This window comes from Gilliamella sp. wkB292, from assembly GCF_001690235.1.
Taxonomy (GTDB): domain Bacteria; phylum Pseudomonadota; class Gammaproteobacteria; order Enterobacterales; family Orbaceae; genus Gilliamella; species Gilliamella apicola_F.
Window position 1 is genome coordinate 1 of record NZ_LZGO01000011.1, and the last position, 40,541, is coordinate 40,541.

At 34.3% G+C, this 40,541-nt stretch carries 38 protein-coding genes and 1 tRNA gene; 10 read left to right on the top strand and 29 right to left on the bottom strand.

Translation table 11 applies throughout. The annotated features are described in order from the left end of the window. From A9G09_RS12810 to A9G09_RS00485, 3 genes are all read left to right on the top strand, one after another. Nucleotides 1–282, top strand: a 282-nt coding sequence (locus tag A9G09_RS12810) for a hypothetical protein (protein ID WP_176700928.1), incomplete at its 5' end; no start/stop codon positions are given. A gap of 215 nt (nt 283–497) precedes the next feature. After that, a complete protein-coding gene (locus A9G09_RS00480; RefSeq protein ID WP_065632965.1) occupies nt 498–1,976 on the top strand; it encodes a sialate O-acetylesterase in 1,479 nt (492 codons plus the stop codon). Between the two features lie 79 nt (nt 1,977–2,055). Next, nucleotides 2,056–2,892, top strand: coding sequence for a hypothetical protein (locus A9G09_RS00485; RefSeq protein ID WP_065632966.1), 837 nt, complete (start codon nt 2,056–2,058; stop codon nt 2,890–2,892). A 583-nt stretch (nt 2,893–3,475) separates the two neighbouring features. On the opposite strand, the gene A9G09_RS00490 is transcribed toward A9G09_RS00485, so the two are convergent. The 25 genes from A9G09_RS00490 to A9G09_RS00605 form a co-directional block, all read right to left on the bottom strand. Then, complete coding sequence (locus A9G09_RS00490; protein ID WP_065632967.1) at nt 3,476–4,117, bottom strand: cysteine hydrolase; 642 nt, start codon at nt 4,115–4,117, stop codon at nt 3,476–3,478. 649 nt (nt 4,118–4,766) lie between these two features. Next, nucleotides 4,767–5,042 carry a PAAR domain-containing protein gene (locus A9G09_RS00495; RefSeq protein WP_065632968.1) on the bottom strand — a complete coding sequence of 92 codons (276 nt, stop codon included), beginning with the start codon at nt 5,040–5,042 and terminating at the stop codon, nt 4,767–4,769. 16 nt (nt 5,043–5,058) lie between these two features. Further along, nucleotides 5,059–5,928, bottom strand: a complete 870-nt coding sequence (locus tag A9G09_RS00500; protein WP_065632969.1) for a hypothetical protein — start codon at nt 5,926–5,928, stop codon at nt 5,059–5,061. After that, entirely contained in the window at nt 5,928–6,713 is a 786-nt protein-coding gene (locus A9G09_RS00505; protein ID WP_065632970.1) for a hypothetical protein, read from the bottom strand. The genes A9G09_RS00500 and A9G09_RS00505 overlap by 1 nt, the downstream gene beginning before the upstream one ends. 3 nt (nt 6,714–6,716) lie before the next feature. After that, nucleotides 6,717–7,064 carry a hypothetical protein gene (locus tag A9G09_RS00510; RefSeq protein WP_065632971.1) on the bottom strand — a complete coding sequence of 116 codons (348 nt, stop codon included), beginning with the start codon at nt 7,062–7,064 and terminating at the stop codon, nt 6,717–6,719. Nucleotides 7,065–7,154: 90 nt separating this feature from the next. After that, nucleotides 7,155–7,589, bottom strand: coding sequence for a type VI secretion system baseplate subunit TssE (gene tssE / locus A9G09_RS00515; protein WP_065632972.1), 435 nt, complete (start codon nt 7,587–7,589; stop codon nt 7,155–7,157). Continuing rightward, complete coding sequence (gene tssJ / locus A9G09_RS00520; protein WP_176700929.1) at nt 7,586–8,104, bottom strand: type VI secretion system lipoprotein TssJ; 519 nt, start codon at nt 8,102–8,104, stop codon at nt 7,586–7,588. The genes tssE and tssJ overlap by 4 nt, the downstream gene beginning before the upstream one ends. A 16-nt stretch (nt 8,105–8,120) precedes the next feature. Next, nucleotides 8,121–9,161, bottom strand: coding sequence for a type VI secretion system baseplate subunit TssG (gene tssG / locus A9G09_RS00525; protein ID WP_065632974.1), 1,041 nt, complete (start codon nt 9,159–9,161; stop codon nt 8,121–8,123). Continuing rightward, nucleotides 9,125–10,888: a type VI secretion system baseplate subunit TssF gene (tssF, locus tag A9G09_RS00530; protein WP_065632975.1), complete on the bottom strand. Its 1,764-nt coding sequence runs from the start codon at nt 10,886–10,888 to the stop codon at nt 9,125–9,127. Before tssF ends, tssG begins: the two co-directional genes overlap by 37 nt. Nucleotides 10,889–10,942: 54 nt before the next feature. Continuing rightward, nucleotides 10,943–12,553 (bottom strand): type VI secretion system protein TssA, encoded by a 1,611-nt coding sequence (gene tssA / locus A9G09_RS00535; protein WP_065632976.1) that lies wholly within the window; start codon nt 12,551–12,553, stop codon nt 10,943–10,945. A 28-nt stretch (nt 12,554–12,581) separates the two neighbouring features. Next, nucleotides 12,582–15,911, bottom strand: coding sequence for an ImcF-related family protein (locus A9G09_RS00540; RefSeq protein WP_065632977.1), 3,330 nt, complete (start codon nt 15,909–15,911; stop codon nt 12,582–12,584). After that, nucleotides 15,904–17,046: a hypothetical protein gene (locus tag A9G09_RS00545; RefSeq protein ID WP_065632978.1), complete on the bottom strand. Its 1,143-nt coding sequence runs from the start codon at nt 17,044–17,046 to the stop codon at nt 15,904–15,906. The genes A9G09_RS00540 and A9G09_RS00545 overlap by 8 nt, the downstream gene beginning before the upstream one ends. A gap of 4 nt (nt 17,047–17,050) precedes the next feature. Continuing rightward, nucleotides 17,051–17,317 carry a PAAR domain-containing protein gene (locus A9G09_RS00550; RefSeq protein ID WP_065632979.1) on the bottom strand — a complete coding sequence of 89 codons (267 nt, stop codon included), beginning with the start codon at nt 17,315–17,317 and terminating at the stop codon, nt 17,051–17,053. 312 nt (nt 17,318–17,629) lie between these two features. After that, nucleotides 17,630–20,386: a type VI secretion system ATPase TssH gene (gene tssH / locus A9G09_RS00555; RefSeq protein ID WP_065632980.1), complete on the bottom strand. Its 2,757-nt coding sequence runs from the start codon at nt 20,384–20,386 to the stop codon at nt 17,630–17,632. A gap of 75 nt (nt 20,387–20,461) precedes the next feature. After that, on the bottom strand, nt 20,462–20,950 hold the full coding sequence (locus A9G09_RS00560) for an Hcp family type VI secretion system effector (protein ID WP_065632981.1): 489 nt from the start codon (nt 20,948–20,950) through the stop codon (nt 20,462–20,464). 33 nt (nt 20,951–20,983) lie between these two features. Then, nucleotides 20,984–22,741 carry an OmpA family protein gene (locus A9G09_RS00565; protein WP_065632982.1) on the bottom strand — a complete coding sequence of 586 codons (1,758 nt, stop codon included), beginning with the start codon at nt 22,739–22,741 and terminating at the stop codon, nt 20,984–20,986. A gap of 11 nt (nt 22,742–22,752) precedes the next feature. Beyond that, nucleotides 22,753–23,418, bottom strand: coding sequence for a type VI secretion system protein TssL, short form (tssL, locus tag A9G09_RS00570; RefSeq protein WP_065632983.1), 666 nt, complete (start codon nt 23,416–23,418; stop codon nt 22,753–22,755). A 9-nt stretch (nt 23,419–23,427) separates the two neighbouring features. Then, nucleotides 23,428–24,780 carry a type VI secretion system baseplate subunit TssK gene (gene tssK / locus A9G09_RS00575; RefSeq protein ID WP_065632984.1) on the bottom strand — a complete coding sequence of 451 codons (1,353 nt, stop codon included), beginning with the start codon at nt 24,778–24,780 and terminating at the stop codon, nt 23,428–23,430. Between the two features lie 35 nt (nt 24,781–24,815). Further along, nucleotides 24,816–26,348 (bottom strand): type VI secretion system contractile sheath large subunit, encoded by a 1,533-nt coding sequence (gene tssC / locus A9G09_RS00580; protein WP_065632985.1) that lies wholly within the window; start codon nt 26,346–26,348, stop codon nt 24,816–24,818. 77 nt (nt 26,349–26,425) lie between these two features. Next, on the bottom strand, nt 26,426–26,926 hold the full coding sequence (gene tssB, locus A9G09_RS00585; protein WP_065632986.1) for a type VI secretion system contractile sheath small subunit: 501 nt from the start codon (nt 26,924–26,926) through the stop codon (nt 26,426–26,428). Nucleotides 26,927–27,630: 704 nt separating this feature from the next. Continuing rightward, on the bottom strand, nt 27,631–28,170 hold the full coding sequence (locus tag A9G09_RS00590; RefSeq protein ID WP_141671488.1) for a hypothetical protein: 540 nt from the start codon (nt 28,168–28,170) through the stop codon (nt 27,631–27,633). 30 nt (nt 28,171–28,200) lie between these two features. After that, nucleotides 28,201–29,412 carry an MFS transporter gene (locus A9G09_RS00595; protein ID WP_065632988.1) on the bottom strand — a complete coding sequence of 404 codons (1,212 nt, stop codon included), beginning with the start codon at nt 29,410–29,412 and terminating at the stop codon, nt 28,201–28,203. Nucleotides 29,413–29,906: 494 nt separating this feature from the next. Continuing rightward, a complete protein-coding gene (locus A9G09_RS13115) occupies nt 29,907–30,761 on the bottom strand; it encodes a methylated-DNA--[protein]-cysteine S-methyltransferase (protein WP_065632989.1) in 855 nt (284 codons plus the stop codon). A 605-nt stretch (nt 30,762–31,366) separates the two neighbouring features. After that, complete coding sequence (locus tag A9G09_RS13140) at nt 31,367–31,489, bottom strand: DUF1848 family protein (RefSeq protein WP_081297410.1); 123 nt, start codon at nt 31,487–31,489, stop codon at nt 31,367–31,369. 108 nt (nt 31,490–31,597) lie between these two features. After that, nucleotides 31,598–32,137, bottom strand: coding sequence for an HPP family protein (locus A9G09_RS00605; protein ID WP_065632990.1), 540 nt, complete (start codon nt 32,135–32,137; stop codon nt 31,598–31,600). 114 nt (nt 32,138–32,251) lie between these two features. On the opposite strand from A9G09_RS00605, the gene A9G09_RS00610 reads away from it, so the two are divergent. Further along, nucleotides 32,252–32,809 (top strand): TetR/AcrR family transcriptional regulator, encoded by a 558-nt coding sequence (locus A9G09_RS00610; protein ID WP_065632991.1) that lies wholly within the window; start codon nt 32,252–32,254, stop codon nt 32,807–32,809. Nucleotides 32,810–33,449: 640 nt separating this feature from the next. On the opposite strand, the gene A9G09_RS00615 is transcribed toward A9G09_RS00610, so the two are convergent. Both A9G09_RS00615 and A9G09_RS00620 read right to left on the bottom strand, forming a co-directional pair. Then, nucleotides 33,450–34,043: a glutathione S-transferase family protein gene (locus A9G09_RS00615; RefSeq protein WP_065632992.1), complete on the bottom strand. Its 594-nt coding sequence runs from the start codon at nt 34,041–34,043 to the stop codon at nt 33,450–33,452. A gap of 430 nt (nt 34,044–34,473) precedes the next feature. Beyond that, nucleotides 34,474–34,561, bottom strand: a tRNA-Ser gene (locus tag A9G09_RS00620). A 191-nt stretch (nt 34,562–34,752) separates the two neighbouring features. On the opposite strand from A9G09_RS00620, the gene A9G09_RS00625 reads away from it, so the two are divergent. The 6 genes from A9G09_RS00625 to A9G09_RS00650 are packed head-to-tail and all read left to right on the top strand — an operon-like array spanning nt 34,753 to nt 38,275. Then, nucleotides 34,753–35,070: a TusE/DsrC/DsvC family sulfur relay protein gene (locus tag A9G09_RS00625; protein WP_065632993.1), complete on the top strand. Its 318-nt coding sequence runs from the start codon at nt 34,753–34,755 to the stop codon at nt 35,068–35,070. Nucleotides 35,071–35,092: 22 nt separating this feature from the next. Beyond that, nucleotides 35,093–35,389: a cell division protein FtsB gene (ftsB, locus tag A9G09_RS00630; protein WP_065632994.1), complete on the top strand. Its 297-nt coding sequence runs from the start codon at nt 35,093–35,095 to the stop codon at nt 35,387–35,389. 11 nt (nt 35,390–35,400) lie between these two features. Then, a complete protein-coding gene (gene ispD, locus A9G09_RS00635) occupies nt 35,401–36,102 on the top strand; it encodes a 2-C-methyl-D-erythritol 4-phosphate cytidylyltransferase (protein ID WP_081297412.1) in 702 nt (233 codons plus the stop codon). 8 nt (nt 36,103–36,110) lie between these two features. Then, nucleotides 36,111–36,596: a 2-C-methyl-D-erythritol 2,4-cyclodiphosphate synthase gene (gene ispF, locus A9G09_RS00640; protein ID WP_065632996.1), complete on the top strand. Its 486-nt coding sequence runs from the start codon at nt 36,111–36,113 to the stop codon at nt 36,594–36,596. A gap of 22 nt (nt 36,597–36,618) precedes the next feature. Continuing rightward, a complete protein-coding gene (gene truD / locus A9G09_RS00645; protein ID WP_065632997.1) occupies nt 36,619–37,641 on the top strand; it encodes a tRNA pseudouridine(13) synthase TruD in 1,023 nt (340 codons plus the stop codon). 4 nt (nt 37,642–37,645) lie between these two features. Then, a complete protein-coding gene (locus tag A9G09_RS00650; protein WP_065632998.1) occupies nt 37,646–38,275 on the top strand; it encodes a protein-L-isoaspartate(D-aspartate) O-methyltransferase in 630 nt (209 codons plus the stop codon). A gap of 233 nt (nt 38,276–38,508) precedes the next feature. On the opposite strand, the gene pnuC is transcribed toward A9G09_RS00650, so the two are convergent. Both pnuC and nadR read right to left on the bottom strand, forming a co-directional pair. Continuing rightward, nucleotides 38,509–39,198, bottom strand: a complete 690-nt coding sequence (gene pnuC / locus A9G09_RS00655; protein WP_065632999.1) for a nicotinamide riboside transporter PnuC — start codon at nt 39,196–39,198, stop codon at nt 38,509–38,511. 2 nt (nt 39,199–39,200) lie between these two features. Continuing rightward, on the bottom strand, nt 39,201–40,436 hold the full coding sequence (gene nadR, locus A9G09_RS00660) for a multifunctional transcriptional regulator/nicotinamide-nucleotide adenylyltransferase/ribosylnicotinamide kinase NadR (protein WP_065633000.1): 1,236 nt from the start codon (nt 40,434–40,436) through the stop codon (nt 39,201–39,203). Between the last annotated feature and the right edge of the window lie 105 nt (nt 40,437–40,541).

Genomic DNA, 40,541 nt, shown 5'->3' on the forward strand with positions numbered 1-40,541 from the left:
GATCGAACAAACACTTTTCCGCAAAATTTTTATGATGTAAAAGAGGATGGTTATTATATTTGTAATAGAAATGGTGATTATGTTTTAAAAATTGACAAAGACGGTAACTTTCAATTTCTTAATAAAGAACCTTCAGCATTTACTAATACCCAAAATAATGGTTTTTCGATTATTGATAGGTTAGGTAATGTTGTTTTTAGAATTGATGAAAAAGGATACACAGAGTTCAAGATTACTCGTCAATTTGCTAAAAAGCTAAAAGAGTTCTTCAATCAACTATAGAAATAGGGTATTAACACTAATTTTTTAAAATATTTAAATAACTAAAATCGTTTAGCAATAATTTTGGATTGATTAATTTAAATGACTAAAACAATGCAGATTTGATAAAGATAAAAATAAAAAAGTCTTGTTATGATTTGAATCTAACAACCTTTATCTAAATTTATAACTGTATTTTGTTTTTTAATATATGTAACAAAGGATGAATTGCAATTATGGTAAATTTAAACGATTCATTGAATGATTTTTCGGATCCTGAAAAGTCAATACCAGAAAATTTACATGATTCTAACAATGATGGTCATCATGCTCTGAAAATTGATAAACAAGCCAATGCTCAATTTATCGATAAAGAAAATTTTTCATTCAATAATACTCAAAAAAATGGTTTTACTATTGCTGATGAGCAAGGCAATGTCTCTTTTGAAATTGATGAAGCGGGTAATTCAGAATTTAATATTAATAATCAGTTCGCATCTAAATTAAAAGCATTAATTTATCCACCTGATTTAGGGCTTGCTGATATTAATCATATTATTGCTTATGGTCAATCATTAGCTGAAGGAACAAAATCATATCCACTCCTTTCTGGGCAACCATTTTCTCCATACGCTAAAATGTTTAATCATGGCATTCGCACTCGTTTTGCTGGCGGTAAGCCATATCAAACATTGGTAGACCACATTGAAAGGCAAGACCCTCCTGATAGTTTTGAGTCCCCTTCTGCTGGTACAGCAGAGATGTTTATTCGTGAAATTGAACTTCATAATTTTAAAAATAAATTGATTCTTTCTTCCAATTGTGCTCATGTAAGTCAATCAATATTGAATTTGTCTAAAGGCAACTCCGACTATCAAAACATTATTAATGATGTCCAAAATGGTAAACGAATCGCAACTGAACAAGGTAAATCTTACCGATTACTTGCAATCACCTTTACTCAAGGTGAATCTGATTATAATTGTGGTATCAACTGGTATAAAGCTGCTCTTAGAAAATTGCGAGCTGATTTAATTGAGGACATTGAAAAAATCACGGGCGATGACTATTCTGATTTACCTTTTATTACTTATCAAATATCTTCTTCTTTTAGTGCTGATAATGTTGTTCCAGATTGTCCTGATGTTGCTTTAGCACAATTAGAGTTAGCACTTGAACAAGATAGTGGATTTTATCTAGCTACACCAATATATCAGTTACATTATCAAGATAAATGGCATATAGATGGACCAAGTTCTAAATTATTAGGTACCTATTACGGTTATGTTTTGAGTAAAGTTATATCGGGTGAGAATTGGCAACCATTACATCCAATTTCTCACACTATTAACGGTAAATTTTTAAACCTGAAATTTAATAAATCTGGTTTAACATTTGATAAACCTCAATATTTTAAAAATAAAAATTTAACTATCCCAAATAGAGGGTTTTCAATAAAAAATTCAGTGGGCAAAGAAATTATAACTAAAGTTGAACGACTTAATGATGATAATAATTGCGATACGCTTCGTATAGAGTGTAAAGAGAGCCCAAAAAATCTAATAATTACTTATGGTTTTTTCAATATAGAGAACCGGAATGCTGGTGAGTTGCATGATAATAATAACATTGTCTATCGTATAGGTAATGAAGATTACCATTTATATAACTGGTGCGTTATTTTTAATTATTATTTAAGAGATCAACAAAGTTAAGTCATTGCGAGAAAATACTAGAATTAAAATAGTGACTTGATCGAGTCTACTAATACACAAAAATTAGCGGAGATTTTTTATGTCAGGTGTAGCAATTAAAGTCCCAAATGTCAATTGGAGTAAAAATAATTTAGGTACTGTTGATTATGGCAGTGATAAAAACGATAATCCACTGACTACAGTAAGTGATAAAGCCTATGTAATTTATGAAGATTACATGGATAAATCACAGAGACGAGACAATCAGTACTTATTATTACTCATTGATGATTTAATAAAAGCAGGATTAGATCAAAAATGTAAAGCATTATTTTATCTTGCATCAAAATATCAAAACATCAATCATATTAAGTATAGCTTGATAGGGCATGATAACTTAGACTCTAATTCTGCTCCAATAATATCAGTTAATGGTATTGAAGTTAATGGCAATGTTAGTCTATTTGATCACACCCAGTATGATTTAGGCAATACTGATTCGAATCTATGCCTTGTTTTTATAATGTCTAAAGCTTCAACAGGTGGTTTTGATTGGGGCGGCGAACAATATAAAAACCATGTACATTCATTCGTCTCTGCTGGAGAAGCTAAGTGGCAAACAGGCGTTATATTTAGATGGGGAGGAGAAGATGCCATTAAAAAAATAGCAGATCAGCAAGAAAGTGATGGTGTTTATGTTATTCATATTAATAAAAAATCATTAGTATATAAACATAAAAATGTGACTATTAATAAACAACTATCAGCACAATCAATGGCTAAGTTTTGTCCACGTTTAATGGCTTACAGTACAATTAATGATTCTCCATCACAGGGTATTATGAAGTTATATGCTACATTTAGCCGAGAAGATTTAACTGCCGCCGATATCAATAAAATTCATGAAATTTTCACAAAATATGAACATTTACTTTAAACTATAAGTTTGTACTTACATTCAAAGTCCATACTTTGGTATGGGCTTTTCCTTTCTATAAGTTCACTATTTATTCTAATTATTAGAAAGATTATTTTTATCGTTATCCAAGCGCTTCCACTTCACAATTTTCTACTCCTCACAAATAGACTAACATTATAATTATTATTAATAATCATTATGTTATTCTTTTCATAATCTATTCACACAAATTTAGTGTTTAGCTTTTTGCTATATTACTAAGATTTCACTTGTTTTACACATTTTAAATAAAAAGTTTTCAATTCCTCTTAATCTCTTTTATATTAAAATCTATATTTTTTGGTATCTTATTAATTTTTTAATCTTATCAAAACAATTAACTCACAATCATTGAGATATTTTTAGATAAGAGCAAAAAGTACCTACTAATGATTCGTTATATTTCAATTTAAAAAGATTGCTATTGATTGCTTTAATACTGTTAGTTGATATTTAGCTTAAATTTGATGAGTATGATATAGCTATCCCAATGTTGGGACAGCCTAACTTATTTTTTATATTAAATTGAATCTATTGAAAATATTGATATTGTTTTAACAAGTTATCGATCATCGTACAATCGTTCAAATTCTTTAGTCGTTATCGATTCGCCGTAATGAGGAACTGTGTATTTCAACATGTGTTCTTGCTGAATTTTATCGAATGTACCTGTAGCATCACTAATGATGACTGGAAAATAGCCTTTGTCTTGAGCTTCACGAAAGGTCGATTCTACACAAACATTGGTCGCGTATCCTACTAAATAAAGTGTTTCAATACTATTGTTTCTAAGGTAAATGTCTAAATTAGAACCAGCAAAGCCACTTGATCCGGTTCTACCCATTACAATAAATTCTTCATTTTTTGGTGTTAATGTTTCATAAAATTGCGAATTAAAACTATCGACAGGAAATGTACCAAAGTGACTAATTGCATGCCTTAGGCCTGTTTTTCCATTGGCTAACTCTGGATAACCTTTTTGAAATCTCAAACCACAATGGATAATTGGCATGTGAATTTGCCTTGCATAAAATAAGCTTGATTCAATATTTTTGATTGATTCTTCAAATAGATCTTTATCTTTAAAGCTTTGGTATAAATGCCCAGAAGGATGAAGCCATTCATTTTGGCATTCGATAAGAATTAATGCAGATTTTTTAATATCTTCTGTTTTTGATTTTAACATAGGCACATTTGTATCCATAAAATATCCTTATAAAATATGTTGTTATGTTTAATTTAAACACCTCATCATTACTGATATTTGGTGTTTGTTTTTATATAGGTATGCTATTTTACTGATATAAACATTTTTTGCAATTTATTTACAATAATTGTAGCTAAATTACAATATGGGTGATTTTGTATGGTATTTGATTATCAATTTTTAAAAACATTAATTAGTGGTGTGTGAAGGTATCTTAGATAACAGGAATACCAACACGGTAAATTCCTTATAGGGAAGGCAAAGGTTTTGTTAAAAGTCTTACTAAAGGAGAAGCACAAAAATAGATGGGATAACTATTTCAACATTAAAAAAAGCTTTTCATTAAATAGGTTACAGATGAAGGATCTATTTTAGAAACAATCAAATTAAAAGTAGTCAAAAGTATCGAAATGGTAAAATTCACATTAAAAAAGTTAAGAAAACAGAGCGTATTAATTAAAGTATCTACACTTTTTGATATAACAAAATCAGCTCATCATATTGGCTAAAATATACGGTGGTTTTCACTTTATGACCCTGTTTTTTAGGTGCTTTAGCAATAAATAGTGATCTCACCCAGTTGAAAAACATCAAAAAATACTATCATCAAACCACCAAGCAAAATGATTATGCTAGATATTTTGTACTATAATAGACTCATATTACCACTCCCAACAGTTGGTAATGTTGAAATAAGCGTACAACCACATGCACATTTACATCCGTCAACAGCAACAGGAGTATTAAACATTAGCCATGTAGCATTGCCTTCAATGATTGGATTTATACCATGGCCTGGTTTAGGGCATGAGACTTTATCTCCAACTAAAGCAACAGGCTTACCGGCAAAATCGGCTCCGGAAGCACTAATCACGTTGCCACCATGAGTGTGTCGATCACCCAATCTAATGATCCCTCTCATTAATCTTTCCCCCTTATTATTTTTCAGCACCTATTTCACAACGAATCCTATCCCATCCTTGATAAGGCTCAACTTTGATATTTTTGGAAGCTTCAACACGTTCGATATAAGCAGGATCATGATAAATTTCCCAGTACATCCCACCTAATTTGACAGATTCATCCTGAATTGGGTGACGTAAAATTTGATATTCTTGTTTTAGATCAGAATGTGGATTAAAAAAAACGGTTTCCCCAAATATCACATCGCCATTTTTTAAAATAAAATAACCTGTATTACCAGATATTGTGATTTTATGGTTATATGCAGAAGAGTCTTTTGGGTGAATATCCTCAAAATTTACCGTTAAAGGTTTATCATCTATTCCAATAAAGCGTTCTATCTCATCACCGGATACTGCTGAGTAGCTTGGCACAGTACCTTTAATAAACGTTTTACCGCCATCGAGTGAATACATGACTGCGGTTAAATCTTGCGTGGGAACTGCAATATATGCATGCCCAGGATTATAATATTCAAACTTTGGTAACTTATCTTTGGTGTAAAAAGTTTCATCAATGCGAGTGTGGATATTATTTTTATCATCGTGATACCAGATTAATCCTTCACAGTTTTCCCCTTGAAGCTCTAAATAACGCTCTGCATCATAGCGATACACCACCTGTCTTTTATCGCTTATATAGTAAAAGATGCCTTTATCAGGTCCCATCGCATATACTTCAGGATAAATAAGTTCATACCCGGGACGAGGTTTAGGTTGTGGTACGGTTAATCCTATGACTTCACTTTTTTCAGGTAACATTGAGCCAACCATTACAATCAAGCCCCATAAACAGAGAGGGATAATAATAAAAAAGATTAATAAGAATTTACTTAATCGTGACATTATTGTACTCCTTTATTCATTAACCCTATCGATTGACGTAACTTAGCTTGCAAGTTTATTAATGGCGCATAGCGATTATAAATTATTTCGTACTGCTTTTTATTAATATCACACTGCCAATGATACCAGCCTTTATAATCACTGGGCATCTTTGGCATCTCGGTTATATCACCTTGCCACCGTTCACCATTATATTGTTCACCGTCTTTCCAATATTCGACGTCTTTAGATGAAAGCACATCAACTTGAATATGGGAGCCAAATGGTTTTGGAGAGCGATAAATTCCGTTGGTGGTATCCATAAATAATTGATTTCCAACAACAACGGTTCCTTTAATCTGTTCTCGTCCGGGACGAGGAATATTAGAAAAACCATGAACATCGATTGATTTAAAAGTTCTCCCTCCATCTTGGGAATAACGAACTGTTGCGTAATCAGTACGAGGAATTAGAATATAATCCCCAACAGCATGTGCAAACGGTTCTGTTAATACCTCAGCCGAATGGATAGCCAACTCGTTATAAACCTGTTTTTGCTCATCGATATAATAAAGTTTGCCTTCGCAATCAGAGCCGGTTAACTGCAAATAGCGATAGGCATCAAATCGGAATACTACTTGCGTTGGTGAAATTTGTCTTTTTTTATCTTCGCCTGGTAAGGGAATGATCGCACAAAATACCAGTAAAAAGGCGAAATAACAGACAGCTGTCCATATTCGCCAACGCTTAACAAGCCCAAGTATAGTGAATGAAGTTGTAATCAATAGATAGATAATTGCTAACATAGTTTACTCCGTTGTTAAATCAGGCTCAGGTAAATAAAACTGTACTTTTGGGTAAGTACTTAGTAATTCATATTTGTCTTTTAAAAGTTCCTGAGTTTGCGCTTGTATTCCTGCGTCAGTAGAACAAGAAGAAATATATTTATTAACGACAGTTTTTGGCATATGTTTTTCTGGATAACCCATTGATTCCTTTATTTCTTTAGGAAGCACTCCTTTTGTCATATACTCGATTGCTTCCTTATCAGTATTAGCAGGGTCACGCCAATCGGCATAATGTCGCCAGTTTTGTAATAGTGTTAAATTAGTGGGACAAATTCCTTTAACTAGACCAATCGTCAAATCGTATGCCATAACATGCTTTGGGCCAATTTATTTTGATTGCTAAACGATTTCATAAATTTTATGTGAAAATAACTAACTTAAAATTTATTATTTATTGGGTCAATTTTTGTTAACAGTGACACCATTACGGGTATATTTTAAACGTGCTTTACCATCGGGCATAAAATAAGTTCCATATTTGACAAGTCCACCTTCTTTCAAATGGCAGGTTAGTTCATAAGCAAGGACCATAGTATCATGGTTTTTATCGTCGATATGGATATCAATAGAAGATAACCTAGGTTCATACTTTAATAGTGTTTGTTCTATTGCTCTCATCAAAATATAAGCTGATGAGGGTAGGGCTTGAAAGATGGTTGACATATCAGGTAAGCCATAATCGGGCATATGTTTTACTGCACCAGCCCGACTATTTAAGATACGTTCAATATTATCCATGACACTAATAATGGTTTGCTCATTTTCCGCTACATCGTCAATGGGGATGCCTGATTGAAAATAGCCATAAAGAATATCGTATAATGAAGCACTCATTTACTTTCATCCACTAGTTTTATAGTATATTGGCTTGCAATAATTTGTCGTGGTTTAGTGATATTTAAATCACTACGGGTTAATACCATTCGCCAACTATTTTCCTTTAAATTAGGGTCTTTATAAAGTGCGGCAATTCCCACAACCTCAGCTTTTTTATTAAAAGGAACATCAACAGAAACTGATGTATTAGGTTTTAAAATCAATTCTTTACTCTCAATTAATGATTCCTTTAATGCATCACTATCTTGGTTAACCAGATCCTGATAAGGAGCGGAATTGAATGTTTTGTCATCTTTTAATTGATAAATACGGATAACAACAGGTGAAGAGTGGCTGTCATCATCCATATTTAATTCTGCTCTTGCAATAAAATCCAGATGTATTGTCCTAATATCCCATGAAAAAACAGAATTACTTAAGCCAACTGCACCTTCTGATACGCTTTGGGCAATTCCACAACCCGTTAATCCTATGGTTAATATACTTATTATCAATACACAAATTAATCTCATATTTAATCCTTTTTTATTATGCAGCATAATCTATTCCAGAGTAGTGGCCTATGTTCACAGCAACTTCATCCTCAATCTTTTCATTAGTCGTGTTTTTTATTAATGATGCTGTTTGACCTAGACGACTATTTTTAGGTTTTAATTGACTTCGTGGTAAAAATCGACGTTGAATACAAAGTGTCATTTTGGCATCAACCTGATAACCTAAATAAGCGCGTAATAAAGCCATCAAATCACGATGTAACTGTCCTCCCGGCAGTAAATCAATCACTTGCTGTTCATATTGAGGCGTAATTGCAATATGAACGGTTTGATTACACTCTCTAAAACGAGAACCTAATACCGCCCCTCCGTTTAAACTAACCGGTTGTACTTTATCACCTAATTGTGCTGGGTTATCAATTGACTGCCAAATAGGATAGAATTCACTTACTACTACTTTTGCATCATGTACTAAAACACGTACTAAACCAACAATACCGTCAGCTGTTCGTGTTTTTTGTGTAATTAAACCTAATAATGCCAAAAAACGTGATGCTGGTGTACCAATTTGTTCGACCGTGCCTTTGATCCCCAGTCCTGTCAATCCAAGCAAACATTTTGATAATGGATCTTTTCCTCCACTTAAAAAACTCGCAGGGTAATGATATTTTAACCAAATACGATAAAACTGAGTGATGGTACGATGATTAAACATATCCAGGAAATCAGTCATTACTTGATAGTTTTCTTCACGACGAATGATATTATCAAGTAAGCCCAGCGGTAGTACAGAGTCAACCCCATATAATCCTAAAAATCGTGTTCTTACTGTCGCGGGTCGATTAACATAAGGTGCTCTTTCGATATATTTTAGTTCACTAGCAGGAAAAGACATATCGATCGATGGCGCAAAACGCAAAGGATCGGCTGCGGGTGTTTCGTATTTGCCAAGTATAGGTTCATTTGCATACATTTGCTCAAGTAATTGACAAAAACGATAAAAATTCATTTTTGGCAAAACACTTTCAAGTGTTTGCATTAAAATGCTGTTTTCGATATTTTGCTGTGATTCCATATAATTTTATTTCCTGTTGGTAAAGGAATAATAACTAATTTAGTGAATAAATTTACATCGGCATACAGGGCAAAAAATTGATGTAACAACTCACCAAAAAGCATGACATCGCCTTCACCGGCAAACTGATAACTATTGAGCGTCACCTCTATTTCTATACCTCGCTGTAGCATTCCTTTTTCGATACGCTTAATCATTCGATGAGAGACATTAACAATGCCCTCCAATCGTCGACGATTGAGTTCGTTATCGGTCCAATCATATAAAGCTAGCGTTCCTCGTAACACTTCTGCATTCATCAAGGAGAGATAATTCGGTGCTAAATGCGACAAAACGCGCCAATAAAAGCGATCTTCCGTTGGCGGATAACATGGTAATGTTGGCGAACATAAATTGTGTACACGGCTTATGCTGTTTTGAGCATGACAAAGCTCATCAATACGTGCATTGCGTAATACTTTACGCGGCAACATACCATTTGTACCGGTAATTTGTAATGATAATGTTTCGGTTTCTAACATTTCATCTTTATCCCAGATCTTACCGCCCAAAATTAACCAAGTTTCATGTAATCCTGATGCACCTTTGCGAACGCGTGTATGATAATATCTTTCAGGTGCATCATGCCTTAACATTCCTCCTCGATGTTTGAAGCTGGTAAAAGGCACATAGTGATAACGACCATTACGGGTGATGGCTTCCACATGTTCAACAGAATAAACCTCGACATGTCCATCTTGACGAAGTAACGGCCTAAGTAAATACTCGCTCTCCAATTGGTTAACAACGATTGGATCTGCCTCTAAATCAAATAAATTGATGACCGGAACACAATGTAAACGGATATTATCGTGATTAAACGGCATATCGGTTGGCCAATTTTGATTTAAAATGAGCTCAATATCGATATAACGGCAGTGCTCTGGTACGTCATCAATATTGAGTCCATGAAGATCCACAAACATAAACTTTTCACGAAAAGCAAAATATTCCAATAAAAGCTGATAGCCGGCAAAAGCATTATCTGGTTTTAACCATAACCGATCATCATCAGAAAAACCAACTGGGGTTATTTTACCTTGAATTGTTACCCGATTTTCCGGGTTTGTTGAATACCGTAAATGCATGGAAGCAACTTGCTGCGTTAAAGCAAAATGCAATGTTGATGCAATGGGTCCATCAGCATTCAAATAAAGTCGTAATTTAGATAGATCAAGTTGTTCAAAATCTGCTAACTCACCAAAACTTAAACGCAAAGTAATCATACTTCGACCATCATGGTGAAATCCTAAGTTAGCTTGACTAATTTTAATTGGTTGTAATATAACATCTTGGGTTGTTCGATAAGGGCATTTAGTGCCAGCTTGTCCAAGAGGCTCACTTTGTACTTTTAATCCTTCAGGAATGAGCTCTTGGCGCGATAATGTTGCATAATTGGGCGTTAACTCGATAATCGATAATGACGGTATTAAACGTAAATAATGCGGCCAAAGTAGGCTAACTAGGCTTTCAGTGAGTTCAGGCAAATCATCATCAATTTTTTGGCGTAAGCGCCCTGTCAAGAAAGCGAAGCCCTCAAATAAACGCTCTACATAAGGATCGCGATCACCTACTCGATCTAAATTTAGTTCACTTGCCCTGTCAGGATGAATTTTTGCAAATTCTTTTCCTGCTTCACGCAAATAGCGCATTTCTGATTCGTAATAGCGTAGAATTAGATCATCCATTGTTTGTCTCTTTGATTATTATTTATTATTCCTATCCAAATACCATGAATCATATTACATTATACTTAATGCTCTTGCGGGATCGAGTTGCATTAATTCATGATGTAACTGCTCAATTTGAGCAGAAAGATTTGGTTTTATACCATCTTTGAGATGATTTTTTTGTTTCATTAATCGTAGTAAACATCGTTTTACATCAAATAACAATTCCGGTTCCCATTGTAATAACGTGATACCTTGTTGTTGTTCATTAAGTCCAGTTAACAGTTTTAGTGCCACATCTTGTTGACCAAATTGTTCAGCTACACGTGCTTGGGTGTATTGTAGAAAATACCGTTGCTTAGGAGAGCGTAATGACGGTAAATTTTGTAACCATTGAAACGATTTCTCTAAATTTTCTGTGTGCGCGAGCTCTAATGCTTGTTTTTCAATCTCATTCCAATCGTTTTCGCCCGATACCGCAATTTGTACCATACTTTCACCTTCATCTAAATGGTGAATACGGGCATTGTTACTTATCCAACTTAGTGTTTCATCATCGGCAAATGGCATCCCATTTTCAAAACAAAGATGTTCAACACCGTTTAATCGTTCTAGCATCAAACCAATATCAGTCAGATAAATATCAGCCCAAGATTGATAAGGTTCTCCCATTTTTTGTAATGCTATTATGGTTGCACGTTGTAAATCTAACCAAAAGTGATTGGCACTTTCGGTGAATGCAGCCTCGGCGCGTTCAAAAAGATCATACCATTGTTGTTGAATAATTAAACGACTAATATGTTGTTTAAGTTCTGTTCTTGGTGCTGGCAATCGTGTTTTCCCACGATGATCGGCTGGTGGTAAATCATTTATGGTATCCCAACGAATAACTCGTAAAAAACGCCCTGCAGCTAGGTAACCTTCTGGTTTTTCGCGTAAAAAAGAAGCCATTTTTCTAGCTTGCTCGAGTAAGTCTCGTTGGGAGCTGATTTTGACTTCACCTTCGCTACGAATTGGTGTAGATAATGGTGGGGAAGGTGGTGGCTCCTCGGTATTTTCTTCCGTCTTATTTAGGTTGGGCGCTTGCTTGATTCCATTTGTAAAAAAATGAACTAAAGCTGTTAAATCAGGGGCGCTAATTGGGTGATTAAGATCTTCATTTACAAATAACGTATTACAACAGGTATCAATCATGTTTAATGCAACAATAATGCGTGTTAAACATGCTTCTGGTATCGGCTGTAATGGGGTAAGTTCATCAATAAATTTACTACTAGCTAACCATTCTATGGCATTTTTACGAATATTGTGACGGGAAGGGTAAATCGACTCACCAAATTTGTCCAATAATCCTGCTAGTAGTTCAACCCCATCAGCAAATCCTTCTGCACCATCAATATGTAAACGAGCCAAGCAATAATAAGTGGCGACACGAATATCTTTACTATTTTGTTTCAAGATAGTTTCGCTTTCTGTTGCAATCAGCGTGTAATTAATACCTGAAAGTTTAGTTATTTCTTCTTTAATTTCTTGAAAAGAATCAGAATATGTTAAATCTTCACCCGCTGGTTTATCTAAACTAATTGGCTGTAACCAATCAGCCCAATGTTGATTTAATTGTTGTGCTATGGATTCTTTTGGATCTTGCTGTCCAAAAAAACGATTCAATAGTTGACTAAACATAAAAATATTCCATTTTTATAATACATCATTATTCAAATACATTTTGTGGCAATGAAAAATTCCGCAATTTTAACAATGTCAACGGACCACCACCTAATTGGGTGCGTAAAATAAAGCGTAGTTTACGATCATCGGGTGCATTCCAAATCAATTCATAACGACTTGAATCTAATGGTTTCACAGATGCTGATTCAAGTAGACGTATCCATGCCCAGTCACCACTATAGTACTTATATAGACGCATTCCAGATGCATCACTACTCCAACTCAATTGTGAAGAAAGTGAATAGCCATCGCCTGGCCAGTTAAAACGCTGCCATGTTGGAATTTGATTAAAATACTCTAATTTTTGTTTATTAATTACCAATTCAGAACGCGCGATGTTATTTCCACTGCGAGGCATGATATCAAACGACAAAGCAACATCACCACTTGATAATATTTCTGTTGCAATTTGATTAAATAATGTTAAAGCTTCAAGGAATTTCGGTGAAAAATTTAAGCCTTGCGCGTTAGCTGTATTCACAACCCAGCTTCCACCTTTCTTCTCTAATACACCACTTAATTCACTGATAATAAAACGATCAATAATTCCAGTGTCAGGTCGTAAAAAGCGCGCTAATTCAGCTAACGATGCATCATTTTCTCTGTCTTTAAATGGATAACGGCCAGAAAACGATTTTTCCCATTGACTTGCCACATAATTATTCCATAGATCATTAAAGCTTGTGGCAGCAGGCTCTAAAACGACTTGCCATGCTTGTTCTAAAGGCTGTTTAAATAAATTGTAACCAAACCCTGACCACTCCTCACCAAGATTTGCCGCGATTAAGTTACCATAATCGCGTGTTTCTGTTAAATCGACAGAAGTCCCTTTAAAAACGCTTTTTGCTAATTCTTGCATTCTTGCTTGAGGATCAGCGCTGTTTGTAACATTTTGTAACTTGAGGCGAACTTGCGTCACTCTCAGTAAATAAGTTTGCAAAGAAAGTCCATTAGTATTGTCATTTTTTAGTAAGTTGTTCACAGGTAAAAAAGTTGCTGTTAATGGACCTGATGCTTCATTATTTTTAGGTAATCCTGTTTGAGATTTACTCCCCATAAGTTCTTGTGCTGAACGAATCAAACTGTCGGATAATCCATCCCCAGTATATGCGACTTCTGATTGGTATTTCACCACATTCATAAGCGCAATTAATGGTGATTGTCTGGTATCAGCAAGTAAAGTGAGTTGCTCAATCACATCCGATACATTATCGGCTTTATGCCACTCAATTGTATTTAAAAATTGCAACCAAGCGGCACTATACTCACTAAAATAACGTTCAGTAAGTTGTTGTTTTAATGTCTCAGGCGAAATAGATGATGTTGATGCATTTACCCCATCACTTAATACCCAATCGATTTGTTCTTTACGTGACTTAGCAATATTATCAATTTCATCTTTGATGGTATCATCCCAAGCTTTTCGGGTATAGACACCAGGTACATCCATATCATTCGAAAAGAGTAATCGGCTATCTAAACCTTCAAGCAATTGATTTAAGTTTTGATTTGCATAGTGCTGGCTTGCTCGCTGAATCATCTCTTGGTAAAGAGTATTCACCGCATTTTGTACACCAATATTATTAATCAAAATTTGGCGGACGTCTTTAATCAAACGCGGATTGCTAGATAGTGCCCAATCAGGATGCATATTGAGTACTTGTCCCCAAAAACGAACCAAATCCGGCATTAAACGTAACCAATCACCATCATTGACTCCTTGAGGTGCACGCCATATTTTACTAGCAAATTTGCTTAAATAATCTCCATCACTTTTATCTGGATGATTCATCATTAAATAAGCTTTCAATGCATCATATGCGGATTCTACCAGTTTATTTCGTCTAGGATCATTTGGTGGTAATTCAGTCAGTAATGTTAAGTACTGAGCTATATTGTCATAAAATGGTGTTGCAATATTACGTGAATTGGTTGCACGATAGGTAAGCCATAATTTATTTAATAGCGCATCATTATGATTTAAGCCAAATCGATACGATAATGGTGCACCATGTTGTTGTCGAAAAAGTAACTGTTCTAAACGTTGTTGTAGCTGGTATTGAGTTTGCAATTGAACCGTATAGTTTTGAGTTACTGAATTATCGGCTTGTTTAACCAATTCGACGCTATCATTGATTAGTGATGCATTACGGAAAAATGAAGTCAGTAATGCAACACTTGTCATTGTCATTACAGCAATTAAAGCGTAACAAGATAATAACCCCCATTGAATCCCCATTCTTCGTCCAAATTGTAAATTTGCATCATCACTAATTGACTGCCATGTTGGTGTCATTAACAATGAATGTTCAAAAAAAGAGGAATCGTGATTTGAATTATGCTGGTTAGACATAAAAAACAGGCCACGAACGCAAGGAGAGAAACGGAAGGAAGTCAGCAGGGTCAAGTAACGTTTAATATTAGTGATATCACCTTTAACTAAATTTTGGCTAATTTGCAATAAAAAGGCGTGACAAACATTCTTTTTGATTTGTTGTATTCCACGTTTACTACAATCTTTGGCTAATTGATTAAGTGATAAATCAATAGACTCCATTGACTCTTTTTTTACCGTTGAAAAGAAAACGCCAACACTTTGTTCTATGCGCCCAGCTTGTGACCACTCTTCTTTTTGCCTTGCAACTAAATAAAGTGGCGCCGACCAATTTAATATTTTATTTCGTTTATGTAACTGGACTACTGCTTTTTCGAGAGCTAATTGATGTTGCCTTGTATTATCTAAATAATGCTCAGGTAAAGCCCAAATTAAGGCATTAATTGGTTTTCCCCAAAAAGGCACACAACGAGAAAGTTGTTTTTTTAAGGCTTGCAACCAAGGAGTATTGATCTCATCTTGTATATCCCCACCATAAATCATTAACGTCTCATCACATAATTGCCAGCCTTCAGCCGTTAAATTAGGTAATAAAGCTTGAACATCAGAAGCAGAGCCTAATACTAAACATTTGCGAATTTTATAGCGCCAAAAGATGCCGTAGCGATATCGAAATTGTTTTTTAATATCTAAAAATTCGGAAAAAGGAATCGGTTTTTCTGTTTTTTTATGTTCTATGGGATTCAATGATTCGCGCTTTGCTTTATCTTTTGCCCAAATTCTGCGACTATTAGAGATGATTATTGGTGTTAATAATAAGGCTAATAATAAAAGCATTCCTTGTAACCAAATCGCAATTTTTTGTCCCAATGAGTTATAACCAAGGGCATCTCCCCAAATAAAGAGAATAGTAGCAAAAAATAGAGCACCTAATAAAATAATGAAAATAAGTCCTATCCGTTTCCATTTATTATTCATTCATAACTCCTAGATTAACAGCTGTTACAACGGAAAATAACCATTGATTTTGACTCATTGCTGTAATTAAATTATTTTGTTTTGTTTCTGTTACCATCTCACATCCTAGTGCTAATGAAAGCCAATAAGAAAGCTCATTTTGATTACCGACTAAACTTTCAAGTTTATACATTTGCTCTGGTGAAATATTCAAATCAGCTAACTGTTTTGTAATATTGACTTCTTGCTTATTATCCATATTTGCAAACCACAGTTGATTTACTTGACAAATAGCAGGTTGTAATTCAACCATTTGATTGATTGCAACTTGTAAATTATCGGCTGTCATAGGTCTTAAAATTTCTGCTTTTGCAATATCAACAGATAAATTTTTATACTGCTGTTTGTCCATTAATAAAAAGGCACATAAGAAAGCAGAATTTGATGATTTGGTATTATTAATAATAACTAACTGTAATGTTTTTTGATCAATGTCGATCCATTCTACTAATTTTTCTATATCAGCATGAATCCCCATTTTATGTGAAAATGTGTAAGGCTGATCTATTTTTGCTGCGCGACAAGCATTATAAATATCGTCATCGACATAACTGTAAGATTGATCCGATGAATACATCGTAATGTTAATTGGCTCTGTTAACGGAAGTTTAGAAAAAAAAGGGCGCAAAGAAAAAAATAGATCTTCAATGTGTTGATTAACTTCTAATTTTTCATCAAATTTTAACGAGTTATTTATTTGAACAGATAAATTTGACCTATCTACTAATATCTGTTTTGCTGTTATTTGGTTTGGTAAGCTGTAGTAACTATCAAGAACAATTAAAGATTTCATTGCCCATACTTGCCAATTTTGCTGAATAATCTTCTGTTCTTGTTGCCATATTTCATATTCTTCTTGTGCTAGACCGTAAAGATAAAAACGGATACTAAGCGCCACACCGCTAACAATGGTAGGAATAGATATTAGACCAAACCAAAAAGTCCATTGTTTTAGGTAATTATTATTTGGCCACATCAAAGCAAATGTAATACCAGTAATCACCATTAATATAATAAAAAATACTAACCATCTTCCACGATGTAATTTTACCGGTGGATTCAATGTGTCAATCACTTTAGGCTGAGGCCAAGACATGATTTTACTCCATTTCAGCCGTGTTAATTGTGGAAAGAACCTTACAACCACATTCACATGAGCACTGGTTTATCACCACAGCTTTGCCATCTGAAAAAACGGTTTTGGCACCTTCAATTATTTTATTCACTCCATGGTCTTTTTTGGGGCAACTAACAAGATCGCCTATCAACGCAGCTGGTTTGCCTTCAATAGTCATTGTTGATGAAGCCGAAATGACAGAACCTCCATGCGTTGTTGGGTCTCCTAATCGAACAATATTTTCACCCATTTTATATTCCTTTAACCTAATTTCACGATAAGATAACCGAGTTTCTGTATCATTATTTTTTATATTACGTTTGCAATTGTTTTAATAATTTTATATCTAAAGATAATAACTTGATAAATAAACTACTGTTTAACAGTAGCCGATCAATCCTTAGTAAAGGGCGCGGTTCAATATTATCGAATTTGATCCCGCTATCTTTAATAAACCAAACACACCATAATCTCTTCAAACTGCTGCAAAAATTTAGATACTTTTTTGTTAAGTTTATTCCTCAATGTCGTTTATAAAGGGTTGATATGCTATATTCAGATGTCACTTTTCAAGTTTAGTGTTCCGTACTTTTCTCGGTTTTCGTTTTTGATTTTGCTGTTTAGCCCACTCAAGTATAATGCCGTCATTTTCATCAAAATCGAGAATTAGTGTTTGCGTTGTTTCTTTATGGTTAATATTTTGTAACAGTAAGCTTGAAACTACGGGTAAAATTTGTTGATTCAAAATACTGTCGATATTTCTGGCTCCGGTATCTGGGAGTAAACACGCGGCAACTAATTGGTCGTAGAGCTGTTTGCCAACATTAAAATCAATTTTGTAATGTTTTTGTAATCGAGACGCGACTTTGTTCAACTTCATTTCCACAATATGCCGTAAGGCATTGTCGCTTAGTGGGGTGTAAATAACGGTCTGGAAACGGGCAAGTAGTGCCGGTTGAAAGTGTTCTCGAATAATTGGGCGCAATAATTCATGTTGGGTAGCAACATCTGCTTGAGGCATTTGTTCAAAAAGTGTCATCAATTCATCACTGCCTAAATTCGATGTCATTAAAATTAGTGTGTTGCGGAAATCAATTTCGCGGCCTTCACCATCGCGCATAAAGCCACGATCAAAAACTTGATAAAATAGGTTTAGTACATCACGGTGTGCTTTTTCCACTTCATCCAATAAAACAACACTATAAGGACGCTTTCTGACGGCTTCTGTTAATATGCCGCCTTGACCATACCCAACATAACCCGGCGGTGATCCTTTTAGCTGTGATACTGTGTGAGATTCTTGATACTCAGACATATTGATAGTAATTAGCGATTGTTCACCACCAAATAATGTATCAGCTAATGCTAAAGCCGTTTCTGTTTTACCAACTCCTGATGGTCCAACCAGTAAAAATACGCCCATTGGTGCTTCTTCTGACGTGAGTCCGGTTTTAGCTGCGCGAATTCGCTTGGCAATTTCATGCAAGGCATTATCTTGACCAACTACACGTGAACGCAGATCGTCTTCAAGAGTTAGTAAATGGCTTTGTTCATCTTTTAATAAACTTTCTAAAGGCACGCCGGTCCAATCGGCAATAACAGAAGATACGGTGCGACTATCAACATCGAGTGATAATAATGGTGTGGTACCTTGTAGCTTTGTTAACTCTTTTTGAGTATCAAGTAGTTGTTTACGTAATTTTTTATCGGCTTTAGGTGTTAATTGTTTGCGTAATTCAATTAATTTTTCAACTAATTCTTTTTCTTTTTGAAACTGGGTTTGCTCGTCAGTTAATTGTTGTGTTAATTGTTTTAATTGGTTATCGATTTCGGTTATATGCTCTGTTGATGTCGTTTCACCAAGCAAAGCATCGGCTTCAATCGCTTGTTTTTCAATAGTGAGTGCATCAATTTTAGCTTCAATTATTGTTATTGATTCAGGAATGGTATCAAGTCCCATTCTAACTCGCGCCGAGGCAGTATCTAATAGATCGACAGCTTTATCTGGCAATTGTCGGCCACTAATATAGCGTCGAGATAGCAACACTGCTGTTTTAACTGCTTCATCAAGAATGTGAACGCCGTGATGTTTTGCATAACGTGATTTTAGTCCGCGTAACATAAGGTTTGCTTTTTCATCATTCGGTTCATCGACTTTAACCATTTGGAACCGACGTTCAAGTGCAGCATCTTTTTCAAAGTATTGTTTGTATTCTGACCATGTTGTGGCAGCAATAGTCCTAAGTTCACCTCTGGCTAACGCAGGTTTTAATAAGTTAGCCGCATCTGCACCACCAGCAGAATTTCCAGCCCCGATAATCGTATGTGCTTCGTCAATAAACAGTAATATTGGAGTTGGCGATTGCTGAACCGCGTCAATCACATTTTTCAGTCGTTGTTCAAATTCACCTTTAACACCAGCACCTGCTTGTAATAATCCGAGGTCTAGCGTAAGTATACTGACATCTTTTAGATTATTGGGTACATTACCTTCTGCAATACGTAATGCTAATCCTTCGACTAATGCAGTTTTCCCAACCCCCGGTTCACCTACTAAAATTGGATTATTTTTACGGCGTCGAGATAAAATATCTACCATTTGACGAATCTCGTCATCACGACCAAATACGGGATCAATTTTACCTGTTTTGGCTTTTTCGGTGACATTTTCAGTAAAACGACTAAGGGCTGCTTGTTGATGGTTTTGTTTATTTTTTGTATTTAAAACAGATGGTTGTGGTGTTTTAGTTTCTGTCGTGTTTTCGTTGGTATTGGTTTGCAAGGCCCCATCTAATTGATCTTCTGTATGAGTGAGCTCTTCAGCAGAATAGCGATATTGATTACTTGGATTTTCATCAGACATTTCATCTAACATTGCACGCATTTTGTGTAATGAAATAGCTGATAAACTTAATAATTGCCATGCATTTTGTGCTTTCAAACAATGAGGTGTTTTTTGCAGTGCTTGCAAAATATGCACGGAACGAATCATGTCTTCGTTATCTTCTAATGAAGCTTGTAACCATGCTGATTGTAATATGGCAATCAACGATGATGATAAACTGGGTTTTTCATTAATTGTATGGGGTAATGCATCTAGATAACTGAGTAAACCTTGCCAAATGCTATCCATGTCGAGTTGATAATGCCTTGCAATAACCGTAATATCTCCTGAACCTTGTTCTAATAATTTTAATAACCAATGTTCTAAAGTAATTTCAGTATGTGCGCGTGTTTGGCATAATCCCGCGGCTGCTTCAAGAGCCTTTGCACAATAGGGATTTAGTCGTCTTAATAACACAGAAGGATCAGCAATCATGAATATTCCTTTTATTCTTTTAATAATAACCAATAATGGTTGATCCTATTAATAACAGGATCAACCGATGCGACATTAGCCTCGGCTTTCAACCCAACTGTCAGAGTGGATTATATTGCCATCTTTGTAAGTCCAAGTTATTTTTTCATAACGTAGTTCAACACGTTCTAAGTGATTGTATTGCTCTTTAGTTGGATCTTTAATGTTATGCATTTCAGGTTTAATCGATACCACTTTTACACCATCCATTAATGTATTAAAGTATTCGACTTCTTGTCCTGCATCATTAATTTTGTACCATTTAATTTCAACAGATTTTAAGTTTTGACCAGTGGTCACTGCTTTATAAAGGTAAGGTGATGAAGCATCGACTTCTTTCACAAATTCTAGTGGTTTGTGTACGCGAGTTCCGGTCAATTTTCCAGTATTACCATCAGTAGGTATGTAAACTTTATGATCAAATTCAACCACTTCTACACTACCTTCACGTCCGACTACCGTTACAGAACCTTTTATTTCTGCACCACCGTCATCTTTTAGAAACATATATGCTGGGACTGCCATTGTATTTACTCCTTTTGTTTTTGTTACTGATTTTTATTTATGGTTCGTTAAAATGCAATTTGACACTTGAGGAATTAAACTAATTTCTACACGCCTATTTTTGGCACGATGTTCAGGGGTATCATTATCCACTAACGGTTTTTTAGCCCCATATCCTTGTATTGCAAAACACGTTTCTGGAATATCACTGGTTTTGATAATCCAGTTTCTTACCGCAACAGCTCGTTCAAGCGATAGCGTTAAGTTTTTATTTTCATCACCTGTCGAATCGGTATGACCGGTAATTAAAATAAGCCAGCCTGTTCCTTGATTAGCATTAATCTGGTTTTTCATTTCCATTAAAGCGTTAATCAATATTTTACTTGAGTCTGGTTTTAGGTTTGATTGACCCACTTCGAAGAGTGATAAACTATCCAAACGAATCACTGGTGGTTCTTTGACTACCACTTCAGTTTCTTTGACAATAATTTTTTCAGGCTCAGGTGGTTTGGCCACATAATCACTCATTGTGATATTTAATGGTTCGATAAGTCGTAAACCTTGATAAAGCCCCATACCTAAACGGACAGGCTCACCTTGTGCAAGGTATTGATTTAGGATTGCTCTATCATTTTTTAATTGTTCAAGTGCTTGGCGTTTTTCATCATAAGAGTCCATAGGAATTAACTGGTAATGATGAATATCATTCTGAACTTGCTCGGCAAGTTTGAGGTTGTTCCAAAACGATGCACCCAAACAGCCCATTCCAAAAAGGGATGTGATAATGACTAAACCGCAAATCATTGTACAAATTGGCGAAAATGGGTATGCAATTGGCATAAACTTAACTAACGCATCAGGAGGACTGATGATCTCTTGTATTTTATGTGTATTAGGAAGTGATAAGGTGGTCAAACTTTCCCACAATTTTTGGATAACGTTATCGCTAGTAATAGATTGATTAGTAGGATAAATAGCCATCCCTGTTGGTACACATTTGGTAATAGGCTGTTTTGAATCTGTTAGTGTACTTAATACGACATGTTCAATCCAAGACTGGGTTTCGAGCAAGAAAGGTCTAAGTCGTAATCGACGTTCTCGTTCGTCAGACGAAATTTTGATGTCATTTACCCAGTTATCAATTGGTGATAAATAACGATCAAGTAAGTATAAGCGCTCATTAACTAATTGAAACCAGTAAATTGGTAATGGATTTTGTTCATCATAAATTAAATCATTAAAACCAACATGTGTAGATATATAGACAGGTAATTGATATTTTGCAATGCGGCATGTGTCAACCCAAGATTGACGAAATGCTTGTAATTTTGCAATCAATAATCCTTGTTTATCTTCTAATTCAGGTGCAATAGCTAAAAATATACCAACTCGACCTAACATGTCAGGCCATTTTGAGATTAATGAATCATAGACAATTGGTAGATGTGAAAACTCTTCAACATAAATCCAAACCGCTTCAGATGAGACTAAAACATTTGATTCAGCTAATGATAAATCATTAGGGAAAAAATCCTTCGCGGCACTACCTGTTACCAATAAAATTGGTAAACGATAACGTTGTCTTGCTGGCAATAAATCCAGTTTTTGAGTTAAAAATTGGATATTGGCTGTTGATGAAGCAAGTATTTGTCGGTATCGCTTTAGTCGCCATAAAAGTCCACCCGCAATCACTATAATTACAATAGTTCCAATTATTTTCCAACCAATGGTTATGGGTAAAAAAACAAACAGTAACAATAGGCTCAATATGACTGCGTAAATAATCTGGATACGCTTAGGGTAATCGCTCATAAAACTCCCTTTTAACCGACAATTTGTTGAATCAATGTATCGAGTCGATAATTTAATACAAAATATAGCGCTACGACGGCAACTATCGATAATCCAGTGCAAGATAATAAGACTGTCTTTCGCCCCCAATAACGATGAGTTTGTGTTTGTTCAATTATTGGATGTGATTGCTCTGGTTCATATTCACGCAAAGCTTCGCGCAAGGCTAAAATGAGATGTTCTCGTTCCATTTGCGGTTTATCAAGATAACGACCTTGAAAGCCTAATCCTAATACACGATCAAAACAACTTAACACTAAAAAGTCTTTTTTATCTGCTTTTAATCGTGCACGAACTTTGTCAAATAAGTCATTGCCGGCATTATGAGTATTAAAAAAGATAACTTGTAATGGTGCACCTAACCATTCATCGTAATCTTGATTTTTAGGATTATCGCGATCACAAAGCAAGACTGTTTCATCTAATAATGCACACAATGCATAGCTGATATCATCAATCACGTCTTTACTGTATTGAGCGTTAAACAATTTTTCCCTAACGGCCATTACTTGTTGTTTACAAAGTTCATATAATTTGTGACCAGATGGGATATCTGCTTTAGCTTTCAGTTGTACCACCACTAAGATTGAATCTCTTAGCAATTCATCAATAACCACTTTTTGAGGTTCTATACTCATATTGTTTTCCTAAGATCGCAAAACCGCGAACAGTTCCATTGAAATATCAGGCATCGCCCTTGGGACATAAAATTCGCAACATCGGGTTAGCAACATATTTTTTGCCGCTTGGTTTGAAAGATCCAATGCAAAATATTGATTTTCTAAACGCATCGGTATTGCCGCAGGTACATGACTTAGTGCTTTTATAGGTATACCCGACAGAGCTGAATGTATAATTTGTCTTACATCATCAGGTGCGCCTGCTTTACATAAAATAGGAAATTGCGATTGCAATTGATGACCCGGCATACTTGAACGAACAGAAAGATAAAAATCCGCATCTTCAACAAGGCGAGAATCATTTAAGCGGCCAGTCCACAGCGTATCTTTGTCATGAACTAGGTCAATTTTGATCACGCGAGATGGTAGACTTTCTTCTAACAAGTTGCGGACTAACCCAAAAAGCGGCGGAAAGACTTCATTAAGTGTTGCATGTTGGTAAGCTGGTATATCATCAACGTCATTCGCTAATGAAAATGTTAGTAAAGCACCTGTTAGTGCAGTTAGCGTTTGATAAAGATTTTCCGGATGAATAGTTGGATTATCCCGTAAGAACTTAAGTTGTGGTTCAAAAGTGTTTAATGCATTTAAGAGCCAAAATAAAGAGACATCAGCAATTGCAAATTCAGCCATTTGCTGATTACGTTCATGACGCATACCCATTAAGCGCTGGCGTTTTGCTTGTATTTGAACACAGAGCAGTTCTAACTCTTTTAATAGTGCGCCACTTTGAGTGAAGAGATTCATAAGTGGTGGAATATAGTCAAAGTCTAGAACAAATCGACCATTTAAATCACGCTTTAACTTAGCAATTGGGCAGGTTAGGTAATCACTATGATCTTCAAAGTCGAATAGAAACGTTAAAGCATAACGTTCTACAGCAATGGTTTCAGCATTTTGACCAAATAAGTCAGTTACTTCAATCCATTCTTGTCGATAACGTAAAGGTCGCTCAAGGCGCTGATTATCTTGTAAACAGTTGCCCCCGTTTGCTTGTAGTAAAGCAATACCGACCAAAACAGTAACCTCTTCAAGCTCGACAGGGATTTCTGTATTGAGTGATCTAATTTCCGGTAATTTATCTGCAATATCGGTATTAATGACCACGCCATCAGGAAAACGGATACTAATAGATTCAGCCATGAGGCGATCAGCTGTTAGCGCTTGCGTATCTATAGTCAGCTTTTCAATTCCCCACGGATTAGCCACCGACATGGCGGCTAATTTTTGTGATGAAAATTGATTCCACAATGCCTGTTGTTGGAATTGTTGAGGTGTCAAAAAGACACCTTCATTCCATAAAGGACGAAAAATTTTCATGTATCGTAACACTCCCAGTATTTATATGAATGATATTACGCTTTGGCTTTAGGCATTTGTGATACCATTGACAAATTAATATCCATTCCTTCAATCTGGAAATGAGGAATTAAAAATGTTTTAACACGGAAAAATCCTGGGTTATCTTCAATATCCTCAACCATTACTTTCGCTTCTCGTAATGGATGTGCTGCTTGAACTTCATCGCTTGGATCGGTCATTTCGGTAACAAGATTACTAATCCATTTATTTAATTCGAGCTCTAACACACGACGATCTTTTGTTGCACCGATATTTTCACGTTGAATGACTTTCAAATAGTGTGCAATGCGTGATAATAAGAAAATATAAGGCAAACGCGCATTGATACGGCTATTTGCTGTGGCTTCTTTTGTATCATAAAGTGCAGGTTTTTGTGTTGAATTAGCTGAGAAGAAGCATGCATAATCTCTATTTTTATAGAAAGATAGAGGAATAAAACCTAAATTTGCGAATTCAAACTCACGTGTCTCAGGAATGAGAACTTCTGTTGGAATTTTAACTTGATTACCTGTTCCTAAATCATAAAGATGGATAGGTAGGTCTTCAACTAGTCCACCAGCTTGAGGGCCACGAATTTGAACACACCAGCCATTGCGTATAAAACTTTGTACCATATTAGCTGCAAAAGCATACGAAGCATTAGCCCATAAGTAACGGTTATGTTCAAGACCTTTAACGTCTTCAATATAGTTGAAACTGCGTACGGGCACAGTATCAGGTCCGTAAGGTAGACGTGCAAGTACTCTTGGTAATGTTAATCCTACATAACGAGAATCATCAGTATCACGGAAACTATTCCATTTGGTGTACTCTGCACGATCAAAATAGTTGGCGATGTCTTTTATCGCTGCGACCTCTTCCATCGTTTCTTTACCAAAGAATTTAGGTCCTACTGAACCGATAAATGGCATATGTGCTGCTGCTGAAACTTTTGAAATGTTACGTAATAAAGCAATATCTTGTGGATTACGATCAAATTCATAATTTGAAATTGTTACACCAATTGGTTCACCACCTGGTGTATCATATTCCTGAATATAGGTATGTCGATAAAAACCGGTTTGGATAATTTCAGGGGCATCTTCAAAATCTTGACGTAGTTCTTCTTTGGATACATCTAATAATTCAATTTTCACATTACGACGAAAATCGGTACGGTTTACTAGAAATTTTAATCCACGCCAAGTTGCTTCAATTTCTTGAAATGTCTCATTATGCATAATAGCATCAAGTTGGCGGCTCAATTTTTGATCTATTTGGCTAATATGATAATCTAATAAATGTTTATCGAGTTTTTCAATTTTTTGAGAAGAATTTTGAATCAGTTTAAGAAGGATATTAACAGCTATAGTAACTCGTTCATCTTGTGAAGATTCTGACAACACGTCATTATCTTCATATTTATCAATTTCGCTCGCTTTTTCAATTGGATTTAAATTAATTTTGTTGAATAAAGATTGATAAACACTACCGTTATCTTCTAATGCTACTTTATTTGCATTGTTTTGTTCTTTTTGTACAGTCATCATTTTTTCCTTACATTCGTATCAAACACAGTATTCCTTTTTAGAAAGTTTCTAAATAGAGTTATTAATAAACCTATCTATTTAGTACTTTCAGCTACAATGGCCTCTAATTCAGCGCGAAGCTCATCGGATAACTGTTCATCTTTCACGATTTTTTCTAGCTCATAACGAAATGTAGCGTTATCTAACAAATTGGATTTCAAATCTCTTAACAAATTGCGCATCGCCAATAACGAGCGTAATTGTGGGATTTTTTTTGCAATTTGTTCAGGCGAGAAATCATTCATAGATTCAAATGCGAGATTAATGCTGATATCACTTCCATCGTCAGCAAGTGTATTCGGAACACTAATTGTGGCTTCAGGTCGGAAATCTTTCAGCACGGCGTCAAAATTATTTTTATTAATTGAGACTTTTTCTTTTTCAGATAATGGACGTTTGTCTTTGCCCCGACCATAATCGCCAATAGATAATACCTTTAGCGGTAATTCAACTTTCTTTTTAGCACCACCAGTGTGGAGATCTAAATGAATATTTACGCGAGCAGGAGGGACTTCATTTTGATAACTATTTGACATATGTTTTCCTTTTTCTTCCTTAATTAAATTTGAATATTTACTAAAGCAAAATAGATAATTTTTATGTAAAAGTAATTTTTTCTCCATAGCCCACAGTTTATTATTTTAATAAAACATCCTGTACGAATCAGTGGTTTGATTAAGTTGATTAAACACTAAATCTATAATAACTTTCACAAATTTATATTTTTTATAACCAACATCTTAAACAATGTTTAGTAATTTGCCAAGCTGTTTTGATTATCAAAACCATGTATTTTATAAAATGTGATGATATGTGAAATTTAGACAGATTTTTAGTTACTTATTTGCATATTTGGTTTAAATTAATCTAGATGTATGGAGGAGGATTTCAATATTAGTCAAATTATTGTATCAATAATCAAAATTGGTTTTCATTTTGTGTTGATGATGAAATAAATGATCGTTTGTTACGAGCAGCATGGCGACCATCTAACTCCACGCAATTTACCCATTGTTTATTTCCTATTATTTATTATTTTATAATTAATAATATTTGTATTCGCAAGCAACATTAATCTTTAATACTGTTAAAAAATACCTAATACCGCCAATTTTTTAAATCTCGTTACTCCCTTTGATGTAAAAAAATCCATTATGAATTATAATTCCGTTTACAATATGCCACTCTTTGGCGCCGGTTTCCTTGGAAAAATACGCTTTATAACGTCCTTCTTTTTCGCTTAAAAGCTCTTACATTTTTTTTCATATAATTCTTTGATAAAAGGCATATTGGCTTTTAACCAATCTTCAGGCAAATTTTCGATGGTAAATTCAAAATAGACTGGTTTTATTTTTCTTCCAGAAATATAAGTTATTTCATCGTCATGAGTAGACATATCCTCATATGAATTTTTAAGGCTCTGCACAACAATTCGACCAAAACAAAAAACATCAGTTGATGATTGACGGTGAAGATGCTGTTGCCCAAAAGGGGTTAAACTGTAACGATAAATAGGTTTGCCATCATCTTCACCGGTAGGCTCTTCGCTAAATAACCCCATTTGGCTAAAAGTGTGTAATGATTGATTTAAACGGTTATTACCTATGATGTCAAGTGCATCAGTATATGGCGGAAAGGTATTTATTGATGTATAAGGATAAACCCCGTCTCCACTAAAAGATAGACAAAATCCCTTATCACCATTAGGGTTAGAAGCATCAAACTCTTGCTGAATTTTCTCTTTAAAATGAGAAAAGTCACACTTGGAACAATATTTCACATAACAACACATTTTCAACCTTTTTTAACATTATTTCTCTGCATCTGATAATTTTTTTAAGTTGGCTGGTTTTGAGAAAAGAATAATTGCTAACTGAATAAAAAAACCGATAAAAACAGCGAAAATGCAATTAGTTACACCAAAATTTGCACTTATGTATATACCTAAAGCAGCGCCTAAAGGCCGGGCACCAAAAGTAACCGTCATGATCACTGAAGATATTTTCGCTATCATATTATTAGGCGTAACTAACTGCCTTAGCGAGACTGTAGATATGGTCCATATGATGGGTCCAAATCCAAAACAGAAAAAAGATATAAAAACCAATTCTTTGACAGGATATATGGTAGTTAAAAGCATTAATATTGAAGCTACAAAAGCTGATATAGGCCCTAAAGTCAGTTGGCATCCAAAATTTATTCTTGTAGATATAAACTTGTATAGAACGGATCCCAAAAACATTCCTAAACCGATTAGGCTTAATAATATTCCGACTTCAAATGAAGTAAAGGAGAGATTATTGATAGTATAGTAAGCAAATATTGATAATAACAAATTAAATGATAAATTAAAGACAAAAGCTGTTATCGTTATAGGTCTTAAATATTTATTTTTAAGTAAAAAAATAAAACCATCACATAGTTCTTGAATTATGTTTCTTTCTGATTTTTTTTGTACAGGCTCCTTGGGTAAACATATTAGAAAAAAGGCACTGATGATTGAAAGTAAAAAAGCCAATATGAATGCTAATCCTCCTGAATAAATGCCAGCAAGAATACCACCGAATGCTGGACCGGCAGTAAAAGCCACACTTTTGGCAATTTCTATTGATCTATTGGCATTAATTAACTGATCTTTTATGACAAAAGATGCGACTAAAGCGGGACTTGCTACACTGTAAATAACAGTACCAATTGCTATAAAAAAACCGAATAATGCAATTTTATTTATTGTCAGATTCCCTAAAAATGTCAAATAAAACAATATAAATATGGCTGCTGCACGAACAATTTCCATTATGATCATCAATTTCTTTCTAGATACTCTATCTGCAAGTATTCCCATTGGAATCGATAATAATAGAAAAGGTAACGTATTTATCATTTGTATAAATGCTGTTTCAGACGCTGAAGCATGTATAGATAGTACTGCTATAATCGGCAGCACAGCTATTATTATTTGTTCAGAGAATTGCGCACATAAATTGGAATAAGAAATCTTATGAATTAGTAATTTGTCCATGTTGTTATTTTCCTCATACTGACACTTCATAGTTATATTTGCATTTTCTCAATCTTACTAACAATCCGAATCTTGCTAAAATATTAACCTTTTGTTTTATATTTGATAAATTTAGTTCATTGACACTTCTTGAAAAAAGATTCTATAGTCGCTATTTATTTTTATGAATAATAGGAAATGTTAACCAAAAATAGTTATATGGATATTTATGTTGGATTTAGATTAGGACAATATATATGTTACATTGCTCGTGAATTAGATGTTTTACACAACAGTGACAAGATGATAATCATTTGATTGTTAATAATTTTATAAAATATTATTTTTTTCATGAGTATAGCGTCGCCATAAAGTTTATTTTTTCCAAAATACCTCTCATATCTATTGTACTTTTCAGTCTTGCAATTTAGCTTTCCGTGGATTTTTTATATAACCATTAAACTTTATTAGCCTGCCTTTATTTTTTTGCTAATTCTCAACGATGTTCTTTTTGGTTATTCCCTCCGTTCAAGATCTAGTTTAACACCTTCCCAACCGATCATGGCTGCTTTGCGGTCACTACCCCAATGGTATTGCCCTAATAATCCTGTTGATTTTATAACTCTATGACAAGGAATTAAGAAAGCCACTGGGTTATCACCAATAGCAGAGCCAACCGCACGACTCGCTTTGGGATTATGTATCTTGTTTGCTATGTTGCTATAAGTTGAAAGTTTTCCCATAGGGATGGATAACAAAGCCTGCCACACCTTAAGTTGAAAATCCGTACCTTTAATATGCAGCTTTATTTTAGCTAGTTTTGACCAGTCTTGCGTAAATACGAAGATTACATTTTGTTGAATCTGGTCAGTACATTGTCGATATTGCGCATTAGGATATAACGCTTTCAATGATTGAAGTGATGACTGTTCATCCTCAACAAAAGCAAGATAACAAATTCCTTTTGTTGTTGATGCAATGATGGTTTCACCAAAAGGGCTTTCAATAAAACTATAATTAATTGATAAGTTTTCACCATCATTTTTATATTCTCCCGGCGTCATACCTTCAATATCAATGAACAGATCATGCAACCTGCTGGTACTCGACAAACCTAATTCATAGGTGGCATCCAATAATGAGACATTTTCTTCTTTTAGAAGATTTTTAGCGTGAGTAATACTGATATATCTTAGAAATTGTTTAGGGCTCACTCCAGCCCAATTAGAAAACATACGCTGGAAATGATAAGGGCTTAAATGTACATGTTCTGCGGCCTGTTCGAGCGTTGGTTGAAATTTATAATTTTCATTCAAATATCCAATGGCTTTTTTTATTCGATCAAAATCTCTCTGTTTTTGTTTATTCACTTTGAATATTCCTTTTCTGCAAACCAATGAAGTTATGGGTGATAGGCACCCTACAGTATCATTAATAAATTGTGCCATATTTTTCTGAGATACAGGTCTAATAAACACTAAAGAAATATCAAACTTTATCAATTTCCTAACAAAAGTATTTTCTCGGTCAAGTCTTCAATGAAGAGAGATAAACGTTATATCTTTCTACTCATTGCCTATTTGAAAATTATCGAATTTGTCTTTGCTCTGGTAATAACGAGCGATGTTTAGTAAAGATAGGCGTATAAATCTTTATTTGCTCTAGCTGCAATTACCATTCCTAAGTTATCTTTTATACATGTTGTTTGAATTTTTTTAGTATTTGACCGTTGATTAGTTTTATTAACCAATACAGTATATTTACCTGTTGATAACTTATTTATGTTTTTCTCTATGATACGTATTGATGATAAACAAAATCAGAACGATTAAAAACCCGAATCTTGCTATTAAAATAACTCATTTAGTAAATTAAATTACGGCTGATCTGGTTTATCTTTAATCGTGTCTGTTTTAAGAAAAAAACCGACTAATTTGGATGAGAATTTATTATGTTGGCGTCTATTAGCGACTATTCATCCCTTTGATATGGTTGCATAATGGTATACAAATCCAAAAGAGCAGGTGTCATATGTGTCAATATCAATAGATTGTATACATTGACAAGTTAATCGTTGGTTATTATCTTGCTTTACCAATTATAAGCGCTCGGTTATCTTTTCTAGGTGTCTTTTATCGATACAAGATCCATAATATATATTGCATATCGATAGGTTACTTCCTTAGTACATTTAAAGGTATTTTAATTACTTCTCCTTTTTATTATTAAAAAATGCTAACCAATAAATTGGCCACTGGTTTTTAGATAGTAGATTGTTAATAACATAGGCTATGATTACTAGGGAAATAGAGCCCGAGAGCACGGGAAACAATAAAAAGCTGAAATCGTAATTAACCTGACTTGCTGTTAACAGTATAACCAACGGATTAGCACCTGCAGGTGGATGTACACATCTTAAGAATTGCATTGCTGCAATAGCACAACCCACCGCTAAAGCAGTAATAAAAATTGAATCACCAAATAATTTTAAAAATACTAGACCAATAAATGCTGATATAAGATGCCCAAAAATTACATTCCTTGGTTGTGCAAGAGGAGACTGAGAAACAGCAAATAAGATGACACATGAAGCGCCAAACGGGGCCATAATAAAATAGCTACCAGAATAGATAGTCAGATATTCCAGAGTTAAAATTGCCAAAGTTCCGCCTAACAGTCCTTGAAATAAATCAAGTAATTTAGGTCTATTAGGTAGTTTTTCACTACCCCAAAAAAAGAATTTCATTAATAGTTTTCCTTGTAAGTTATAATGTATGAATAGATAATATGAACAGATCTGTACACCAATCTGATAATAGTACAGATCTGTTCACTCTGCAATTTATTTAGGTGATTTATTTTGAAAAAAACAGATGAATTAATTATTAAGACGGCAGAAAAACTGTTTTATCGGACTGGTTTTTCAAGTGTAGGGGTAGATGATATTAGGGATATATCAGGATGCTCAAAAACGACTTTATACAATCACTTTGGAAGCAAAGATAAACTTATAATGGAAGTATTGAAACATAGAGACTTAATATTTTGTTCAAAACTTGATGATTCTATTAAAGGACTTAATGGTAAAAATGCGATTTTAGGAATATTCAAATGGCATAAAAAATGGTTTTCCGAAGTCGATTATAATGGCTGTTTATTCATGCGTGCAGTGGAGGAAATGCGAGAAACCTTACCTTGCGTATCAGATATACTCATGGTGCATAAAGAATTTGTTAGAAGCCTAATTTATTCAAAACTTGAAGAGTATTCCGATAAAGCGTCTTTGGCAAATACACTGATGGTGATTCTTGAAGGATTGATTAATATTAATGTAGTGTATAAAAATGATAAGAATCTTAATGATCAGATTGAACAAGATACCATTAATTTAGTATCAGCGCTGTTGAATAGGCATTAAATATACAAATATTGTATTGGTAAAGTTTAATTGAATCATTTTAAGGTTATTCGTTTTTTATTTATAAAAATCTAGTATTTTGGAGGAGATAATAAATCTAAAGGTTACAATATATTCTAAGGGATATTTTTGAAGGAAAGCTGTTTATTAAAACTTGAATTGAGACTAATTGAACAATCTTTAGAAAAAATGGTAGAAGCACAGAAAAAGAATTATAATTTAACTAATTGATTTTGTATAAATTAATCATAGTTCACCTTTTGTGTAAATCTTTGTTTTACCTTTGGAGCTACTTCTGAAAAACTGGATTGTTTTAAACTAGTATGGACTAAAATAATATGATGTACAGTCAAAGTTAAAGCTAAGTTTTTTGGTGAAATACTTACTAAGTTTATTAATAATGATGTTGTTGATAAAATTTACTTATCTTCATTTGTATAATTATATTAAGAATGAGTTAACTTTACAGTACTGCTTAATAACGTATTGATAAATTTGTCCCAAATCAGTCAATTGGTAACGGTAAAGTAGTGGTTCACGACTTACTTGCTCATGGCTTAACAAATCCAATTCAGTAAAGAGGGTTCAGTCAAAAAAAACGCCATGAAGCGGTTAATCAAAAACGTAAAATAAATGAGAATTAATTATCATTTATTTTATGAGCTTTCAAAAATGCCGGTCTACTCGTCGCTTTTTGAAGATAGTTTTCAAGTTTTTTGTCCAACATAATGCCAAATGCTTTTGCAAACATTAATCGATGAGATAAAAAGATATCTGCTAACGTAAAGGTATCACCAATGAGCCATGCATTTGTTTCTTTTAGTTCTATCCTAGACAAAACATCAATGGTTTGTTTTTTAAAGTAATCGATAAATTCTGGCCATTGCTTATCTTTAGGAGTAAACAGTATCTGTTTAGCAAGGCAAGAAAGTGGCGTTTCTAAGTCAGTAATCGAAAAACTGATTAAAGAATTGATAATAGCTTTTTCTTGTAAATTCGCAGGGTATAACGTATTTTGTCTCTTTTCACAAATATAAAGGCATATGGCCAACGTTTCACTTAATGAAAAACTCCCTTCCGTTAAAAATGGTACTTTACCAAAAGGATGAGGTGATTTGACGACCGCATTATCTGTGTGTATTTCAACCCGGATTGCTTCATAAGGAAGACCTATTTCTTCCAAAGCCCAGATAACAGCCAAAGATCGTGCTCCAGGTGCTGTGTATATTTTCAAGCTTAATCTCCTTTTAATAAATCAAATAATCGGTATTGCGTAAAGGCAAGCATCCATTTTTGGTTTAAGTGATCATTTCCTATTGCGACTCTAGATAATCACCTTATTTGATGACAGATTGTATAGTAGTTGCTGGATAAAATAAAATCTTTACTGTTACTTTATTTACTTTTTATCTGAAGACAGATGTAAAACTGAATAAATATTTTCTGTATCGTCTATTGTCTATTGGTTTATGCTCAAAAACAGTGAAATGTGGTTAATTTCTATTTAGCTGGATTAAGACTTATATTCGTTTTTATTTATAATAATCTAATGTTTTGGAGGAGTAATAAATTTAAGGGTTACAGTATATTCTAAGGGATATTTTTTAAGTAAAGCTGTTTATTAAAACTTGAATTGCGACTAATTGAACAATCTTTAGGAAAGATGGCGGAAGCGCAGAGATTCGAACTCTGGGAGGGTCGCCCCTCGCCGGTTTTCAAGACCGGTGCTTTCAACCGCTCAGCCACACTTCCGCAATGGCTGTGAATATTAAAGGAGACTTATGAATTTGTAAATAGCTATTTTCAATTTTTTCATCGTTTGCTTTAAATTTCATCAAATTTGCGGTCAATATTCGTGTTATGATGCTTTTACCATCAAAATAGTGCCATCATTTCTTTAAATGAGTATAATATGATTCAAATAAAACAGCGTGTTTATAAAAATGTTAAGTCAAATACCAACCGATGATAAAGGTTATCTAAAAAATTGGCAGGATTGGACTGTTGATTTAGTTCCACTCTTAGCAGCTAAAGAGTCCATTGAATTAACTGATGCGCATTGGGAAGTGATTTTATTTGTTCGTGATTTTTATTTAGAATATAAAACTTCGCCAGCTATTCGAGCATTAGTCAAAGCTATGGAAAAAAAATTTGGCACTGAAAAAGGCAATAGTCGCTATTTGTATAAGTTATTTCCTGATGGTCCGGCAAAACAGGCAACTAAACTTGCTGGTTTACCGAAACCAGTTAAATGTATCTAAATTTAGTGGTTAGATAAAACTCATGATTAGATGGAAAGTCCCATTAATTTTATTAGCTGTACTTAGCTATTTGCAATACTCATTGTGGTATGGCAAAAATAATGTTTATGATTATCAAGATAATGTTCAAATATTGGCAGATCTTCATGAACAAAATGCGCAATTGAAAGACCGTAATGAACAGATGTTTGCCGAAATTAATGATTTGCAGCGTGGTTCGGAAGCGATAGAAGAGCGAGCGCGTAGCCATTTAGGTATGGTCAAGCCCAATGAATATTTTTATCGAATTATTGTTGATTCAAAAACACAACATCGTTAAGGCATAATGCAGTGAATAGGAATTGTAATATTACGGCCATTGTTCCAGCGGCAGGAATAGGTTGTCGAATGCGTAGCCAATTACCAAAACAATATTTAAAAATTGGCTCCATGACGGTTATCGAGCACACCTTAAATAAGTTATTATCACATCCAAAAATAGCACAAATTATCGTTGTTATTAGCCCAGAAGATGTGATATTTAACACACTTGCTATTGCTGCGCATGATAAAATAAAAATCACGATAGGCGGTAAAACTCGTGCCGAGTCTGTCTTGGCTGGTTTACATTTGTTGCAAGATGATGATTGGGCTTTAGTGCATGATGCAGCTAGGCCTTGCGTTCATCATGACGATATTACGCATTTAATTAATATTGTGTTAGATTCACAGAAAGGTGGCATTTTAGCCACTCGCGTCAGTGATACGATAAAGCGTGCCTATCAAGACAATGATAAAATGATTGAACGTTCAGAAGATAGAACACATTTATGGGCAGCTGCAACCCCTCAATTATTTACAGCTAAAGTACTCAAATCATGTTTACTCAATGCGTTGAATAATCATGTAACTATCACCGATGAAGCTTCTGCTATTGAGTATTGTGGAGGACATCCTCTATTAGTTGAGTGTCGCCGAGACAATATAAAAATTACTCAACCTGAGGATTTAGCATTAGCCACTTTTTATTTAACTCATTCAATTTCAAAGTAGGTACTAGTATGAGAATAGGGCATGGATTTGATGTTCATAAATTTGGCGGTGAAGGGCCAATTACTCTTGCCGGCGTGAAAATTCCTTATCAATATGGTCTGATAGCTCATTCCGATGGCGATGTTGTATTACATGCTATTACTGATGCTTTAATCGGCGCATTAGCATTAGGTGATATTGGCAAGTTTTTTCCTGATAACGATCCGCAATACTTAGGTATAGATAGTCGTATATTATTAAAAAAAGTTTATAGCACAATACAAGCTAAGGGGTATCAACTGGTTAATTTAGATACCACAATAATTGCACAGGAACCAAAAATGCGCCCCCATATTGATCAAATGCGGATTAATATCGCCGAGGATCTGAATGTTCATTTTGATCAAATTAGTGTCAAAGCAACAACCACTGAACAATTGGGTTTTACTGGACGTAAAGAAGGTATTGCTTGTGAAGCAGTAGTGTTATTAACTAAAATAGTTAAAGACAATTAAATTAAAAAAATAGGTAGTATCTGTGTTAGCTGAACTAAATTATTTTTATGGAAAACCCACCACAATCGGCCAGTATAAACAAAAATTTGAAGATTTTGTTGTTACAGAAGATCTTGGTTTTGAGTTGACCAACGATGGTGAACATGTTTTTGTTTTTTTGGAAAAACGCGATTGCAATACAATTTTTGTTGCCGAGCAGTTGGCAAAATATGTCGGTATTTCGGCTAAATTTGTGAGTTATGCAGGGTTAAAAGATCGTCAAGCTGTCACTCAACAGTGGTTTAGTTTACATATGCCAGGTCAAGCTACGCCTGATTTTTCGAATTTTAATTTAGATGGATGTAAAATACTAAAAGTAACTCGCCATAATAAGAAATTAAAAATAGGCGCATTAAAAGGCAACTATTTTAATATCAACCTAACATCATTAAGCGATAAATCCGAAATTGAATCAAAATTAGCTTTGATTAAACAATTTGGTGTACCAAATTATTTTGGTGAACAACGTTTTGGTCGTGAGCAAAATAATGTTATTCAAGCAATAAAATGGGCTAATGGTGAAATATCTGTTACTGATCGTAAAAAGCGTAGCTTTTATCTTTCCGCTGCTCGAAGTGCAATTTTTAATAATATTGTCAGCCAACGAATTGCACAGAATTTGCATCAAACAGTGCTTGATGGTGATATATTACAGCTTGCTGGTCGTGGCAGTTGGTTTGTTGCCCAAGCTGAAGAGTTACCCTCTTTACAACAACGTGTACATCAAGGTGAAATCAATATAACAGCACCTATGGTTGGTGATTCGCCATTAGGGACAACATCTGTCGCTTTAGAATTTGAGCAATCTTGTTTACAAATTTGGTCTAATTTTAACTCATTATTTGCCAAAGAGCGCGTTGAAACAGCAAGACGTTCGATAGTCGTTTATCCATCACAATTGAGTTGGCAATGGTTAGATGATAATAATGTTAATTTGAAATTCTATTTACCATCAGGTTGTTATGCAACAAGCGTGATACGTGAATTGATAATAGGAAGTGAGTAAATACATGCAAAGTTTAAAAATGCAATCTTTAATTAAATTGTTGCGTCAGCAAGGAATCAAAGATGAGCGTGTCTTAACAGCGTTTGCTGCTATTCCTAGGGAGCATTTTGTTGATGAGGCGCTTTCTCATCAGGCTTATGATAATCGGTCTTTACCTATTGGTAGTGGGCAAACTATTTCACAACCTTACATTGTCGCCAAAATGACAGAATTATTGAAACTAGAACCTCATTCAAGAGTACTTGAAATTGGAACAGGTTCGGGTTATCAAACGGCGATATTAGCTAAGTTAGTTGATCATGTTTGTTCTGTAGAAAGGATTAAAAGTTTACAATGGAATACTAAACGGCGTTTAAAACAGTTAGATATTCACAATATTTCAACTCGTCATGGAAATGGTTGGTTAGGTTGGCCTGAACGAGGTCCTTTTGATGGTATTATTGTTACGGCTGCTGCATCTGAGGTGCCTAGTAAATTACTCGAACAATTAGCCGATAAAGGTCGATTGGTTATACCGGTAGGTAATGAACATAAACAAATTTTGCAGGTTATTGAACGAGACGGTGATAATTTTATTGTCAATACTGTTGGTGATGTTAAGTTTGTTCCGTTAGTAAAAGGTGATATTGAATAATAAAAGCCATCAAATTGATTGATGGCTTTTATTTTAATGCATTTAGATTTTATTCTAGGCCTTTCTTATTTGTGGCGATCTTAAGTTAGTTTGGTAATTGTTACGTATTACGTTTTATACTAACTATATAATCTATATTTTATAGATTCTTATTTGGGCGTTTTACTTTTTTTAGTATCCTTTTATTCTAAAACGCACAATTGAACTTCTATACCTGACTCTAACGCAACAATTTACTGTTTTTGTTCAGAATTTTTCCATTCACAAATTCCATAAATAGCATTGAACAAATAAATCAGATATTGAGTTGCAATGATAATATTATTGGTATAAATATTTAAACCAATAACCAAGACATTTAAAATCACCCACAAATACCAATTGAATGAATATCTCATCATTAGTAAAAGTTGAGCGACCACACCTAATCCAAAAATAAAACAGTTTGTGATAAGTTGATATATAGTATTATCTACGCCAATAGCATTAGTTAAATAGACATTAAAAAAAACAGCTATAATCAGAAAAATGAGGGTATATAAAAAAGCTTGCTCACTAAGTGATCGGACTTTGACATGTTGATGACTATCCAGGTTTTTTTGCCAAGTGATTAACCCATAAACATGTGAACCAAAATAGTAAAAAGTAGGCAAGCCTGCACCAATATTGCCACCAAGAAAGTTAGCACAACACTCAGCGACTACGGCTAGCATTCCTAGCACATTCCCTAAGTTTTTGCGTTTAGCTAATAAGATTACACATAACAATCCACAAAATGCACCAGCATACGATACGGCATAACGTAAATTGAAGTTATTAAATGGATCTGTATATAAAAAAGCTAAGGTGACACAAAGTACACAGAAGTAAGGATAAAATCGATTACGTCCTATAGTGATAATAAAATTGGCTAATTTATTCATGATTAAGACTCTTCATCGTTAATAAGTTGATTGACTAGTTCAATACAGCGTAAATATCGTTCATCATAGTCAGGTGAATCGATTTGAACATAACTAATATGGTTTTTTTCTAATAATGAGATAAGTAGTTGCTGGAAGTCCTTTCGCTGTTTTGGGCTACCTAAACTACGTAATCCATCAGCAACCCAAGGCGTGTTATTACCCAATAAAATAACCAGATCAAATCGATAGTTATTGATCATGGCCTGTAAAAATGGATGCTCTTTACCTTCATATTTTTTGCAAAATGCTTGCGTAGTAATAAAATCAGTATCAATAAACGATACTTTATTGGCATGTTTGATTGCAAAATCGATATATTGTGCATGTCCTAAAGCAATTTTATCGTAATCAGCATATTGTAATGCTCGTTCATCACCACCAAGTTGAGAAAATACATAATCACGACCATATTCCCAAGCACTAGTGGTATTAAACATATTGGCTAACTTATTGACTAATGTCGATTTACCGCTTGATTCACCACCAAGAATAGCGACAGTTCGTACAAAAAACGGTCTAACTTCAGTTGGAATATATTGCCAATTTTTTAAAGGCGCTTGGCGAATTTGTGTTCCACTAACTTGCATAAATCGGCGTGTAGGATCAATAAGCACTGTATCTAAATCGAATAAATCTTTATACATCGCTACATCTTGTGGTTCACTGGAATAGACACAACTAGGATTAATGCCTTTTTCCTTAAATAACTTTTTAACGCGATCACTCCATTCATTCCAACCATTTGGATATGAAGGAATACCATCTTCTTCTAAAAGCTCAATATGGATATTTTTTTGATATTTAAACGTTTGTAATAACCAACGAATCCTATCGTTAATTGTTGGTTGGCGTGACATTGCGCTTTGTTTAAATAGCGCCATATCTCGCATCGTATCGGAACAAAGAATCACATAAAGTTCGTCAACTTGGCTAATAGCTCGTTGAATAAGATAAATATGGCCAGTATGTAGTGGATAAAACTTTCCAAAAATAACCCCTACTTTTTTATGTTTACAATTGGGATCAATTTGCAAATAGTGATGGAGTGATTGTAACTTTTGAGCACTAGGATTTTTGATTTTATCATTAATTAGTTGGCTCAAATAACCTTTGGTCATTTGGCAGGCATCAGCAACTGTTTGTAACGATAAATTTTTGCGTTTTATGGCTGTTTTCAAATAACTAAAACCATTCATATCGCCTCCTTACCTTTTGTTTTTTATTTGTAACAAAATGTACATTATTTTTAATAATTGTTCAATATATTAAACAATTAAAATAATTTTGCCTAATTAAGTTAA

Excerpts from the sequence above, each read along its gene's own strand:
- tssK (WP_065632984.1), bottom strand. The coding sequence starts at position 24,780 with ATGAAAATTTTTCGTCCTTTATGGAATGAAGGTGTCTTTTTGACACCT.
- nadR (WP_065633000.1), bottom strand. The coding sequence starts at position 40,436 with ATGAATGGTTTTAGTTATTTGAAAACAGCCATAAAACGCAAAAATTTA.
- tssB (WP_065632986.1), bottom strand. The coding sequence starts at position 26,926 with ATGTCAAATAGTTATCAAAATGAAGTCCCTCCTGCTCGCGTAAATATT.
- ftsB (WP_065632994.1), top strand. The coding sequence starts at position 35,093 with ATGATTAGATGGAAAGTCCCATTAATTTTATTAGCTGTACTTAGCTAT.
- A9G09_RS00490 (WP_065632967.1), bottom strand. The coding sequence starts at position 4,117 with ATGGATACAAATGTGCCTATGTTAAAATCAAAAACAGAAGATATTAAA.
- tssH (WP_065632980.1), bottom strand. The coding sequence starts at position 20,386 with ATGATTGCTGATCCTTCTGTGTTATTAAGACGACTAAATCCCTATTGT.
- A9G09_RS00480 (WP_065632965.1), top strand. The coding sequence starts at position 498 with ATGGTAAATTTAAACGATTCATTGAATGATTTTTCGGATCCTGAAAAG.
- A9G09_RS00560 (WP_065632981.1), bottom strand. The coding sequence starts at position 20,950 with ATGGCAGTCCCAGCATATATGTTTCTAAAAGATGACGGTGGTGCAGAA.
- A9G09_RS00595 (WP_065632988.1), bottom strand. The coding sequence starts at position 29,412 with ATGGACAAATTACTAATTCATAAGATTTCTTATTCCAATTTATGTGCG.
- tssE (WP_065632972.1), bottom strand. The coding sequence starts at position 7,589 with ATGAGTGCTTCATTATACGATATTCTTTATGGCTATTTTCAATCAGGC.
- A9G09_RS00485 (WP_065632966.1), top strand. The coding sequence starts at position 2,056 with ATGTCAGGTGTAGCAATTAAAGTCCCAAATGTCAATTGGAGTAAAAAT.
- A9G09_RS00565 (WP_065632982.1), bottom strand. The coding sequence starts at position 22,741 with ATGAGCGATTACCCTAAGCGTATCCAGATTATTTACGCAGTCATATTG.
- tssA (WP_065632976.1), bottom strand. The coding sequence starts at position 12,553 with ATGTTTAGTCAACTATTGAATCGTTTTTTTGGACAGCAAGATCCAAAA.
- A9G09_RS00495 (WP_065632968.1), bottom strand. The coding sequence starts at position 5,042 with ATGAGAGGGATCATTAGATTGGGTGATCGACACACTCATGGTGGCAAC.
- A9G09_RS00605 (WP_065632990.1), bottom strand. The coding sequence starts at position 32,137 with ATGAAATTCTTTTTTTGGGGTAGTGAAAAACTACCTAATAGACCTAAA.
- A9G09_RS00510 (WP_065632971.1), bottom strand. The coding sequence starts at position 7,064 with ATGGCATACGATTTGACGATTGGTCTAGTTAAAGGAATTTGTCCCACT.
- tssG (WP_065632974.1), bottom strand. The coding sequence starts at position 9,161 with ATGGAATCACAGCAAAATATCGAAAACAGCATTTTAATGCAAACACTT.
- tssC (WP_065632985.1), bottom strand. The coding sequence starts at position 26,348 with ATGACTGTACAAAAAGAACAAAACAATGCAAATAAAGTAGCATTAGAA.
- A9G09_RS00545 (WP_065632978.1), bottom strand. The coding sequence starts at position 17,046 with ATGTCTTGGCCTCAGCCTAAAGTGATTGACACATTGAATCCACCGGTA.
- pnuC (WP_065632999.1), bottom strand. The coding sequence starts at position 39,198 with ATGAATAAATTAGCCAATTTTATTATCACTATAGGACGTAATCGATTT.
- tssJ (WP_176700929.1), bottom strand. The coding sequence starts at position 8,104 with ATGAGATTAATTTGTGTATTGATAATAAGTATATTAACCATAGGATTA.
- A9G09_RS00650 (WP_065632998.1), top strand. The coding sequence starts at position 37,646 with ATGCAAAGTTTAAAAATGCAATCTTTAATTAAATTGTTGCGTCAGCAA.
- ispF (WP_065632996.1), top strand. The coding sequence starts at position 36,111 with ATGAGAATAGGGCATGGATTTGATGTTCATAAATTTGGCGGTGAAGGG.
- A9G09_RS00500 (WP_065632969.1), bottom strand. The coding sequence starts at position 5,928 with ATGTCACGATTAAGTAAATTCTTATTAATCTTTTTTATTATTATCCCT.
- tssL (WP_065632983.1), bottom strand. The coding sequence starts at position 23,418 with ATGAGTATAGAACCTCAAAAAGTGGTTATTGATGAATTGCTAAGAGAT.
- A9G09_RS00540 (WP_065632977.1), bottom strand. The coding sequence starts at position 15,911 with ATGAATAATAAATGGAAACGGATAGGACTTATTTTCATTATTTTATTA.
- A9G09_RS00625 (WP_065632993.1), top strand. The coding sequence starts at position 34,753 with ATGTTAAGTCAAATACCAACCGATGATAAAGGTTATCTAAAAAATTGG.
- tssF (WP_065632975.1), bottom strand. The coding sequence starts at position 10,888 with ATGGATGATCTAATTCTACGCTATTACGAATCAGAAATGCGCTATTTG.
- A9G09_RS00550 (WP_065632979.1), bottom strand. The coding sequence starts at position 17,317 with ATGGGTGAAAATATTGTTCGATTAGGAGACCCAACAACGCATGGAGGT.
- A9G09_RS00505 (WP_065632970.1), bottom strand. The coding sequence starts at position 6,713 with ATGTTAGCAATTATCTATCTATTGATTACAACTTCATTCACTATACTT.